Here is a 40704-nt window from a genome sequence, read left to right on the forward strand (position 1 = left end):
ACCCGCAAATGCCTGCTATAACCCACATCAACCAATCCGCTATATCCACGCCAACTATCAGAATAGATGACGCTGTCCAAGCTGACTTTACCCAGTATAATGTCTTGCAAGGTCTGCTTCTTACAATCAGGAACGATTTCCCCGTATAAACCCTGCCCTCACATTCGAATATACCGAATACAGGCTGTTTCAACGTTCCTCTGCCACGTTTGAGCCTGCCATGAAAGCCTCGTTGCCGCTTGGCGCCAAAATAACTTTCATCGACTTCTATGCTTCCATAGAGTTGTTCTTTAAGTTCACTCTGATGGCGATAGATTTCCTGACGAAAGATGTTATACCAATGATTGATGGTATTGCGATTAAAACCAGTCAGCAAAGCGGTTTTTGAGGCTTCAATATCGGCACAAAAGTGCCGAATAATTTTTTGAGATGATATGTTCTTAATTTACTGTTGTATCTCATTTTTCTAGTCTAACAGAATGATTCTGCTAGCCTAGAGCCTAAACAATAAAGATTCTCATTGAATGTAAGATTTTAATATGTTATATTCTTTCATAGTGCCATTCTCAACTCAAAGAGTAATGCAATGATAATGCTTTAAATTATTCTCAAACCCATAGAGGTTAAATTATATCTCTATAAAAATTAATTGCTTAATTAAAATTGGGATTGGACTTACCATGCAAAAAAAATAGGAACACAATATGAAAATCACGCCACTTTCACTTGCAATTTCAATGATTTTACCCACCATTGCAGCTACTCAAAATGTAGAAAAAGCAAATGACACCACTATCGATACCATAGAGCTTGCTCCAATCATGGTCAATGCACGTTTTATCTCCGAATCTAGTTTTGACTTACCATTTACCACCAATCGCATTAGCGAACAAACACTCGAACAACATACAGACCACAGCTTAGAGTCTTTGATGCAACAAACTGCTGGGGTCGAAATTCATTCTTTTGGCAATCCACAATCAACGGCCAAAATTCGTGGCGTAGGACTATTAAGTAATGGGTCAGGAAGCTCAGACGATACAGCGGTGGTGATTTATCAAAATGGCGCGCCACAAGCCAATAATCGTCTCAGTTTGCCTATTTTTGATATGCAGCAAGTTGAAATTCTCAAAGGTCCTCAAGGCACTTTATATGGGAGAAATAGCTCTGCAGGGGTTATCAACCTTATGCCAAATCCACCTAGCCCCCAGCAAGAAGGAAGTATCGATGTCAAACTTGGCACACAGCATTTCCAACAAGCCGAGCTAATGTTTAATCAACCCATCAATGAACAAGTAAGCTCTCGTTTTTCCGCACATTATCAAAAACAAGCTCATGCTTTAGATAATACACAAAATGGCGGAAAGCCATTAGGCTATCCCAATAGCCGTGGCGCACGTTTAGGATTGAGCTATCAACCCACCGCTCAGGATGAATTACTTTTCACTGCTGAATACAATAAACAAACGCAGCAATTTGCTGCAATAACTCTGCTAGACGATAGTACTTCTACAGATATTGATGGCAGTAAATTACTTGGTGACCAAGATAACAGTAGTGCAACACTCAACTGGAAACACCAATGGGACAATTTTCAATTCTCTAGCACAACTAATATTCTGAAAAACAAATATACTACTGGCGGACCCGCCTATGATAATCGTGTTTTCCAAGTGGTTATGGGCCAAACATTTAACACTAATCGTCAAATGGGAAGCACACAAAGAAATGTGTTTCAAGAATTTCGCTTAGGTTCATTGGAAGGATCCCCTATTTTCTGGACCATCGGAGCAAATTATTTACACAGCAATCGAGATTTTTTCTTTGATTTTTTAGAAGATGAAACAGGTGGTCAAATTGGAGGTGCAATGTATGCGCGAATTGACCGTAAATACAAAACACGTAGTACAGGCATTTTTAGTGAAATAACTTATCCATTAACTGACAGATTAGCTATTACAGGTGGTTTGCGTTTTAACTGGGATAAATTAGATTATTCAGCGAGATGGGAAGGAAAAACACCAGGAACTGGTATTAATACAGATGCACAAGGTTTAACCGACCGTTATATAACAGGTCGTCTTGGCTTAAATTTTGATATCAATGACCAATGGAAAGTTTATAGTATGTATGCACATGGTCATAAAGCAGGTAGTTTTGGTGAATTTTCAACTAGCATTGCTTCAGGCATTCAGGACACACCTTACCAAGCAGCAAAAACAAATAGTTATGAAATTGGGACAAAATGGCAAAGCGCGGATAACCGCCTAGAAACATCAGCTTCTGTTTTCTACAATAAAACACACAATGAACATCTTTATGTATTAATTAATCCAATGACAAGTTGGGCAAACACTACGGAGAATTTTGATACAATAAGCAAAGGGGCTGAATTAGAAGCAAATTGGCAAATCAATGAACATTTCAAATTAGGTGGTAATATTGCTTATACTGACGCTAAAATTAGCAAAGTACCAGTTAATACATTATCTGCAGCTAAAATAGGCAATCGAATTCCTGATACACCACGTTGGTCTGCAAGTTTCAGTGCAGACTATACAGCACCAATTAATATTTTCAGCCAAAATGTCAATTTTAATGCCCATATTGATTATCATTTTACAGGCAAACGCACAGAAGATGTTAATAATAACTTCTTATTAAAATCTGCACATATCCTGAATACCCGCTTTGGTTTCTCTACTAACAATAGCGAGATTTATCTTTGGGGAAAAAACCTGCTAAATAATCGTAGTCCAATTTATGGTTATCAATTTGCTCCTGATGTTCGCTTTGGTTCTATTCGTGAAGGACGAGCGGTAGGCATTGGTTACCGCTATCGCTTCTAAGAGAAAAAACCATTTTCTAAAATTATACTAAATAAAAATACTATTTCTCTTATTGTGTAAAATTACACAATAAGAGCATTATTTTAATGCTTTAACCATTTATTATCTATTGTAAAAAGGAACAAATTATGCTGACTATTCCAACTAGTCCTATGCAACGTGCTTATTTTACTGGCGTTAATTCTAATATTCTACTTGGTGGATTAGAGTGCGTAGGATATCTTGAGTTCCGAAATAAAAATTTAGATATATTAAAATTAGAAAATGCATTAAAAGAATTAAGTACAAGTGCAGTATTTAATTGTCAGTTTCTTGACCGAAATACAATCGTATCTTCCAACCACAAGCAGCAAGAAATTAAAAAAAACTATATTAGCGATGCAGAGATTGATAAATATAGTACATTTTTTAGAGAGAAATTTTTTAGTAAGTCTATTGATATTAGCAAAGGAAAAATGTGGGATGTTGCATTATCAATTACAGAAACGCAAACAATTATTCACTTAGGTTTTTCACTAGCTGTGATTGATTTTCACGGAATTGCATTGTTTTCTCATCAATTAGCAGAAAAATATAATCAACAAGATTGCTTAATTATTACAAATATTAATAGTGTTTATGAATTGGTGAAACTTGATGTAACAACTCATAAACAACTTGAATCTAAAATAGAAAAATTACCATCCCCTCCACAATTATTATCACAAAACCTACATCCTAATCTAGCTATTATCGACCGCTATTCTTACTTTTATTCACAGGAACAATGGAAATCTTTTGAAGAAGCAGCTAAGCACTATAATGCTAGTCCTGCGGCCTTATTCCTTGCTTTGTATTCCCAAGCTTTAAGGCATTGTTCTGAGAATGATGAATTTATTATTACTTTAGCAGGATTGAGGGTGAAACATTCTAAGCATCTTTTAGGAATGCGCACGACTACTTATTTACACCGTTCCTATCCTAATGCTAGTTTTGATGAATTAGTCAAACAAACACATCGAGATTTACGTCTGCGTATGAGACAGAATATTGAAGCACCTGAAGAAATTTTATCTCAAGTAAAACAGTATGGTCATATTGGTATCTCTCCCTATGTACTAACCTATGCAGCAAATCAACGTATCTTTGATGAATTAACAACAGAAACTCTAGGTACACCACATTGCTGGGGACAAACGCCACAAGTAATTATGGATTGCCAAGTGTTCAATATTGATGGAGAGCGTATTGAAATTGGATTAGATGTTCGTAGAGATACATTAGATAAGAATATTATTAACATTGTTTTAGAGGCAATTTGTCAACAAATCAATGATATTATCAACAATAAATCACCTAATCTATTAATTAACTCTCACACTGCCAGCCAGCGTCTTCAAATTAATTCTTTACCACCTGCTTGTGAGCCTGATTGGCTTTATACTCCTTTTCGTAATAAAGTTACTGAACAACCTCACTCACCAGCTTTATTATTTTCTCTATCTCATAAAACTCCAACCATATTGCAAAAATATTATCCTGATATTATTTCTAATTCTCATGGAGAAATTAGTTATATTCGTCTAGATGAAATAGCTAGACAAATTGCTGCTTTCCTAATAAATAAAGCCCCTGCTAATTCAGTCATAGGCATTCAGCTTTCTAAAGGAGCTGAGCAAATTGTTGCAGCATTAGGTGTTTTATATAGTGGCTGTACATATCTACCTCTAAATATCCATATTCCAAAAGAACGCTTGCAATATATTTGTCAATCTGCAAATGTAGCTTATATCTTAACTGAAAAAGATTTTTCTGAAATTAGCGTTCATTCTCCATTGTTTGAACTACGCTTACCTTGTGAAACAGATAATAAACAAGCAGCAAGTTCATATTTGGCTTATATTATTTATACTTCTGGTTCAACTGGTCAGCCTAAAGGTGTAGCAGTTAGCCATTATTCTGCACTAAATACTATATCGGCTGTTAATCAGCAAAATAAACTTACCGCTCACGATAAAATATTAGCTGTTTCTGCTTTGGAATTTGATTTAAGTGTATATGATATTTTTGGATTACTTAGTTGTGGTGGTACAATTGTTGCTCTTAATGAAAGTGAAAAAAAAGATGCTTTTGCTTGGGGGGAATTAGTTAATAAATTCGAAATAAGTATTTGGAATTCTGTACCTGCATTAGTTGAAATGCTATTAATAGCTAATGATGAATTACCAAGCCTGCGCCGCTATCTTTGTTCTGGTGATTGGATTAGCTATGATTTATTTGAACGTGTTCAATTAGCAAGTCCTAATAGTATACTCGTTGCGATGGGAGGAGCAACAGAGGCTGCGATTTGGTCAAATAGCCATATTATTTGTAGTAAAGAGGATTTAAATAATCCATGGCAAAAAGTTCCTTATGGAAAACCTTTAGCAGGGCAACAATATCGTGTAGTAAAAGTTATTGGCTACGATAATGAGTCATTACAAATTCTTGATTGCGCCGATGGGATTAGCGGTGAATTATGGATTGGAGGTATTGGTCTTGCTGCTGGATATTATCTTGATGAAATGCGTACAGAAAAAAGTTTTATTCATGCTAATAGTGGCGAAACGGCTAGTGCAATGCGCTGGTATCGTACTGGAGATATAGGATTTTGGCATGAAGGGGTTTTATATTTTCTTGGACGCAAAGATAATCAAGTTAAAATAAATGGTTATCGAATTGAGTGTGGTGAAGTTGAGCAAGCATTAAGCCTGTTATCTGAGGTGGAGAAAGCGGTCGTTGTCCCTATTCGTGAATATCATGCGCTTGGAGCGGTGATTGTTGCACATAATGATTTAACTACCGAAATGTTACAAAATGCTTTAGCACAAACCTTGCCTAGTTATATGATTCCTGAACAATTCGTATTTAGCGATACACTTATGCTGACAAACAATGGTAAGATTGATCGAAAATGGGCAGAGAAATTATTATCAGAGCCATCGTTTTCTAACCATATTCATCATACAGATCATTCATATAATAAAAAGTTGCTTAATGATTGTCGTCTAGCTTGGCAAACAGTATTAGGTCAGGAATATATTCACGATGAAGACAATTTTTTTGCTTTGGGTGGCGATAGTTTAAGTGCAACTAAGGTTTGTGCGGAATTAAGGAAACAACAAATTTCTGTAAGCGTAGATAAATTATTTACTCATCCCAACTTATCTGATTTTGCTCAAATCTGTTCTTTAAACATAGAAAGTCCTTCTTCTGCTATTCATGCAATAGATTGTAATATGGCGTTTCCACTGACACCTCTGCAGCGTGCTTATGCTTTAGGCTCAGATGGAATAGCAGGGGTTATTTCTCAAGCAACTATTTGCTCATTTATTTTAAAAACAAGTAGTGAGTATCCAGCATCAATATGGTGCGAAAGCTTAAATCGACTTATTGCTCAAACACCAGGCTTAAGATTGGTAAGAAAAAATGAACATCAGCAATGTGTTGAAGCATCACCGCTTAAGCTAAAAATTCTCCCAAAAGGAGAATCTCTTAAACAATATTTATTACAAGCCTGCCCAAATGCTGAGCAAGCGCCTTGTATAGAAATGCTGATAGTAGAAAATGACCCTCTACATATCGGCTTAGCTATAAATTATCTTTGCCATGATGCTAGTTCTTTATTGATGATCATTGAAGCATGGATATCAGAAGTTTGTCTGGGCAAAAGCAATCTGCCTAGTGATATTGAAGCATTTATGCATTATGCTCAATATCAAGAATCTGCAACCAACAACCCAATAGATTTATTCTCAGATTATCCACCACCACAATTACCACTTAAGCCAATTGAACAGCAATATTATCTACCGCAATCACTAATATTTACCCTATCTGCACAAGATCGTTGCAATCTAGAAAATTTAGCTAAACAACAAAAAGTTACTATAACTGCATTATTGCTTCATGCTTTTGGTCAAGCTTTAGCACACAGTTGCCATCAAAATATCATAACACTTTGTCTGCCTGTTTCTTATCGCCCAGATGATGCACCACAAGCACTAGGAAACTTTAGCCTATTACAGCTTTGCCGCTCTATACGAGGAGAAACAATTCAAAAATTCAATCAGGATTTGGCTCATGCCGTTAGTGGTCATACACCAGGATTTGCTCAAATCGCTTCTAGTGGGAGGGCAAATTATCCTGTTGTTTTTACTAGCACACTAAGTTCAGCGGCAGAAAGTATTTTTTCAGGAAAACAGAAGGTTGTTTGGGCGCATACCCGTACACCTGGTGTATTATTAGATTGCCAAATTAGCCCTGCTGATGAGGGGATAAATATTCGCTGGGATTATCTTGATGGCGTGATAGATCCTAGCTTTTTTACAGCCCTAAAACAGCAATTTACCGCTCAAATGCAAAGTTTAGGAATTATTTTACAAAAGGTTATTCCTCCTTATGAACAAACAATAGAAGCCTGCATTAGTGATTTATTGACGCAAAATCTTGAACCAACAGCTAAACTGATTCCTGTTTTTAGCGCTTGGCAAAACCATTATCCTGCTATCAAAAATTCTAATCCCGAATTAGATGCTGATATTGCTTATTTAAAGCAGTGCTTATTAGGCGATTTATCTCCTATAAGTTTATGGCAGCATCCCCATTTTTCTCCAGAAGCCGTTCTGCATCGGGTATTGATAGAAGAGTCATTTTATGCGCGTTTTTTCCAGCAACTAAAAATACTAAATATCGTACAAACTCAGAAAGAATGTCGTTGCCTAGTACTTGGTAGCGGTATTGGAGTCATTTATCAAGAACTCATTAAGCAAGCTCATCGGCATCAGCTTTCTATAAAGTTTTATCCTATTGAACCTAGCACAGAATTAGCTAAACAGAGCCATCTACGGGGGGTGCATCCACTGACAGCTGAAGAATGTCCTACACCAGATATTATTGTCATTCCTGCCAGTTTGCATCGCGATAGTCGTATTGAAACGCTATTGCGACAATTTATGCAATACAATCCGCAAGCACTCATTTTTATTATTGAAATTACTGCAATTAGCGCTGCAACACAAATCGCCGCTTTAATTGACCCCAGCTTACTTAACCCTCATCTAAACAGCATTCGTCCTGCACAGAAGTGGAAAGAATTTTTCATCGAGCTAGGTATGGTGATAGATGAAAATCATGAATGGGAAAACTTACTCTATTGCAGCGCTCATATAAAAAATACTGCATTCTCTGAATATCCTAGCCTTGTGGTTAATGCAAATCCTGTCATACCTTTGTCAGATAACACTCAAATAGCTACTTTATGGCAGAAAGTTTTATCACTCAATCATTTACCAAACGCTCAGGAAGACTTCTTCCAACTCGGCGGCGATTCTTTAAAAGCAACTCAAATTGTTGGAGAATTGCGTTCTAAAGGATATACAACATTACGTTTAGCGGACCTTTTCAATCATTCTCAGCTTCAAGACTTTGCTAACCATGTAGCTGCACAAAAGGTAGAAACCTCCACAAACACGACAACTCCTCTTTATAAATCAAAACAGTGTTTTGCGCTATCTGATGTGCAACAAGCCTATCTCGCAGGACAATCCAAAGAACAGATTTTAGGTGGAATAGGAGCACATTGCTATTTTGAATATCAAGCTGAGGGTGATGGACTAGATACACAAAAATTTGCTAATGCTCTAGCACAATTAGTGCAAAGGCACCCCATTTTACAAGCTGGAATTATCTATCAGAACGAACAAGCCTTTGGAAAATTCGCCGCCGTTCATCCGCCTGAAATTGAGTATTGCGACAATGTGCGTGAAAAAACCGCTCATGAAGTCCCAGATGCTGGCATACAATCACCGCTCGTGCTACGTATTTCAACAGACAAGCGCACTATTGGAATTGGCATGAATAATCTTTTATTAGATGGTCAATCCATGTGGCAAATCTTACATGAACTCGATTTAGCGTACTCTGGACAACCGTTACCATTATTAGTAGCGAAACATATCCCTAATTTGCCGCCAAGCCAATCCATGCAAATTGCTTATCAAAATATCCCTCCAGCCCCGCCACTACCTTATCAGTCAAATCTGCTAACACTTGATGTTCCAACTTTTGCACGTTGTCAGGTGGATTTAGACAACAGTCTATGGTCGCCACTACAGCAACTGGCACGAAAAGCACAACTAACCCCCGCAAGCTTACTTACAGCGGCGTATGCCTTTGCTTTAAGCAGACAACTGTCTATAGAAACGGATTTTAGCCTCAACCTAACGACCTTTGTCAGACCAGAAGGCTATCAACAATCACTAGGAGACTTTACTATATTACGTTTATTGCCAATTACTTGGCAATCCATTCAGCAAACAGATTTATTGGGATTAGCGAGTCATATCCAAGAAACACTTGCAGACTTACAAGACAGCGAACATAACGCCATTCATCTTTCACGAGCTATCGTCCGCAAAACAGGCAACCCTATAGACGGTTTATTCCCTGTTGTACTCACTTGCGGACTTGGGCTAAATGGGAAACAACGTGCTGACACATTTAGCTTTGGCCATCTTGTCTATGCCTGCTCACAAACCCCTCAAGTTACTTTAGATTTACAAGTCTATGATGATGAAAGAGGTTTGCATCTTAGTGCAGATTATGTCAGTCAATTATTAACACAAGCGGTAATAGAGAATATTTTAGATACCATTCTAAAAATATTAACTGGATTGTTATCTTGCACACAAGAAAACCAATCACAGCCGCTTAAATCACATTTAACACGTCTTTGGCAGCAACATCTCGCATTAGCACCTGATGCTGTACCTGATAATTTCTTCCGAGATGGCGGAGATTCTTTACGCGCAACGCGTTTTATTCGAGAGTTGCAGCAGCAAATTCATCCAGAAATTTCTCTACGCACCCTCATACAGCAACCAAACTTTATCGATTTTCTTAGCGCCATTGAGCAACTCGAACAACGTACTGAACAAACAGAAGAAGGAGTCTTGTAATGACTTTACACGAATTAATGGCACATCTTGACAGTCTAGGTATCCAACTATGGTTAGAAGCAGGCGAATTGCGCTTCAAAGCACCACAAGGTATTTTTACACCAGAACTACGTGAGCAAGTCAAAGCTCAGCGCGAAGCATTGATTAGCCATTTGCAAACACTCAATTCACCTAAAAGAGATGATGCTAATGCGCATAATCCCTTTCCTTTAACCGAAGTGCAAGCCGCTTACCTTATAGGACGTACAGGAGCCTATGCTAATGGCAACACCACTTGCCATGGCTATGCGGAATTTCGCTTTAAGAATCCACATAAATTTACCGCTCAAGACTGCCAGCAAGCATGGAAGAAAGTCGTGCAAGTACATCCCATGCTCAAAGTTCGTATTTCAGCGGAAGGTTGGCAACAGATTGATGAAGCGATTGATGTACCGCTACATATTGAAGTTGTGCAGGAGAACGCAGATTTTTCCTCTGTTCAGCAACGCGTACGTGCAAAATTGCGCCACAAACAATATACCTTAGAAAACCCTCCTTATTTCACTATCGTACTCATTGATAGTGAAGAAGAGAAAAGCCTACATTTATCTGTAGACTTAATCCTAACGGACTTTTTGGGACTACAAACCTTATTAAATGACTTTGTTCAAGCGCTAGATTTTCCTAACCAGACCTTAATCGTGCCTAGTCTCAGCTTTCGTGATTATCTTGCTTATCAGCGAAAACAGCAGGATAGCCCTATAGGACAACAGCGTAAAATACAGGCTTTAACTTATTGGAAAGAACAAACTGCTCAACTCCCCCCTACGATGATATTGGGTGGAAAATCGCTGAGTGAGAACACTTCATCTGCTGCTTCTTATCGGCGGCGTGCTTTTATACTTCCTGCCCAACAATGGCAAACACTCAAGCAACAAATTCGTGAAGCAGGGCTTACTCCCAATGCACTAGCACTCGCTATTCTTGCTCGAGTTGCTCGCCGCTATGGAAGCACTTCACACTCCACCATCACCGCCACTTTACTAGACCGTGTGCCTATTTGCGAAGATGTAGGAAGAATTGTTGGAGACTTCACATCCACGCTCTTACTCGCCATTGATGGTGGAGAAGATTCTCTATTAGAACGCGCTCATCGCATTCAAAACACCCTATTTGCTGCCTTAGAACATCGAGCACTATCGGGTATAGAAATTGCTCGTTTATATGAACGTGAAACAGGGAACAAACAGACATTTAGCGATGTTGTCCTTACCTCAACCATTGGAACAGCCGCTTCGCTTCAAGAAAATATTTTAGAAAATGATTTAGCAATAGGGCTAAGCCAAACGCCACAAGTCTTACTAGACATACAACTTTCCGACCAACAAGGCGGATTAGGAATTGTTTGGGATAGTCGTGAAGATGGATTTCCAGAAGTGGTATTAGATGCTGCATTTCAAGATTTTACACAAGCATTCAATCGCCTTTGTGAGGAACCAAAATATTGGCAATGCGATATTTTACCTCGCCGCTCATTACAGCTAACCCCATTACCTGTCGCTCCTAATAAAACCTTATTGCAAGATTGGCTATCCCATACTAAGACCTATCCCCATCACATTGCCATTATTCATGACGACAAACATTTTAGTCATAACGAACTATTACAGAAAGCTCGACAATATCGTGACTATCTATATGCACAAAACCTACAAGCAGGAGATAGCGTTTTCATTCAACTACCGATGGGGTTCTGTCAAATTGCCGCTCAAATCGGCACACTATTAGCAGGAGGAATTTTTGTTCCTATATCGCCAAATGTGCCTACAGAACGTTTAGCAGCAATGCGCAATATTTTGGAACAAACGCGCCCACATCATCATTGCTACCATCTTGATCAAGATATCGCCGAAACTGAAACAGATACTGAGGATTACAAAGTAAATACCGAAGAAATTGCCTATATTATCTTTACCTCTGGTTCAACAGGCGCCCCCAAAGGGGTTCCCATTACGCATCAACAAGCCATGAATACCTTGTATGCGATACAAGAGATGTTAGCACTCAACAATCAAGATAAAGTCTTTGCACTTTCTCAACCAACTTTTGATCTTGCAATTTTTAATGTTTTTTCCTTACTTAACGTTGGTGGCACAATTGTTATTCCTCGAGACAGCACTGGTCTTAATGCCAATACTTGGTTAGAAGATTTAAACAAACATAGCGTTACGATTTGGAATTCTGTGCCTGCACAAATGCAAATTTTATTAGAAACCTGTGAACGAGAAGCATCTTCCCTACCCAAAACTTTGAGAGCGGCACTCCTATCAGGAGATTGGATACCCGTGCAGCAACCGCAGCATTTAGCTAAATTTGCACCACAATGCCGCTTTATTGCATTAGGTGGAGCAACAGAAGCGGCAATTTGGTCAAATTATCATTTGCCAGCCCCCACATTAAGCCACAACCAAGCAAGCATTCCATATGGCAGAGCTTTACATGGACAAGCAATGCACATTGTGAATGAAGACTTAGAAGAAGCCGTTCTTGGTCAAATTGGTGAAATTATGATTAGCGGAGCAAGTGTTAGCAATGGCTATCTTGCTGCATCAAATCATGCCTTTTTTAAACATCCAGACACTAAACTGCAGAGTTTTCTCACAGGAGATAGGGGGAGATATTTACCAAATGGTGAAATTGAATTTTTAGGGCGAAAAGACAATCAAATAAAATTGCACGGCTATCGAATTGAGCTTGGCGAAATTGAAGCCGTATTAAAATCCCTACCTGAAGTAGAAGATGCCATCGCCTTTGTAGATAATCAGCAACTACATAGCGCAATTAAAGCCAAAGCACTAGCCTCCCCTTTAGGTAATAGCATTTCTCAAAAATTAAGCAGCCAGCACCAAGAATTTTTACACCAACTTGACCAAGAAACTTTCTTGACAATGTTTAAACAAATCAATGAAGCTGCTTATTGTGCCATGTGTGCTATTTTAGAGGGTAATATTCATGCAGCTCCTGAACATCTAGCACTTTTAAAACGCTGGCAGCGATTACTCAAAACAAATGATATTAAATATAAAAATCCTAGCCTTGAACAAGCACAACATTTATTAACATTGGCTCGACCGCTAGAAGAGAAAATCCATTATGGAAAACAACAGTTAGATTATATTGAACAATGTATTATTGGTTTGGTAGAACTGGTAGAAGGCAAATTAAATCCCTTATCGCTTCTTTTCCCAGAAGGAGAAATGGACGTTGCCAATGCTTCTTATGCAGATAATTTAATCAACCGTCATCTCAATGGATTGCTCGCTTCAGGTATTGAAGAATACGCCAAATATGCCGCGAAAAATGGAAAAAAATTACGCCTACTAGAAATTGGTGGTGGCGTTGGTGCAACCACACAAGTCATTATTCCGATATTGGAAAGCTTAACATATACACACAATCTAAAATATGAATATATTTTTACAGATATTTCAGATTATTTTCTAAATCACGCGAAAACACGCTGGCCACAATTGCATTGCCAGCAGTTTAATCTGAATCAAGATTTTCAGGCACAAGGGTTTGCCGCTTCTTCATTTGATATTGTCATTTGCGCGAATGTGTTACACAACGCACGCCATATCCCCAAAGCCTTAGATGCCATTCATACCCTGCTTGCTCCAGAAGGTATATTAGCTGCAATTGATGCCAGTCGCCCAAATGCACCTTTGATGATTACGATGGAATTTAAAGAAGGCTTGACTGATTTCACAGATGAACGCGCTATGCATGAAGAAGTATTTTTTGATTATGCCGCTTGGCAAACCGCATTATCAGAATCTGCTTTTACAAGCACATACCTTTTTCCTGATGAAGACAACCCTAAATATCATCAAGGCGAACAAGCGGTGAATCAAGCATTTCATCAAGTCGTGATTTGGGCACAAAAGCACCGCTTTATTGAGCAAGTTCAGCCCTTAGCACTTAAGCAACAGCTACAAAACAAATTGCCAACTTATATGATTCCAAGCAGCTTCACGTTACTAGCGCAACTCCCTCTCACCACAAATGGAAAAATCGACCGCCGCCAATTGCAAAATCTGCTTGCAAAGCCTATCAATCACGACATTGCTTCTTCATCTCTTATCGGCAAAAGCACTACTTCTGTTTTAAGCCAATCCCAACAACAAGTAGCTGCCATTTGGAAAGAAGTACTCAATTTAGGTGAAGATGCCTCTCTTGATCCAGAAGACAATTTCTTTGCACTTGGTGGAGATTCCCTTCTATTAGCACGCTGCATTGGCATCTTACGCAAAACCATTGCTGGAGGAGAGCAACTGGTATGGGACAGCCTATTGCGAGAAATGGTTGCTCAACCAACACTTGCACATTGCACGCAATGTTTTTTCCCAAACAACAGCCAACCAAATGAAAAAGAAACACAAAACTTATCTCCATTACAATTGCTATTACCTGCGGTTGGCAAGTGCCATGATGAAACATCTGCACTGATATTGGTTCATGATGGCTCAGGTGGAATCCAACCCTATCGAGATGTCATCACGGCTTTATCACAATTATCAGAACGTCCTATTTGTTTTGGCCTAATCCGCACTAAAAATGACGGTTATCTAACCCTACCAGCTGAAACCTTATTTGAACATCTAGCGCAACGCTATACACAAGCCATCATTGCAGCAGGATATAAACAAGTTTATTTACTAGGCTATTGTATGGGCGGACTGATTGCTGCCGTCATGGCAGAACGTTTGCTCGCTCAAGGTATACAGATTGCCAATCTTAGCGTCATTAGTGCTTATCGCATTCCTTTCGAAGTAGAAGATAATGTTTTACTCGATTATGCTTTTGCCCGCCTACTAGGAGAAGATCCTGCTTTAATGGGACTTCACTTCCCAGAAGATGAGCTAGGTACATTGATTTCTACCGCTCGCCACCGCTTTAACGAGCACTTATCTGATGGCGTTATGCAAACCCTTGCCGCAGAATTTCCTAACATCGCTGCCGTGCTAAAAAACATGCCGCATAGCACCATTGAACGTCTAACACAGCTCGCTAATCATAGCCCAACCTTAAGTCTAAGTATTGACGAATTGCTTACTTTGCGTGAAATCTATATTGCTAGCTTACGCGCCGTTGCTCGTTTTAATGACTCAGGCTATTTTGGAGACATTACCTTCTTGAGACAAAGCGGGGACATTCCATTCTTGCCACAATTAAAGGCTGATATGAGCCAATTTTGGCAAACGTATTGTCTTGGCACACTCAATATCAGAGACATTGGCGGCAACCATTTCAATTGTCTAACAGGTTCTCATGGGCAAGTAGTCGCTGAAATTATCGCGGAGAGCTGGCAATGAATATTGGCAAAAAAAACACCGCTTTGGTTATTGGTGCCAGTGGAACAGTTGGAAGCGCCTGCGTAGAAGCATTACTCAATCATGGTTTCTGGGTTTGTGCTACTGCGCGTCATCTTGAACGCCTGTCTATACCTTATGCTGCACATCAAAAATACCTGCAAAAACTTGCTTTTGATATCAGCAAAGACAATATCCCACTAAATAATGTAGGAGAATTACCAAACATCGTCATCAACTGTGCAGGACCTGCCTATCAATTTAGTGAGAGGGTTTTAACACAATGCCTCACACAAAAAATTCCCATCCTAATAGACGTTGGAGCAGAACCAAGTTTAATTAATAAATATCAGCAAGCCTGCCAACAATCGGATATGACCGTTATTATTGGTGCAGGAGTGCAGCCAGGACTGGCAGGACTAAGTATTCGAGCGGTTGCACAGCAACTACTTGGCGAACATAAATCAATCATTACGCATATTGGCGGGCTACAAACGCTCACCCCCGCAGGACTGGCGGACTATCTATATGCCGTCAAAGCAGGACTAAGCCGCCCTGCTAAATATTGGCAAGCACAGCAATTACGTCCAATTAGCCAAATGCTTGCACCGCCACCATGCTTTCCAGACACAGCAACAGCACACGCCAGCCTAGATGATGAAAGCCTTTTTGTGGCACACATAGAAGAACTAACGCATTTAGAAAGCTACAATGTAATAGATGCTCCTGAATTAGCAAAACGATTACAAGCCGCAATCGGCTCAGATAACCCAAGTGAATTACCGAGCTGCGAAGAACTGAATATATGTCTATTTGGCAAAACGCCTTATTTTAGGATTCATACCAGCGGCAGCGCTCAGCATCAAGGACAGCAAAGCAATTTCCAAACACTTGCTTATTGCCAAGATAGCTACCGCCTAACAGGGCAAATCGCCGCAAATGCAGCACGCTGGGTACAGGCAGGAAAATATCCAACTGGCATCAACTGGTTCTCTGCAATTGATTCAGCTTTACAAGCGTGGAACGAACTTGCTCTTGAAAATAAGGAGTTACGCATCAATTGGCATCAAACCGCGGCACAAACAGAAATAGAAACAGGCACATTATGAATACCACGAACATCTTAGTCATCGGTTCAGGTTTTGGCTCTTACTATACCCATGCTATTGCCGCAGATAAGCGCTACACATTAGCAGGTATTGTCGGAAAAGGCGGACATTTAGGGCTGAAACTTGCTGCTCAAATGAACTGCCCCTACTACAACAATCTTGCCCAAGCATTACAGCATAGCCAAGCACAAGCTGCCGTTGTGGCTGTGAAAGGACAAATAGTCGGAGGAGAAGGAGATAACATCGCACGCCAACTATTACAATCACATATTCCCGTTCTACAAGAATTACCCATTCATTCACAAGATTTTTTGCAAACCTTACGAATTGCCAAGCAATATTCCACTAACTTTGCCATCAATCCTTTTTATGACCGCTTAGGCTCTGTTATTCAGCTCAGAAAAATTATCACCGCTTTAAGCACACAAACACAGTTCATCAGTATTGAATTGCGTACCACGATACAAACCTTTTTACAAGGTCAACTCGTCTTAGCAACATTACTCAACAGCTCCCCAAGCCAATATCTTGGCGCGCAAAAAATGGCAGGCAAGCATAAATGGCTGATTAGCAGCCAATGGGGAAACATAGCGGTAGATACACTCTTACATCACCGCTTTAATCCCCAAAGTCCAGATGATGGCTCACAGCCGCTATTCGGACTCACCTTAAGCACAAATGATGGAGAACTTTTTCTACCAAGCCTTTGGGCTAAGCCTCTATGGGAGAGGCGTTTGCAACAAAGTCAGCAAAGACAATCGGCTCAAAGCATTGATATTTATCCAGACCAAACCATTTTAAGCCACCTTCCTTTTGAAGATATTAGCCCCTTGCAAATGCGCACTCAGCACATCTATCCCGCCATACAAGCGGCGATTAACGCACTTTTGAATCCTGATGCAGACTATCAACAGCAACATCAGCGCCAACTAGCCGTCTTGCGCCATGTTGAATGCATTACCCATGACATTGGTGCAGCTGGGAATGAGCAATGGTCATACCCTAGACATCTATATGTTTTTGATGGAATTTAGGAAAAATATGAGTAGCATTATCACATTAAACAGCGTATCAGCAAACAAGTATCCAGCCATATTTATCTTTCCCCATGCTGGTGGTAGCCCACGTTTTTTTCATTTTTGGGCAAAACTTCTACCTGATTACCCCCTATTTGGCTTGACTTATCCAGGGAGAGACCATCTTTTACAAGCTCCAGCACCAGAATCTTTACGAACACTAGCGCATCAACTCGCCTTTGAAATTCATGCTCATGCTGCACTAAAAACCAGTGCCTGCGTATTGCTTGTTGGACATTCAATGGGTGCATGGCTTGCTTATGAAACCAGCATTTTGCTCAAAACCTGTTCGCAGCGCATCATTACTGTGGTTTCTGGGCAAAATCCACCCAGTCTTGTTCCACATAGCAAATTACATCAAGCCCCTGATGAGCAATTGATTGCAGACATCAATCGCCAAAATCCAGCGATGCATCATATTTGGGAAATCCCAGAGCTACGCACCTTATTTCTGCCTATTATTAGAATGGACTACCGTCTATTAGAAACCTATCAACCTAGCGGTAAAAAAGTACAAGAACTGGCGCTTATCTACGGCAAACAAGACCATGAAATTTGCCAAGAACAGCTTTGCCATTGGCAACAATTTACCGACTATACTCACCCAGATACCTGTATTGATGGAGGACACTTCTATCTTTCAGCGCCCAATACGCAATTACCCAATCTCCTCCACCGACTTGCCGAATCTCCCACTGCCAAACAGGAAATATCATGCTGAAATTAAAACATAATCCATTATGGCAGCTACTGTCTCCGATTAAATATCACATGACTCTTGCCGCTTTATTACAAATACTAGCGAGCCTAAGTTCCTTAATCCCCTACGCCGCTTTATTAAGCTTGAGTCAAGCCTTATTTAGTGGTGAAAAACAAGCCGCTTTAGAAGCACTTTTTTACTTTGTGATGGGTTTAGGATTACATTCAGGTCTAGGAGCAATTGCCCTATGGCTGACCCATATTGCCGACCACCGCTTACAAGCTCAACTTCGTGCCAAACTCATTAACAAACTGGCGAAACTACCACTTGCTTGGTTTAGCCATCATCCCTCAGGCAAAACCAGACAACTCATACAAGAAGACGTAGAATCCCTACATCAGCTTGTTGCCCATACCATTGTAGAAATCTTAGCAGCCACGATCACGCCGCTGATGGGCATTGGTTTTTGTTTTTATCTTGACTGGAAACTTGGTATTGCCGCCATCACACCTCTTCTGCTTTATCTTATGCTGTTTAGCCTCTGCGCACGTTATGATATGCGCGGCATCATGGAAGAAATAAACAGCCATTTACAAAAAGTCAGCACCACGATTACAGAATACGTCAATGGCATTGCTGTGCTAAAAATCTTTGCCAAAAGTGAAATGGGTTATAGCCGCTTTAACGAAGCCAGTAGTAATTTTTATCAGCGCTTCAGCACACTTGTGCAACCAGCCATGCGTGCGCAAGGTATTGCCTTATGTGCCTTATCTTCTCCCATTATCATTATCATCATGAGCACCACCGCTTTTCTCCCCAAGGCACCTACGCCCGAAAATATCCTTATTGCCACACTGATAGCTCTTTTTATACCTGGCACGCTTATGACACTTGCCCTTTCCTCGCAAGTTCGTGCAGCTGCTCAAGGAGCGGCACAACGCATTTATGATTTTTTACAGCAAGCAGAATTAAAAAATTCCAACAACGCTGTGCCACTCGCTACCATTCCACATCTACGCGTAAGCAACCTTTCTTTTAGCTATGACAACCATTGCATCTTGCACAACATCAATATCGATTTTCCACCAAAAACACATACAGCAATTGTAGGTGGCTCTGGCGCTGGCAAATCCACCCTTGCCACCCTACTCGTCCGTTTTCAAGATATTGAAGAAGGTAGCATTAGCCTTGATGAGCAAGAACTACACCATATACCGCTAAACCAACTTCAAAGCACTATCGGCATACTAGGGCAAAACGCACCGCTATTGCACGCTAGCATCGCCGACAACATCAAACTCGGTAAAAACGCTACACAAGAACAAATCATCGCTGCTGCCAAACAAGCTTGCATTCATAAGCGTATTATGCAATTAGAAAAAGGCTACGACAGCATGATTGGCACAGAAGCTAGATTATCTGGTGGCGAAATACAACGTATTCATCTTGCAAGGCTGATATTACACGCTCCACCCATCATCATCTTTGATGAAGCCACCGCTGCTACCGACCCACTCACTCAGCAAATGCTTAGCCAAGCCATTGAGGGATTAAGGCAGCAACACAGCATCATCAGCATCAGCCACCGTCTAGCCAGCATTGCTCATGCCGACCAAATTTTGGTGATGGACAAAGGCAGGATTGTCGAACAAGGCAAGCACAACGAACTACTTGCCAAAAAAGGACTTTACTATCAACTTTGGCATAGCCAACACAGTTCGGAGCCAGTATGATTCAAGCACTTTTCCGTCTTGCCGCATTTGGAGAACGCCAACAATTTCGCCAATTTCTTCTCCTTGCCATTGGCACAGGCATCGTACGAGGTATTGCAGTTACCCTACTTTTACCACTGATGCAAAACCTGCTACAGGGCTCATATCAAACATTTGTATACTGGTTACTGGCAATGATTGTCACTGCTGCCATCAGCGCCTATTTAGAAGCGGTGGCGACTATGCGTGGATTTGATGAAGCCATGAAGCTCATTTATCTCATGCACAAGCAATTAGGGCAACACCTCATCCGTCTGCCAATTGGCTGGTTCTCTCCAGAAAAAAGTGCTTTTGCTGCACATATTGCCGTACGTGGTACTTTGCTCGTCGCACAAAGTGCCATGGATATTTTGCTACCGCTTATCATCAATATCTGTGTACCACTAAGCGTAGCAACCATCATGCTTTTTGTGGATTGGCGCTTAGGGCTTATCTTAATCCTTTCTACACCGCTTATTTATGCGCTAACACATTATTCCACGCTGCGCCATGAACGCGCTGAAAAGAACATTCACCGCGCACATCAACAAAGCGGTGAAGCTATCTTGGAGTATATTCAATGCCAAACCCTACTGCGCAGTAGCCATTATCACAGCGGAGATTATCCACCACTCATTCAAGCCCTAAACACTCAGTATCAAGCCCAACACAGTGCTTTATTTACCTCTCTCTGGGGAATGATCAGCCAAAGCATCTTGGTACAAACCTTACTTGGCATCGTGGTCAGTGCCGCCCTGATCTTTTCCCTAGATGGAAGCTTAAATCCAGCCAAAACGCTTGCCCTGATTGGATTATGCGCACTCTTTAGCGGACCGCTCAAATTATTATCTGAATATGGCGCAGGACTGAAACGCGCCAAAGCAGTACTATTAGACATCGTCAATCTGTTAAATACGCCAACCCTAACAGAAGCTGAAAATCCTGAGCCAATGCCCAATAGCCACGAAATCACATTAAGCAATGTAAGCTTTGGCTATTATAGCCATGCGCCTGTCTTGCAAGAACTCAATCTACACATTCCCAGCGGCAAAATCACCGCACTTGTCGGCGCATCAGGCTGTGGCAAAAGCACCATCATTCAACTCATCGCACGATTTTGGGACATCGATAGTGGCAGCATCTGTATTGGCGGATGCGATATTCGCACTCTCAATCATCAGGAGTTAATGCAGCAATTTTCCCTAGTATTCCAACAAGTTTATCTCTTCGATGACAGCCTAGAAGCCAATATCCGATTAGGCAATCCTCATGCCAGTGAAGCCGATTTACACACAGCCATTAAGCTCTCTGGGGTTGATGAAATCATTGCCAGACTACCTGATGGTTTAAATAGCCGCGTTGGAGAAGGAGGAAATGCTTTATCAGGCGGTGAACGTCAGCGTGTATCCATTGCTCGCGCCCTACTCAAACGTGCGCCAATTGTCTTATTTGATGAAGCCACCGCTGCTCTTGATGGCAAAAGTGCACAGATTGTTAGCGCGGCAATAGAAGAATTGGCAAAAAATGCCACCGTTGTCGTAATCGCCCATCAACTCAACACCATTCTATCAGCACATCAAATTGCCTTTATTGCACAGGGCAAAGTCTGTGAATGCGGCGACCATCAAAGCTTAGTCGCGCAAAATGGTCGCTACGCCCAATTCTGGCAAGCACATTTATCTCCAAACACACAAACAACTCATCAAAAGGAAACGCCATGAACTCAGCCAAATCCTATATTCAACTTGGCATTTTTAGCGTCATTTATTTTTTCTTATACTTCTCTATCACCGCTTTTGCTGCCATTAGTCCAATTTTGATTGTGCCACTTGCCCCTATAGCGGTCATTATCGCTGCAATCCCCTTTATGCTGTTTATTCGCCGCATTCATCAATTTGGGCTAATCACACTCATGGCATTGCTACTTGCGCTCACCGCTGTATTGCTCGGTGATTATCCACTCACGCTACTAAGTGCCTTAATTGCTGGCGGCCTTGCTGACATCCTAGCCAGCCTTGCTCGCCGCCGCAAGCAAACCAAGCTCAATTACCTTGCCTATAGCCTCTTTGCTCTATGGCAAAGCGGCGCATTTTTGCCTTTTCTATTTTTGCACCAATCAATTATTAAAGACATTGAGCAACGTTTTGGATCAGAATATGCTAGTAATATTGCCGCTATCTTTCAGCCGCTTACCATCATTAGCCTGCTTTGTTTAGTTCTAATTGCTGGCTTTATTGGCTCAATCATTGCCAATAGGATGATTAACAAACATTTTGCACGAGCAGGCCATGCCTAAACACACTATCAATTCACCATTTGATGTACGCAGCAATTTATTCGCCCTCATCAGTATCAATCTTGCGGTACTATCTAATGACAATCCCACATTCCTCTTTGTGATTTTTGGGCAAATCATTATCTTATTCTTGCTCTGCCATGCTTGGAAAGAAGCGATGAATGTGAGCATCTGCGCCATCATCTTAGCCCTGCTATATCACTTGCTCAACTTTCTCCCTAGTGGTAACTGGCATAGCGGACTTTACACCAGCCTACGGCTTAGCGCCCCTTTTATCTGCGCCAGCTGTATGGGCTACTACTTCATCAAAGTCAGCCCAGCCAATCTACTACTCGCAGGCCTACACCGCTTACATTGCCCACGCGCCCTCACCACCGCTCTTGCGGTGATGCTTCGTCTCCTGCCAACACTCAGCGACAATGCTCGTGCCATTAGAGAAGCCATGCGCATACGCGGTCTCAACTTCAGGCAAGCCATCATTCAACCGATTAATATGTTAGAATATTTTATAATCCCGCTGATTAGTGCCACCATCGTTTCAGGCGAAGCGCTCACCGCCACCGCACTTAGTCGGGGACTAGGCAGCCCACATCAGCCAACAAGCATTTATCCTTTGAAATTCACATGGAAAGACTGGCTGCTTTGCCTAAATTGCTGCCTACTCGTCTTGCTAAATAGGAGATAAACCTATGCCATTGATAGAAATTGAAGACTTCAGTCTTAGCTATCAACATCAAACATGCCCTAGCCTATCTAACATCAATCTCAGCATTGAAAAAGGCGAAGCCATTCTCATCACAGGACATAGCGCCTGTGGCAAAAGCAGCCTACTACGAGCATTAAACGGTATCGTTCCCCATATTTATCCTGCCCAATTAAGCGGAAAGCTAAAAATTGCAGAACATATTCCTGCACAAACGCCAATCCATCAATTAGGGCGGCAAATCGGCATGATTTACCAAAATCCACGCATGCAATTTTTTTGTCGTAATGTACGCGAAGAACTAGCATTTGCACGGGAAAACGCAGGTGAAAATCCATCAGGAATCCTACATGATATTAACCATTACAGCCAAGCACTCAATATTCAAGACTTACTTGAGCGCAATCTTTGGACACTCTCTAGCGGAGAACGACAACGTGTTGCCATTGCAGCGGCACTCGTGGATAAAGCCCCAATCCTACTGTTTGACGAACCTAGCGCAAATTTAGACACAGAAAGCATCATACAACTGCGTAACTTGCTCCCAAGTCTGACACAACGTGGCATCACCATACTCATTGCCGAACACCGCTGTCATTTTTTCAAAGGAATTGTTCATCGTGTCATCACAATGAAACAAGGAAACATCATCAGCAATCAAAAGGCCGAAGATTATTGGCAAGAAACGCCAACTGAAGCCTTCTTAAGCCCCCTCCCCTCATCACCGCTTAAGCCCCAACTATCTTATCATGCGCCCAATCAAGCCCCATTTACTTGCGCAAGGGGCAGTATCACAGCAGTCATTGGCGCCAACGGCAGCGGAAAAACCACACTACTGCGCACACTCGCAGGGCTCAACAAAACCAACTACCCCATTATGCTCAATGGCAAAGCGATGAAAGCCAATCAGCTGATGCAACACAGCTTCCTTGTCATGCAAGACATACCGCGCCAACTCTTTGCTGCTAAGGTCTGCGAAGAAATCACACTTCCACAGCGCAAGCTCAATCAGCAAGACAAAGAACGCCTAGAACACTATCTCAAAGTTTTTTCCATTGCGCATCAAGCCCATCAACACCCACAAGCCCTATCTGCTGGCGAGCAGCAACGCGTTTTACTTGCTGCCGCGCTCTATGCGCAACGAAACATTTGCTTACTAGATGAACCCACCTCAGGTTTAGATGCCTATAGTACTGAACAACTCTGCCAAGAACTCAGAAAACTGACAGATAAAGGTAATATAGTCATTGTCGCCACCCACGATCCCAGTCTTATCGCTTATGCCAATCACATTTACCGCCTAAACAAACATCATCATGATTGAGGTATATTGGAGCAGACTAGCCCCGCTAGCACTATTAGAGCGTCATTGCCTAGTAAAAGAATGGCAAGAAGCACAATCTTATTACCGCTTAGAAGATAGACAGCGTTTTTTAACGGCACGATTACTCTGTCGAAAAACCGCCGCACCCCATGTCAATTGCTTAGCGCAACAATTATCTATACAAAAAAACAAACAAGGTGCTCCTTTTTTAATCTTAAATGCCTATCAGCATCAACCTTTATTGCCCAATATCAGTATCAGCCACAGCGGTGATTACGTTGCCATTGCACTTGCTTGGCATACTGCACTAGGAATTGATTTAGAATACGAAGCAAACTGCAATTTTGCCCAATTTGATGAAATTGCCCTACAATCCCATGAATATAACAAACTACAAACACATTCACGCGCACAATTTTGGACAGCAAAAGAAGCAGCAAGCAAAGTATGGGGAGCAGGATTACAGAGTACCCCTCTCTCTATCGAAGTATGCCCATTATCTCAACATCACTTCACCGCTTATGCGCAATCTTACCCAATCACCTTTGGGCAATGGCTCCAAACAAATACCACTACTTTTGCTTTAGCGCTGGTTACACTTGGAAAAAATCAAAACATCAGCACCCAAGAATGGGATTTTGTCTAATTCAGCAAACGATTTTTCGCCGCGATTTCTTCTTCATAACTGCGATAAGCCTTCATCACATAATCGCGATAGATGCACACATCAATCTGTTCAAAACTGCGTAATAAATACATAAATTGCTGCATAATCAACCCGCTGCGATAACTCACATACTGCTGCACTTCCAAGAAAATCAGATTATCTTCTTCATCTTCATAATGACGCAAAGCGCTGCACACATTGATAATCTCGCTATTGGCTTCATTCACCGCTTCAAGCAAACGTGCAAATAATTCCACCTGATACTCGCCTACTCTATCCACACAGCGGATATTGATACATTTTTTATCTTCTAACAGCTTAATGCTGGCGCGATATTCGGCAATCACCACATCAAAGCCGTTTTCGCTAATATTTGAGACTTCGTAATACGCCTCTTTTAAAGCATTTGCCAAATAACCCACGCTCATCTCTTCTTCGCGCACAATGAGTTGTGATTTTACTTCTTCAGTCATGATGTTCTCTCTTTAGAAATTTAGCCATTCTCAGTCATATAGTTTCTTCAGATTAAAATGAGACAATAAAAATTTTCAACATATTGAAAAATATTTAAATATGTTGTTTTAAGGCGTATCATTTTAATCTGAAGAGACTATATAATCTCTTAACTTCAAAATAATACTATTCCGAGTCTTTTTACTTACACAATGCGTAATCTTTAAGTGTCATTTTGAAGTTCAAGTATTATAAGATTAGCTCCAATTGGCAGCCATCTGCCTAATCGCTTAACAATCAAAAACAGGCGGACGCACCGCCTGTTTTAGCTAGTTATGCCAGCAAAAATTAATCGCGACGTGGAGGACGTGCTTCACGCGGCTGCGCCTCATTCACACGCAATTTCCGCCCACCCACTTCTTTATCATTCAGCTCAGCAATTGCTTTTTGAGCAGCAGCGGCATCGTCCATTTCTACGAAGCCGAAGCCTTTGGAACGGTTGCCGTGATCGCGGTCTTTAACAATGCTGGCGCGGGAGACTTCGCCGTATTGAGCAAACAATTCGCGCAGCTCATTTTCATCGGTGCGGTAAGACAGATTACCGACATAAATATTGGTCATTTCAGATCCTTTTTGTGCGTACAAACTCTACCAACCGAAACACTCACGCACGAAGCTCGACGGGATTTACCCAAATGCAGGCAAATTCTTTTAAACACTTTCACGCACCTGCCGCAAAAACAATTCTTCTAGACGGTTCGTTTTATTGCGCAAGGATAGCACAGTTATGCCTTGAGCGCTTAATTCTGCAAATATTTTATTCAAACCGCCGGAAATTCCACGCGGCACGATAATTTCTACACAACTATCATCAATTATCCGCAACGCCGCTTCGGATAATTGCGGCACATACGCCGGCGGCGCGGCAATATCCGCCACAAAGACTTCCTCGTCCAATTCTTTGAGCAAGTCTTTCATATTATTCTGATAAACGATTTCGCCGTGATTGATGATGCCCACATGGCGGCACAAATGCTCGGCTTCTTCCAGATAATGCGTGGTTAAAATAATCGTCGTGCCGGCGGCATTCATTTCCTGCAGAAACTGCCACATGCCATGACGGATTTCCAAATCCACACCGGCGGTCGGCTCGTCTAAAATCAATAATTTCGGCTCATGCGCCATAGCGCGGGCAATCATCAAGCGGCGCTTCATGCCGCCGGATAAGGCGCGCGCCTGCTCGTCTTTTTTGCTGTACAGCCCCAATTTGTCCAAATAAAAATGCGCGCGTTCAGTGGCTTGACGGTAAGGAAGATTATAAAAACCCGCTTGATTGCGCACGATATTGAGCGGGGTTTCAAAAACGTTGAAATTAAATTCCTGCGGCACCAAGCCGATACAGCGTTTGGCGGCTGAAAAATCCTCATCGATATCGATGCCGAAAATCTTAATGCTGCCCGAGCTTTTGCGCACCAAAGAGGTCAGCATGCCGATGGTAGTGGATTTGCCCGCCCCATTCGGCCCTAGCAGGGAATAGAAATCTCCTGCTTCTACGCGCAAATTCAATCCCTTAACCGCATGAAATCCGTTCGGATAGATTTTATGCAAATCGCGGATTTCAATCGCCGCCGTCATAAGGCTTTGACCGCCGCTTCCAAACGGTTCAAGGCTTCTTGTACCAATTCAAAAGAACAGCCGAAATTAAAGCGTACAAAACCCGGCGCGGCATAGTCTGCGCCGTCGGCAAAGCCGAGACCGTACTGCTCGAAATAGCGCTGCGGATTTTCCACCGGCAAAGCGCGGCAGTCGATAAATGCCAAATAGGTCGCCTCGAGCGGCGCCACAGACAGCGGCGGCAAGGCGGCGATACGGCGCTCAATCTCCTGCGCATTGCGTTGCAAATAGGCGATTTGCGCCTGCCGCCATGTCTCGCCCTCGCGATACGCCGCCTGCGCCATCACGCGACCTAAGACGTTCACATCGGCAAAACCCTGCGATACGCGCATAAAATCCGCCCGCAAATCGGCATCGGCAATCACGGCGTAAGAAGCACACATACCGGCAATATTGTAAGTTTTGCTGGGCGCCATCAGGGTAACGCTGCGCTTAAGCGCATCTTCGCTTAACATGGCGAAAGGACGATGGCGGCTGCCGTTTAAAATCAAATCGCAGTGGATTTCATCGGAACAGACAATCAAATCATGTGCTTGGGCAATGTGCGCATATTCCTGCAATTCTTCTTCGCGATAGACGCGGCTTAAGGGATTATGCGGATGGCACAGAATCAGCAAACCGCTGTCGGGGCGCGCCGCTGCTTCTGCCATGCCTGCAAAATCGATCGACCATTGACCGTTTTCCCAGCGGGCAGGCACGCAATGATGGCGAAATTCCGGCATCATTTTGCTTTGATTGAAGAAAGGCGGATAGGTCGGCGTGGCGGTAACTGCCGCCTGCTTGCCGCGCAATTGCGACAGTCCGCGGCAGAAATTCAAACCCGGCACGCAGCCCGGAATCGGCACCACCCATTCTGCCTCAATTTCCCAATCGTATTGGGCGGCGCAATGTTCGACAAGAGCCCCGATATAATCTTCTTCATTATAGGGATAGCCCAATACCGCATGCTGCAAACGCGCCTGTGCGGCGGCAAGAATCTTGTCATCGACCGCAAAATCGGTATCGGCAATCCAAAGCGGCAGAATGTCCGTGCCGGCGTACTTATGCCATTTTTTAGAATCGCTGCCGCATCTGTCCAGCGCTTTTATCATGATTTCCTCCCGAATAAACAATATACGCCCAGCGCAGCCAAAGCGACGACGGCTGCCAATTGTCCGCCCTGCGGCCGCGCCGTAATCCACAATGCCGCGCTGCCGAGCAGCAAAATTGCAGCGCTGAGCTGACGGCTCTGCGCCGCCTGTTTGCGTTCGCGTTCCGCCGCCTGATGCTCGTTCGACAATTGCTGCTGCATCAGGCGGTAGGTCAGCACCGGCATTTTAGGCAGAATATCCATATATTCATGCGCCTGCGTTCTTAAACGTTTCAATGCCGCCCGCGGTCCGATTTGTTTTTTCATCCAATCTTCCAGCACCGGCTTGGCAGTCGTCCACAAATCCAAATCGGGATAGAGTCGCCGCCCCAAACCCTCGACATTGAAGAAGGTTTTTTGCAGCAGCACCAATTGCGGCTGAATGTGCATATCGAAGCGGCGCGCGGTTTGGAACAGACTGAACAGGAAAGCGCCGAAAGAAATATCTTTAATCGGTTTGCCGAAAATCGGCTCGGAGACTTTGCGAATCGCCGCCTCGAAATCCGTTACCCGAGTATGTGCCGGCACCCAGCCCGATTCCACATGCAATTCCGCCACGCGGCGGTAATCGCGGTTGAAAAAGGCAAGGAAATTCTCCGCCAAATAATGCTGATCTTCAGGTGCTAATGATCCCATGATGCCGAAATCAATCGCGCAATATTTCGGATTTTCAGGGTCTTCGATATCGACAAAAATATTGCCGGGATGCATGTCGGCATGGAAAAAGCTGTCGCGGAAAACCTGCGTGAAAAAGATTTCCACGCCGCGTTCCGCCAAGGCTTTTTTATTAACTCCCGCCGCTTCCATCGCCGCCATATCCGAGATATTGAGATAGAACACCCGCTCCTGCACCATGACTTTCTGCCGGCAATAAGGCCAATACACCTGCGGCACATGCAAAATCGGCGAACCGGCAAAATTGGCTTTCACTTGGCTAACGCTTGCCGCCTCGTTCATCAAATCCAGCTCGTTCGCCATCGTGTTTTCAAATTCGCGTACCACCTGTAGCGGACGCAAACGCCGTGCTTCGCGGCTTTTCTCCGCCACGCGCGCCAAGGCGTACATCAAGCCGATGTCGTTTGCCACTTGTTTTTCCACATTCGGACGCAGCACTTTCACCACCACTTGCTCGCCGCTGTTCAGCACCGCACCGTGCACCTGCGCCACCGATGCCGAAGCCAAAGCCTCATCGTCGAATTGCGAGAACACCGCCGCAATCGGCTGCCCCAAGGCCTCTTCGACCATCGCTCTTGCCTCGCTGCCGGCAAAAGGCGGCACGCGGTCTTGCAGCAAATTCAGCTCGGCGGCAATATCGGCGGGGATTAAATCGGGGCGCGTGGATAAGGTCTGCCCCAATTTGACGAAAATCGGACCTAGTTCCTGCAAACTCAGGCGCAGCCGCGCGCCGCGACTCAAGCCCTCCTGATTGCGCCGATAATGGGCAGGGTGCAGATAAGCGCCGTAGCGCACCCAACGCAAGAGTCCCGATTTCGGCAAATACTCGTCCAAGCCGTAGAAAATCACGACATTGAAAATATCGTATAAACGTTTGATTGAGCGCAGCATCAGCGGGATTCCCATTGTGAAAGGCGCGTTTCCAAAGCACGCAGACGCGCCTGCAGACGCTCCAGCTCCGCTGTTTGCAGGGCAAATTCCGCTTGGCTGACAAAACCCGCCTCGCCCTGCACAAATTCCTGCAACCAAGATTCGGCTTTTTCTTTGGCGCGCTCGCCCTGACTGCGCAGCATCTGCAAAGCGCTTGCCGCCGCGCCGCCCAAGCCATCACCCAAACGCGCACGCAGCACCGCATCAAAATCCGGCGCAAGCTCCGCCATCACGCGCTGAAACTGCTGCGCGGCGTAAACATCGCCCTCGATATACAATTTATTCTGCTTATCCGCCGCCTTATCTGCGCCGCGGAAAAGCTGCAAGAAACCGCCTAAATTGCCGCGCAAACACACATCGACCTCCACCGCCGCTTCGCTTTCCTGCAATAAGGACAAACGCGCATCGTCAATGCCGAACAGCCATGTTTGCGGCATATTTTCCAGCTGCACGCTCACGCGCCGCCCATTGATGACCGCCAATTTTTCCGCCGCCTGCGGATCGAGATTCAAGGCGGCATTGATGGCATGCTCCAGCATCGAAGCCTGTAATAATTTCTCCAACATCGCCGCTCCTATGGCTTCACGCCGCGATGAATCGCCACCACGCCGTTACTCAGATTTTGATATTCGCAATCGACCAGCCCTGCGGTTTCAAACATCAATTGCAATTCCAATTGGGTCGGCATCATGCGGATAGACTCGGCAAGATATTGATAACTCTCGCTGTCTTTGGCAATCCATTTGCCCATCTGCGGTAAAAAGGTAAAGGAATACCAATCGTAAACCTTGCTGAACAGCGCCGATTTGGGATGCGAGAATTCCAGCACCAAGACCCGCCCGCCGGGTTTGAGCACGCGCGCCATTTCATTAAGCGCCTGCTGCTGATGGGTAACATTGCGCAGACCGAAAGCCATGGTAATCAAGTCAATAGAATTATCCACAAAGGGCAATTGCTCCGCATTGGCTAAGACGAATTCCATATTCTGCAACCAGCCCTTGCCGATTAAGCGTTCGCGCCCGCGCGCCAGCATCGCCGCATTGATGTCGGAAACAATCAGCCGCCCCTGAATATCCGCGCCTGCGCCCTCGCCGCACATGCGTTTTGCCAAGCGTTTGCTGATGTCGCCGGTGCCTGCTGCCAAATCTAATACCGTTTCGCCGGCTTTCGCATCACTTTGCCAGACAAACCAGTCCTTCCAAAAACGATGCACGCCGAAGCTCATCACATCGTTCATGATGTCGTATTTGCCCGCCACGGAATCGAAAACCGCGCCCACGCGTGCATTTTTTTCCGCTTCATCAATCTTTTGATAGCCAAAATGGGTTTCACTCATTATTTTGCTCCCGTGTTTTGCCCTCGAGCTCGAGAGCGTGTAAATATTCATGCCAATAGCGTTCCTGATGCGCGCACAAATCCTGCAAGACTTCCCAAGAAAAAATGCCGCTGTCGTGTCCGTCGCTAAAAACTAAGCGCACGGCATATTGTCCGACCGGATAAATGTCGCGAATCCGCACCTCGCGTTTGCCGCCGATAAAGGTCCAAGTGCCGCCGTGTCCGCGCACTTCCGCCGAGGGCGAGCACACGCGCAGATATTCCGCGCTTAAGGTATAGGATTTGTCGGCATAGCCAAGTGTCAAACTACTGCCGTCTTTCGCCAAACGCAATTCCTGCGGCACTTCCGCCGCTATCATGCGCCCAACTCCCGAATCACTTCATGATGCGATGCAATCACACGGCGCAAACGTGCCTGCATCTCCGGTGCAACCTTGCGTCCGTGCGCCAAAAGCAATACCTGCGCACCGGCCGCCAATGCCGCCTCCGCGCCCGTATCGGAATCTTCAATCACCAATAATTGCTCCGTCGCCACGCCCAATAAGGCGGCGGCTTTTTGATAAGGCTCCGGATGCGGCTTGGGGTCTTTGACGTCATCGCGCGTAATTACCACCGAGAAATATTGCAGCAAATCGGGGCGAGTATGATTCACATCGCGCAGCAGATTTTCCTGAAAATCGTTAGTTACCAAAGCCAGCGGATAGCCCTGCGCATGCAGGCTTTCAATCAAGCTCTCCACGCCGGGGATAAAGGGCAAATCCTCCGTTTCCAAGAGATGATAGACCAGCGACAGCCAATGTTCTTCGATAAAACTCTCCGTCCGCTCGCCGAAATATTCCCGCAATACGGCATAACTTTGGTCGGCGCTCACGCCGGTTAGGCGCGCATGAATATCCGCCGGCAATGCCACGCCGAATTCCGCCGCCGCCTGCTCCAAGCCGCGCGCATAAACGCGTTCGGAATCAAAAATCACGCCATCTTTATCAAAAGCCACTGCTTCAATCGCCATTCTTTGCTCCTAAAATATCCGGTTCAATCACTAATTCAATCTCAAAACCTTCGCGCACTGCCGCCTGCACCGTCTCGGCATACTGCAAAATCTCCGCACCGCTGCCGCCATGATTGACCAAGACCAAGGCATGTCGGGCGCTCATTTCAATGTTGCCAATTCGCCTGCCTTTAAAGCCGCATTGCTCAATCAGCCAAGCGGCGGGAATTTTCACCGCCTCGCCCGCCGCATAATGCGGTATGGCGCCGAAACACGCGCTCAAGGCAGCAAACCGCGCAGGACTAATCAGCGGATTATGGAAAAAACTGCCGACATTGGGCTGCCGCTCAGGCGAGGGCAGTTTACTGCGGCGCAAGGCACAGATATGGGCGAACATTTCGGGCAGTGTTTGCACCTCTTCGCTGATGCCGGTGTATTGCCGTTGCAATTCTCCACGCTTGTGCAGACGCAGATGCACTGCCGTAATCAAAAAACGCCCTTTCCAATCCTGCTTGAAGCGGCTGTTGCGGTAGCTCAAAGCACAATCTGCCGCCGCAATCCGCACAAATTGCTGCTGCAGGGCATCATAGGCTTCCACCGCTGCCAAGCAGTTGCGGATTTCCACCCCGTAAGCGCCGATATTCTGCACCGGCGCCGCACCCGCCATGCCGTAAATCAAGGCGAGATTTTCAATGCCGTAGTAACCTTGCCCGACCGCCCATTGCACCGCATCATGCCAGTTTGTGCCTGCCAAGACGCGCAGCAGTACGCTGTCTGCGCTTTCCTCGACTATCTCTATCCCTGCAAAACGCGGCTGCACAAGGCGCTGCGCAATTTCACCGACAATAATCGTATTGCTACCGCCGCCTAAAATATGGTCGCCTATCTGATAAATCGCCGCTTCTTCAGGGTTTTCCAGCTCAATCAAGGTTTTGGCAAAGGCAGGGGCAGCAAGAGTATGGCGGCTTTGCAAATCGACGGCGTGCAGGGTTTTCATTATTCGATGCCTAATTTTTTCAATTTATAACGCATGGCACGGAAGCTGATGCCGAGACTTTCCGCCGCCCGCGTCTTGTTATTTCCCGATTCTTCTAGGGCTTTGACGAGCAGCTGGCGTTCGAGGTCTTCCATATATTGCTCCAAATCATTGGGCATAAACATATCGTCATGGGTTTCGCCGACAAATTCTTTGCTCGAAGCTACGTTAGTCTCAGGATCCCAAAATGCCGGACTGACAAGGGTTTGATTGCCGCCCTCGGCAGATGAGGCGGTATTTTTTGCCGGCACTGCGCTTTCATTGCTTTGTGCAAAGCCGTCAAAACCGAAATCAAATTCGTTTTCCACCACCAGATGATTGGCGGGCGTATGCAAGGCGCTGGCAAGGCGAATATCGTCCGGCTCTATGGTGTCGCCGTTCATAAAGGTCAAAGCTCGCTCCAGCACGTTTTCCAGTTCGCGCACATTGCCGGGGAAATGATAGGCGCAGAGTTTTTCAAAGGCGGCAGGCGAAAAGCGTGCTTCGGGATAGCCGGCATTGCGCGCCATACGCGCCAGCAGAAAATGCGCCAATAAAGCGATGTCGCCTTGCCGTTCGCGCAAAGGCGGCAAATCGATGCCGATGACATTGAGGCGGTAATACAAGTCTTCGCGGAACTCGCCTTTCTTCACTTTTTCCGCCAAATTATGATGGGTGGCGGAGATAATGCGCGTATCGATGCTTTCTTCGCGGTCGCTGCCGATGGGGCGTACTGCCCGCTCCTGAATGGCACGCAACAATTTGACCTGCATCGCCAAAGGCAAATCCGCTACTTCATCCAAAAACAAAGTACCCCCGCTGGCCGCCACAAATAAACCGTTGGTGTCCTGATTCGCACCGGTAAATGCGCCTTTTTTGTAGCCGAAAAACTCGCTTTCCACCAGATTTTCAGGAATTGCGCCGCAGTTTACGGCGATAAAAGGCCCATCCTTGCGACTGCTTTGCTCGTGAATGGCACGCGCCGCCACTTCCTTACCGGTTCCCGATTCGCCGTGAATAAAGACGGTTGCCTGAGAATTCGCCACCCGCGCAATCATTTCCCGCACTTTTTCCATCTGCGGCGATTCGCCGATCAAATGCGTCTGCCGCCGTCCGCCGCCATTGGAAGCATCCGGCTCCGCTACCTTAGCCGCTGTTTTGGCGGCATTAGTTTTCGCAGCTGCCGAAGGTTTTGCCGCTTCCTGCGGCTTATGTTTTTTGCCCGCCTTCAGCGCCGCCGCGCAGACCAATCGCAATTGTTTGAGTTCAAAAGGCTTGTTGATAAAATCAAAGCCCCCCATTTTCAAGGCCTTAATCGCCATGTCCATATTGCCGTGCGCCGTCATAATGCAGACCGGTGTCTCGGGATAGTGTTTGTTGATATGCAGCAATAAATCCAAGCCGTCGCCGTCGGGCAGGCGCACATCGCAGAAAATCACATCATAAGCTTTCTCTTTGAGCTGCTTAATCGCGGTTTTCACGCTGTATGCGCTGTCGCAGACAATATCCTGCGCCGTCAGCGCCATCTCTACCAATTCGCAAATATCGCGTTCATCATCAATAATTAAGGCTTGAGAGCTCATTGTTCTTCTCCTCAGACATCCTCGTCTTCTATCAAATAACGTTCCATAATGATACGGAAACTCGCTCCCTGCGCTCTATGCACATAAATAATATGTGCTTGATTGGCAAGACACATTTCCCGTACCAAATACAAACCCAGCCCCGTTCCTTCGCGGTCAGAAGAGTAAAAAGGTTCAAAAATCCGTTCGCGCAAATTTTCTGGCACGCCGCGACCATTATCAATCACGTCCAAATAAATGCTGCGTCCGCCTTCGCCGAGATGGGTTTGCACGATAATTTCTATATCTTTGCGCCCGCCGTGTTTCATCGCATTGAGCATCAAATTATGCAATATCTGTCCCAAATGACCAGGATCGAAAAACACGCTGCATTCTTTGGTTTCTTCCGCGTCGAGGCTAATCGGCGTCAGCTCCAAATCGTTGTCATTGCGCGAATTGCTGATACTGTTGCGCAGAAAATCGTTTAAGGCCAAGAGCTGCGGAGAACTGGGGCGGTCGGTAAACATATCCAAAATATCGCTGATAATGGCATTAATACGGCGGCTGTTGGACTGTATTTTATGACATAAACTTTGCAGTTTCTCATCCTCTGGACGCCCTTCGGCAAGCAATTCGTTTGCGCTTTGAATCGAGCCTAGGGGATTGCGGATTTCATGGGCAATGCCGGCGGTTAAGCGTCCCAGCGATGCCAGTCTGGTTTCGCGTACGCGTTGATAGCTGGATTCCACATTTTCTAAAGAAATCATAATCAAAGGCGAATAGCCGGTAATCGGCAAAGGCGTGAAAGTGGCGGTGTAGTTTTCGCCGAACAAATTCAGGGGCTGCAAATCATTGTGCTTTAAATCCAGCCAACGCGCCAACTGCCGCGCCAATAGCGGGCTTAATTGCTTGAGCGTCAGGGGCATTGATTCCTCTCTTCTAATCCGAAAGCGCTCGCGCATGATGCGGTTCATCGCCACGATTTCATTGCGCACGTTCAGCACAATCAAGCCGCTGGGCATTTCGGCAATAATCGATTCGTTCAAGCTGCGGCTTTGTTCGTAAAAAGTGCGGTTGAGCTTTGCCATGATGCCGTTTTCGCGCGCATTATTCGCCAAATAGCCGACTAGGAACAAAATCAAACTCAGTACCGCACACACCACCAACATGCCGATCAATTCGCCGTCATGCCTGCTCCACAAATCAAAAGCGCTTTGCCCGATGGTTTTCGCATTGGCGCCGACAAAATTCAAACGTTCCATAGACCAGAGCAAATACACTAAAACCACTTCCCAAAACACAAAAAAGGCATAGCAGGCACATTCGAAAATATTTAATGTCAATAATGACAAAGCAAGGCTAACCAACATAAAAGGCGCCAGCCACTGCCAGTTTTCCTTCAAATCCAAAGACACCAAAAACAAGACGGCGAAAAAGATATCGACTAAGGCATTAACCAAAAATAAACCTTCGTCGCCCTTGCCACGCAAACTGTATAAAGTGATTAAGGATAATAAGACGATATAGACGCAGCCAAAAAGCAAAATCGTGTTCTGCTCTACAAATTCGCTGCACCAAATAAACTGCATCTTGCCTGAAAGCAGTAAAGGCGCAAATATCACGCACAAGAGCGCAAAGACCAAGCGCATCATATTGGCAACATGCATAATACGGCGGCGATAACGCAGGCTCTCGCATTCCACCAAAGACCCCGTTAAGACGGGATTATTCGGCGTAATCACCACATTACGTTCACGCACCAAACGCTCTACCATGTTTTGAATTCTCCATAATTTAACTGAACCGCCGTTATTGCCGCCACCGCCGCCGTATCTGCGCGCAAAATTCTATTGCCGAGCAGCTGCGTCTGCCAACCCTTGCCGCGCGCCAATGCCACTTCCTCGGCAGTAAAACCGCCTTCGGGACCAATCATCAGCGCCACCGAGTCTATCTGCTGGGGCAATTGTAATGCCGCCTCATCATGCGGGCTAAGCATAATATTAAGAGCGCAAGGAGCGCTCAGTGTGTCGTCAAGCGGCTGCGGTGCGCTTAAGACAGGCCATTCCGCGCGTCCGCATTGTAAAGCCGCCGCCGTCAAAATCCCCTGCCAGTGCTGCTGTTTTTTCAGCCAGCGTTCGGCGGATAATTCGCGTTCGCTGCGCGCCGTCATCAGCGGCACAATCGCCGTCGCGCCCAATTCCACCGCCTTTTGCAAGACCCAATCCTGCTGCTCACCCTTAATCAAAGCCATATACAGATGCAGGGGCAAAGTCGGCGTGCAGGAATTATCCGCAATCGCGACAATCTCCGCCGCCACCGCTTTTTTATCGCATTGAGCGATAACGCCCTGATAATTGCGTCCATCGCCGCAGACCAGCTCCACCGCATCGCCGACGCGCATCCGCAGTACCTTGCCGACCTTATGCGCCGCCGCTTCCTCAAGCCAATTCAGCCCGAGCGGCGGCGGCTGCGAATGAAACAGGCGCACTAAACGCATAAGACCGTCCTAGAAATTGTCATTAATGTTTCATCATGATTAAATGCAATCCGTCATTTTAACGTATTTACGAGGAATTATCTTATGCCTATGAAAATCGTGAGCTGGAACGTCAATTCCCTCAACGTGCGGCAAGCCCAAGTGCTGGACTATCTCGAAAGCCATCCCCCTGCCGTGCTGGGCTTGCAGGAACTCAAACAAACCGACGAAGCGGTCAAACGCGAAGCCTTCATTCAAGCCGGCTGGCATATCGTTACACAGGGACAAAAAACCTATAACGGCGTTGCCCTCATCAGCAAAAGCGCGCCGGAAAATGTCGTGCGCGGCATACCGAATAACGAAGACGACCCGCAAGCGCGCGCCATTGCCGCCAGCTACGGCGATCTGCGGGTGCTGAATCTCTATGTGCCGAACGGCAAAGCCGTCGGCGATGAAAAATATCACTACAAACTCGGCTGGCTGGAAAAACTGCAAGCCTATGTCGCCCGATTGCTGCAAGAGTATCCGAAACTCATCGTCATCGGCGATTTCAACATCGCCCCTGCCGATATTGACGTACACGACCCCAAGGCATGGCAGGACAAAATCCTCTGCTCCGCGCCCGAACGCCAAGCCTTGCAAGCCCTCTTCGATTTGGGACTGACAGACGCCTTTCGCGCCCGACACCCTGAAAGGCAGCAATTCAGCTGGTGGGATTACCGCATGGGCGGACTGCGGCGCAATCTGGGACTGCGCATCGACCTGACCTTAATCAGTCCCGCGCTGCAACTCATCGACGCCAATATCGACATGGCGCCGCGCGAACAAGAACGCCCCTCCGACCACGCACCTGCTTGGGTGGAAATCCAATAAATATAGTCTCTTCAGATTAAAGTGTATCATTTTAATCTGAAGAAGCTATAAAACGGACTTATTCCGTGCCCTGCTGCGCCCGCAATACCGCTAACAAGTCCTGCATATCGGATGGAAGTTCGCATTCAAATTCCAGCCATTCTTCCGTCGCAGGGTGCAGCAAAGCCAATTTTTGCGCATGCAGGGCTTGACGCGGAAAACGCATCACCGCTTCGCGCGCCGCTTCCGCCGTTTGCTTGCTCGGAATCAGCCGCCCGCCGTAAAGCGTATCGCCCACTAAAGGAAAACGGTTTTCCGATAAATGCACGCGGATTTGATGCGTGCGCCCCGTTTCTAATTTCACTCGCAGCAGCGTGAAATCGCCTAAGCGTTCTTCAATGCGGTAATGCGTAATCGCCTCACGTCCGTCGCTGCGTACCGCCATTTTCAGGCGGTCGCTCGCATGGCGTCCGATCGGCTGATCAATCGTCGCACCGGCGGTAACATAGCGATGCACCAAAGCGAGATATTCCCGCCCCATTTCGCGCTCTTGCAGCTGCCGCACCAAATGCGTGTGGGCGCGCAGAGAATGCGCCACCACCATCAAACCGCTGGTATCCTTATCCAAGCGATGCACAATGCCGGCGCGCGGCAATTGGACGGTAGCGGGAAAATGATGCAGCACGGCATTGAGCAAAGTGCCGTCGGCATTGCCCGCCGCCGGATGCACGACCATGCCCGCCGCCTTATTGATGACGATAATATCCTCATCGGCAAATACGACTTCAAGCGGCAAATCCTGCGGCAAATCCTGCGTCTGCTGCTCTTCCTCGATACCGCCGCTAATCACATCGCCCGCAAATAAAACCTGCTTGGGCTTGGCAGGGCGTTGATTGACCAAAATACTGTGCGCCTTCAAAGCCGCCTGCCAACGCGCGCGAGAATATTCGGGAAAGGCGGCGGCAAGGATTTGGTCGGCGCGCAAACCGTTTTCATCGGCGCCGACCGTATGAGAAATCTCGCGTAATACGCTGGGGCTGTGTTTATCCATAATTTAACGTTTATAATAGGGCTTTTCATTGTAACGGAGTTTCTACATGCGAGTGCGCCATTTTATTCTGCTCAGCACCGCTTCAGCTATTCTCTTTGGCTGCAGTTCACTCAAACAAGACCACACCACCGGCTGGAGCGCCAACCAGCTCTACGAAGCCGCCAAAGCAGAACGCGAAAGCGGTTCCTACACCGCCGCCGTAGATTACTACGACAAACTGCTGGCGCGCTTTCCCTACGGCTCTTTAGCACAGCAAAGCATTCTCGACATCGCCTACGTGCATTACAAAAACTCGGAGCCGGACAAAGCCATCGAAAAACTCAACGAATTTTTGCACACCTATCCGCAGCACCCTTATGCGGACTATGCCCTCTTCTTGCGCGGCGTCGTGGAATACGAACGCAACGTCTCCTTCTTCGACCGCCTGATGCCGACCAACCTCTCGCAAACCGACCCTGAAGCGCTGAAAACCGCCTTCAACACCTTTGCCGAAGTCGCCGACAAATACCCGCAAAGCGAATACGCCGAAGACGCGCGCGCGCGCATGATCTTCATCCACAACCTCTTGGGCGAACACACGCTGGAAGTCGCCAATTACTACCTGCGCCGCGGCACCTATATCGCCGCCATTAACCGCTACAAACAAGTATTGGAAGAATACGAACAAAGCCAAAGCGCGCCCTACGCCCTTGCCGCCATGAGCCGCGCCTATCGCGAAATGGGCGAAACCGCCCTCGCGCAAGATGCCGAAGCCGTGCTGCGCCTGAACTTTGCCAACAAACTGCAAGATAAAGAAATCCGGCACTACCTCAACGGCGACATACACAAACAGCCCTCTTTCTGGCAACGCGTCAACGCCAAGCCGAAAATTTAAACCGCCATTTTATTTTTCTTCCCAATGGCTTGGATTTATTTAATTAGCGCCGGCATCGCCGAAATCGGCTGGCCTCTGGGCTTAAAACTCGCTCAACAAGATGGCAAACGCCTACTCGGCACCGCCATCGCCGCCGCTTTTCTCGGCATCAGCGGTTTTCTGCTTTATTTGGCGCAAAAAAGCATTCCCATGGGCACCGCTTACGCCGTTTGGACAGGCATCGGCGCAGTAGGTGCGTTTTTAATCGGCATCGTTTTTTTCAAAGACAACAGCCATTGGGGACGCTGGCTCGGCGCCTGCCTGATTATCGGCGGTGTCATTATGATGAAATTGGCGGGCTAAATGCATTGGGCATTTCTGCTTGCCGCCGGATTATTGGAAATCGGTTGGCCTTTAGGCTTGAAACTGGCGCAAAACGACGGCTATTTGCTGCTAGGCTTATTAATAGCCGCAGGCTTTATGGCCGCCAGCGGCTACCTGCTCTTTCTTGCGCAGAAAAAAATTCCCATGGGTACCGCCTATGCCGTTTGGACAGGCATCGGCGCAGTGGGCGCGTTTTTAATCGGCATCGTCTTTTTTAACGATGCCGCCTCATTCGGACGTTGGCTCGGCGCTGCGATGATTGTCAGCGGCGTCATCGTGATGAAACTGTCTGCGCCCAAAGCATAAATAATAACAGCTATTTTTAGCCTGCTTATGGCATATAGTCGAAGAATTGAAAAAGTATTACGGTGTTGGCTCGCCTTATACTAACCTGAGTTCGGGATAAGCCCCCTCTATTTAGCAGCCGCCAAAGCATTCTTCCCAAACATCTGCGGCTTATACGCAAACAAGCAATATGCCGTTAATCCAGAAATCAGATTCAACAAAAATCCCTTCTCTGAACG

General features: G+C 45.4%; 30 protein-coding genes and 2 pseudogenes. 16 read left to right on the top strand and 16 right to left on the bottom strand.

The window, feature by feature from the left end; genetic code table 11:
- Nucleotides 1–462 (bottom strand): annotated as a pseudogene (locus ACJHVI_RS04425) (IS1595 family transposase); the annotation flags it as partial.
- A gap of 242 nt (nt 463–704) precedes the next feature.
- Between ACJHVI_RS04425 and ACJHVI_RS04430 the strand changes: the two are divergent.
- The 12 genes from ACJHVI_RS04430 to ACJHVI_RS04485 all read left to right on the top strand — a co-directional run bounded on the left by ACJHVI_RS04430 (nt 705) and on the right by ACJHVI_RS04485 (nt 24782).
- Nucleotides 705–2849, top strand: coding sequence for a TonB-dependent receptor (locus ACJHVI_RS04430; protein WP_483183425.1), 2145 nt, complete (start codon nt 705–707; stop codon nt 2847–2849).
- A 128-nt stretch (nt 2850–2977) separates the two neighbouring features.
- Complete coding sequence (locus tag ACJHVI_RS04435) at nt 2978–9826, top strand: amino acid adenylation domain-containing protein (RefSeq protein WP_483183426.1); 6849 nt, start codon at nt 2978–2980, stop codon at nt 9824–9826.
- Nucleotides 9826–15180, top strand: coding sequence for an AMP-binding protein (locus ACJHVI_RS04440; RefSeq protein WP_483183427.1), 5355 nt, complete (start codon nt 9826–9828; stop codon nt 15178–15180). The genes ACJHVI_RS04435 and ACJHVI_RS04440 overlap by 1 nt, the downstream gene beginning before the upstream one ends.
- Entirely contained in the window at nt 15177–16286 is a 1110-nt protein-coding gene (locus ACJHVI_RS04445; protein ID WP_483183428.1) for a hypothetical protein, read from the top strand. The genes ACJHVI_RS04440 and ACJHVI_RS04445 overlap by 4 nt, the downstream gene beginning before the upstream one ends.
- Nucleotides 16283–17320 (top strand): Gfo/Idh/MocA family oxidoreductase, encoded by a 1038-nt coding sequence (locus ACJHVI_RS04450; protein ID WP_483183429.1) that lies wholly within the window; start codon nt 16283–16285, stop codon nt 17318–17320. Before ACJHVI_RS04445 ends, ACJHVI_RS04450 begins: the two co-directional genes overlap by 4 nt.
- 7 nt (nt 17321–17327) lie before the next feature.
- Entirely contained in the window at nt 17328–18083 is a 756-nt protein-coding gene (locus tag ACJHVI_RS04455) for a thioesterase II family protein (protein WP_483183431.1), read from the top strand.
- A complete protein-coding gene (locus ACJHVI_RS04460; protein ID WP_483183433.1) occupies nt 18077–19795 on the top strand; it encodes an ABC transporter ATP-binding protein in 1719 nt (572 codons plus the stop codon). The genes ACJHVI_RS04455 and ACJHVI_RS04460 overlap by 7 nt, the downstream gene beginning before the upstream one ends.
- Nucleotides 19792–21534 carry an ABC transporter ATP-binding protein gene (locus ACJHVI_RS04465; protein WP_483183434.1) on the top strand — a complete coding sequence of 581 codons (1743 nt, stop codon included), beginning with the start codon at nt 19792–19794 and terminating at the stop codon, nt 21532–21534. Before ACJHVI_RS04460 ends, ACJHVI_RS04465 begins: the two co-directional genes overlap by 4 nt.
- Entirely contained in the window at nt 21531–22109 is a 579-nt protein-coding gene (locus ACJHVI_RS04470) for an MptD family putative ECF transporter S component (RefSeq protein WP_483183435.1), read from the top strand. Before ACJHVI_RS04465 ends, ACJHVI_RS04470 begins: the two co-directional genes overlap by 4 nt.
- Nucleotides 22102–22794 carry an energy-coupling factor transporter transmembrane component T gene (locus ACJHVI_RS04475; RefSeq protein ID WP_483183436.1) on the top strand — a complete coding sequence of 231 codons (693 nt, stop codon included), beginning with the start codon at nt 22102–22104 and terminating at the stop codon, nt 22792–22794. Before ACJHVI_RS04470 ends, ACJHVI_RS04475 begins: the two co-directional genes overlap by 8 nt.
- A gap of 4 nt (nt 22795–22798) precedes the next feature.
- A complete protein-coding gene (locus ACJHVI_RS04480; RefSeq protein ID WP_483183437.1) occupies nt 22799–24136 on the top strand; it encodes an ABC transporter ATP-binding protein in 1338 nt (445 codons plus the stop codon).
- Entirely contained in the window at nt 24129–24782 is a 654-nt protein-coding gene (locus ACJHVI_RS04485; protein WP_483183439.1) for a 4'-phosphopantetheinyl transferase family protein, read from the top strand. Before ACJHVI_RS04480 ends, ACJHVI_RS04485 begins: the two co-directional genes overlap by 8 nt.
- Here the strand turns inward: ACJHVI_RS04485 and ACJHVI_RS04490 are convergent.
- From ACJHVI_RS04490 to ACJHVI_RS04550, 13 genes are all read right to left on the bottom strand, one after another.
- The gene (locus ACJHVI_RS04490; protein WP_483183440.1) at nt 24779–25276 is read right to left on the bottom strand and encodes a hypothetical protein; all 498 of its coding nucleotides are present in this window, start codon (nt 25274–25276) and stop codon (nt 24779–24781) included. The genes ACJHVI_RS04485 and ACJHVI_RS04490 overlap by 4 nt on opposite strands.
- 328 nt (nt 25277–25604) lie before the next feature.
- The gene (locus ACJHVI_RS04495) at nt 25605–25877 is read right to left on the bottom strand and encodes an RNA recognition motif domain-containing protein (protein ID WP_483183442.1); all 273 of its coding nucleotides are present in this window, start codon (nt 25875–25877) and stop codon (nt 25605–25607) included.
- Between the two features lie 90 nt (nt 25878–25967).
- On the bottom strand, nt 25968–26891 hold the full coding sequence (locus ACJHVI_RS04500; RefSeq protein ID WP_483183443.1) for an ABC transporter ATP-binding protein: 924 nt from the start codon (nt 26889–26891) through the stop codon (nt 25968–25970).
- Nucleotides 26888–28021, bottom strand: a complete 1134-nt coding sequence (locus ACJHVI_RS04505; RefSeq protein WP_483183444.1) for a MalY/PatB family protein — start codon at nt 28019–28021, stop codon at nt 26888–26890. Before ACJHVI_RS04505 ends, ACJHVI_RS04500 begins: the two co-directional genes overlap by 4 nt.
- Nucleotides 28018–29628 carry a ubiquinone biosynthesis regulatory protein kinase UbiB gene (gene ubiB, locus ACJHVI_RS04510; protein WP_483183457.1) on the bottom strand — a complete coding sequence of 537 codons (1611 nt, stop codon included), beginning with the start codon at nt 29626–29628 and terminating at the stop codon, nt 28018–28020. Before ubiB ends, ACJHVI_RS04505 begins: the two co-directional genes overlap by 4 nt.
- The gene (locus ACJHVI_RS04515; protein WP_483183445.1) at nt 29625–30230 is read right to left on the bottom strand and encodes a ubiquinone biosynthesis accessory factor UbiJ; all 606 of its coding nucleotides are present in this window, start codon (nt 30228–30230) and stop codon (nt 29625–29627) included. Before ACJHVI_RS04515 ends, ubiB begins: the two co-directional genes overlap by 4 nt.
- Nucleotides 30231–30238: 8 nt before the next feature.
- Nucleotides 30239–31000, bottom strand: coding sequence for a bifunctional demethylmenaquinone methyltransferase/2-methoxy-6-polyprenyl-1,4-benzoquinol methylase UbiE (gene ubiE, locus ACJHVI_RS04520; protein WP_483183446.1), 762 nt, complete (start codon nt 30998–31000; stop codon nt 30239–30241).
- Entirely contained in the window at nt 30993–31358 is a 366-nt protein-coding gene (locus ACJHVI_RS04525; protein WP_483183447.1) for a gamma-butyrobetaine hydroxylase family protein, read from the bottom strand. The genes ubiE and ACJHVI_RS04525 overlap by 8 nt, the downstream gene beginning before the upstream one ends.
- On the bottom strand, nt 31355–32008 hold the full coding sequence (locus ACJHVI_RS04530; protein ID WP_483183448.1) for an HAD family hydrolase: 654 nt from the start codon (nt 32006–32008) through the stop codon (nt 31355–31357). Before ACJHVI_RS04530 ends, ACJHVI_RS04525 begins: the two co-directional genes overlap by 4 nt.
- A complete protein-coding gene (gene murB, locus ACJHVI_RS04535) occupies nt 31998–32984 on the bottom strand; it encodes a UDP-N-acetylmuramate dehydrogenase (protein WP_483183449.1) in 987 nt (328 codons plus the stop codon). The genes ACJHVI_RS04530 and murB overlap by 11 nt, the downstream gene beginning before the upstream one ends.
- The gene (locus ACJHVI_RS04540) at nt 32984–34585 is read right to left on the bottom strand and encodes a sigma-54-dependent transcriptional regulator (protein ID WP_483183450.1); all 1602 of its coding nucleotides are present in this window, start codon (nt 34583–34585) and stop codon (nt 32984–32986) included. The genes murB and ACJHVI_RS04540 overlap by 1 nt, the downstream gene beginning before the upstream one ends.
- An 11-nt stretch (nt 34586–34596) precedes the next feature.
- A complete protein-coding gene (locus ACJHVI_RS04545) occupies nt 34597–36339 on the bottom strand; it encodes a sensor histidine kinase (RefSeq protein ID WP_483183451.1) in 1743 nt (580 codons plus the stop codon).
- Nucleotides 36333–37061: a 16S rRNA (uracil(1498)-N(3))-methyltransferase gene (locus tag ACJHVI_RS04550; protein WP_483183452.1), complete on the bottom strand. Its 729-nt coding sequence runs from the start codon at nt 37059–37061 to the stop codon at nt 36333–36335. The genes ACJHVI_RS04545 and ACJHVI_RS04550 overlap by 7 nt, the downstream gene beginning before the upstream one ends.
- 90 nt (nt 37062–37151) lie before the next feature.
- Between ACJHVI_RS04550 and xth the strand changes: the two genes are divergently transcribed.
- Nucleotides 37152–37913: an exodeoxyribonuclease III gene (gene xth / locus ACJHVI_RS04555; protein ID WP_483183458.1), complete on the top strand. Its 762-nt coding sequence runs from the start codon at nt 37152–37154 to the stop codon at nt 37911–37913.
- Between the two features lie 58 nt (nt 37914–37971).
- Here xth and rluD read toward each other — a convergent pair whose 3' ends face one another.
- Nucleotides 37972–38943 carry a 23S rRNA pseudouridine(1911/1915/1917) synthase RluD gene (gene rluD / locus ACJHVI_RS04560; RefSeq protein WP_483183453.1) on the bottom strand — a complete coding sequence of 324 codons (972 nt, stop codon included), beginning with the start codon at nt 38941–38943 and terminating at the stop codon, nt 37972–37974.
- 46 nt (nt 38944–38989) lie between these two features.
- Between rluD and ACJHVI_RS04565 the strand changes: the two genes are divergently transcribed.
- Genes ACJHVI_RS04565 through ACJHVI_RS04575 form a run of 3 tightly spaced genes read left to right on the top strand, consistent with a single transcriptional unit; the run spans nt 38990 to nt 40486 of the window.
- Nucleotides 38990–39817, top strand: a complete 828-nt coding sequence (locus ACJHVI_RS04565) for an outer membrane protein assembly factor BamD (protein WP_483183454.1) — start codon at nt 38990–38992, stop codon at nt 39815–39817.
- 24 nt (nt 39818–39841) lie between these two features.
- The gene (locus ACJHVI_RS04570; protein ID WP_483183455.1) at nt 39842–40159 is read left to right on the top strand and encodes a DMT family transporter; all 318 of its coding nucleotides are present in this window, start codon (nt 39842–39844) and stop codon (nt 40157–40159) included.
- The gene (locus ACJHVI_RS04575; RefSeq protein ID WP_483183456.1) at nt 40160–40486 is read left to right on the top strand and encodes a DMT family transporter; all 327 of its coding nucleotides are present in this window, start codon (nt 40160–40162) and stop codon (nt 40484–40486) included.
- Between the two features lie 107 nt (nt 40487–40593).
- Here the strand turns inward: ACJHVI_RS04575 and ACJHVI_RS04580 are convergent.
- Nucleotides 40594–40704, bottom strand: a pseudogene (locus tag ACJHVI_RS04580) (IS982 family transposase); the annotation flags it as partial.

It is taken from the genome of Suttonella sp. (assembly GCF_056855035.1).

Bases quoted from the DNA above. Each gene is read 5' to 3' on its own strand.
- ACJHVI_RS04430 (WP_483183425.1), top strand. From the start codon at position 705: ATGAAAATCACGCCACTTTCACTTGCAATTTCAATGATTTTACCCACC.
- ACJHVI_RS04435 (WP_483183426.1), top strand. From the start codon at position 2,978: ATGCTGACTATTCCAACTAGTCCTATGCAACGTGCTTATTTTACTGGC.
- ACJHVI_RS04440 (WP_483183427.1), top strand. From the start codon at position 9,826: ATGACTTTACACGAATTAATGGCACATCTTGACAGTCTAGGTATCCAA.
- ACJHVI_RS04445 (WP_483183428.1), top strand. From the start codon at position 15,177: ATGAATATTGGCAAAAAAAACACCGCTTTGGTTATTGGTGCCAGTGGA.
- ACJHVI_RS04450 (WP_483183429.1), top strand. From the start codon at position 16,283: ATGAATACCACGAACATCTTAGTCATCGGTTCAGGTTTTGGCTCTTAC.
- ACJHVI_RS04455 (WP_483183431.1), top strand. From the start codon at position 17,328: ATGAGTAGCATTATCACATTAAACAGCGTATCAGCAAACAAGTATCCA.
- ACJHVI_RS04460 (WP_483183433.1), top strand. From the start codon at position 18,077: ATGCTGAAATTAAAACATAATCCATTATGGCAGCTACTGTCTCCGATT.
- ACJHVI_RS04465 (WP_483183434.1), top strand. From the start codon at position 19,792: ATGATTCAAGCACTTTTCCGTCTTGCCGCATTTGGAGAACGCCAACAA.
- ACJHVI_RS04470 (WP_483183435.1), top strand. From the start codon at position 21,531: ATGAACTCAGCCAAATCCTATATTCAACTTGGCATTTTTAGCGTCATT.
- ACJHVI_RS04475 (WP_483183436.1), top strand. From the start codon at position 22,102: ATGCCTAAACACACTATCAATTCACCATTTGATGTACGCAGCAATTTA.
- ACJHVI_RS04480 (WP_483183437.1), top strand. From the start codon at position 22,799: ATGCCATTGATAGAAATTGAAGACTTCAGTCTTAGCTATCAACATCAA.
- ACJHVI_RS04485 (WP_483183439.1), top strand. From the start codon at position 24,129: ATGATTGAGGTATATTGGAGCAGACTAGCCCCGCTAGCACTATTAGAG.
- ACJHVI_RS04490 (WP_483183440.1), bottom strand. From the start codon at position 25,276: ATGACTGAAGAAGTAAAATCACAACTCATTGTGCGCGAAGAAGAGATG.
- ACJHVI_RS04495 (WP_483183442.1), bottom strand. From the start codon at position 25,877: ATGACCAATATTTATGTCGGTAATCTGTCTTACCGCACCGATGAAAAT.
- ACJHVI_RS04500 (WP_483183443.1), bottom strand. From the start codon at position 26,891: ATGACGGCGGCGATTGAAATCCGCGATTTGCATAAAATCTATCCGAAC.
- ACJHVI_RS04505 (WP_483183444.1), bottom strand. From the start codon at position 28,021: ATGATAAAAGCGCTGGACAGATGCGGCAGCGATTCTAAAAAATGGCAT.
- ACJHVI_RS04515 (WP_483183445.1), bottom strand. From the start codon at position 30,230: ATGTTGGAGAAATTATTACAGGCTTCGATGCTGGAGCATGCCATCAAT.
- ubiE (WP_483183446.1), bottom strand. From the start codon at position 31,000: ATGAGTGAAACCCATTTTGGCTATCAAAAGATTGATGAAGCGGAAAAA.
- ACJHVI_RS04525 (WP_483183447.1), bottom strand. From the start codon at position 31,358: ATGATAGCGGCGGAAGTGCCGCAGGAATTGCGTTTGGCGAAAGACGGC.
- ACJHVI_RS04530 (WP_483183448.1), bottom strand. From the start codon at position 32,008: ATGGCGATTGAAGCAGTGGCTTTTGATAAAGATGGCGTGATTTTTGAT.
- murB (WP_483183449.1), bottom strand. From the start codon at position 32,984: ATGAAAACCCTGCACGCCGTCGATTTGCAAAGCCGCCATACTCTTGCT.
- ACJHVI_RS04540 (WP_483183450.1), bottom strand. From the start codon at position 34,585: ATGAGCTCTCAAGCCTTAATTATTGATGATGAACGCGATATTTGCGAA.
- ACJHVI_RS04545 (WP_483183451.1), bottom strand. From the start codon at position 36,339: ATGGTAGAGCGTTTGGTGCGTGAACGTAATGTGGTGATTACGCCGAAT.
- ACJHVI_RS04550 (WP_483183452.1), bottom strand. From the start codon at position 37,061: ATGCGTTTAGTGCGCCTGTTTCATTCGCAGCCGCCGCCGCTCGGGCTG.
- xth (WP_483183458.1), top strand. From the start codon at position 37,152: ATGAAAATCGTGAGCTGGAACGTCAATTCCCTCAACGTGCGGCAAGCC.
- rluD (WP_483183453.1), bottom strand. From the start codon at position 38,943: ATGGATAAACACAGCCCCAGCGTATTACGCGAGATTTCTCATACGGTC.
- ACJHVI_RS04565 (WP_483183454.1), top strand. From the start codon at position 38,990: ATGCGAGTGCGCCATTTTATTCTGCTCAGCACCGCTTCAGCTATTCTC.
- ACJHVI_RS04570 (WP_483183455.1), top strand. From the start codon at position 39,842: ATGGCTTGGATTTATTTAATTAGCGCCGGCATCGCCGAAATCGGCTGG.
- ACJHVI_RS04575 (WP_483183456.1), top strand. From the start codon at position 40,160: ATGCATTGGGCATTTCTGCTTGCCGCCGGATTATTGGAAATCGGTTGG.